46 protein-coding genes, 1 tRNA gene and 1 riboswitch (1 of these 48 only partly in view) are annotated in these 53,082 nt (G+C 67.3%); of the genes, 40 read left to right on the forward strand and 7 right to left on the reverse strand.

Annotated elements, in window-relative coordinates:
* The 3 genes from lon to Q7W51_03375 form a co-directional block, all read left to right on the forward strand.
* On the forward strand, positions 1 to 1,470 hold the 3' portion of the coding sequence (gene lon / locus Q7W51_03365; protein MDO8847414.1) for an endopeptidase La. Its footprint begins 870 nt before the window's first position; the window shows 1,470 of its 2,340 coding nt (coding positions 871–2,340); its start codon lies beyond the left edge, outside the window; it ends in the stop codon at positions 1,468 to 1,470.
* A gap of 368 nt (positions 1,471 to 1,838) precedes the next feature.
* Positions 1,839 to 4,031: a SpaA isopeptide-forming pilin-related protein gene (locus Q7W51_03370; protein MDO8847415.1), complete on the forward strand. Its 2,193-nt coding sequence runs from the start codon at positions 1,839 to 1,841 to the stop codon at positions 4,029 to 4,031.
* Between the two features lie 437 nt (positions 4,032 to 4,468).
* Positions 4,469 to 6,253, forward strand: a complete 1,785-nt coding sequence (locus Q7W51_03375) for a SpaA isopeptide-forming pilin-related protein (GenBank protein ID MDO8847416.1) — start codon at positions 4,469 to 4,471, stop codon at positions 6,251 to 6,253.
* A 170-nt stretch (positions 6,254 to 6,423) separates the two neighbouring features.
* Here Q7W51_03375 and Q7W51_03380 read toward each other — a convergent pair whose 3' ends face one another.
* Positions 6,424 to 7,008 (reverse strand): hypothetical protein, encoded by a 585-nt coding sequence (locus tag Q7W51_03380; protein ID MDO8847417.1) that lies wholly within the window; start codon positions 7,006 to 7,008, stop codon positions 6,424 to 6,426.
* Between the two features lie 96 nt (positions 7,009 to 7,104).
* A riboswitch (cyclic di-GMP riboswitch) is annotated at positions 7,105 to 7,196 on the reverse strand.
* A 142-nt stretch (positions 7,197 to 7,338) separates the two neighbouring features.
* On the opposite strand from Q7W51_03380, the gene Q7W51_03385 reads away from it, so the two are divergent.
* From Q7W51_03385 to Q7W51_03395, 3 genes are read left to right on the forward strand one after another with little or no spacing between them, the layout of a single operon-like run.
* Positions 7,339 to 8,010, forward strand: a complete 672-nt coding sequence (locus tag Q7W51_03385) for a class E sortase (protein MDO8847418.1) — start codon at positions 7,339 to 7,341, stop codon at positions 8,008 to 8,010.
* Between the two features lie 9 nt (positions 8,011 to 8,019).
* Entirely contained in the window at positions 8,020 to 8,961 is a 942-nt protein-coding gene (locus Q7W51_03390) for an NAD-dependent epimerase/dehydratase family protein (protein MDO8847419.1), read from the forward strand.
* Positions 8,958 to 9,509, forward strand: coding sequence for a hypothetical protein (locus tag Q7W51_03395; protein ID MDO8847420.1), 552 nt, complete (start codon positions 8,958 to 8,960; stop codon positions 9,507 to 9,509). The genes Q7W51_03390 and Q7W51_03395 overlap by 4 nt, the downstream gene beginning before the upstream one ends.
* A gap of 54 nt (positions 9,510 to 9,563) precedes the next feature.
* On the opposite strand, the gene Q7W51_03400 is transcribed toward Q7W51_03395, so the two are convergent.
* Entirely contained in the window at positions 9,564 to 9,752 is a 189-nt protein-coding gene (locus Q7W51_03400; GenBank protein ID MDO8847421.1) for a 4Fe-4S binding protein, read from the reverse strand.
* A 305-nt stretch (positions 9,753 to 10,057) separates the two neighbouring features.
* Between Q7W51_03400 and dnaK the strand changes: the two genes are divergently transcribed.
* From dnaK to Q7W51_03430, 6 genes are all read left to right on the forward strand, one after another.
* Positions 10,058 to 11,947 (forward strand): molecular chaperone DnaK, encoded by a 1,890-nt coding sequence (gene dnaK / locus Q7W51_03405; protein ID MDO8847422.1) that lies wholly within the window; start codon positions 10,058 to 10,060, stop codon positions 11,945 to 11,947.
* 2 nt (positions 11,948 to 11,949) lie between these two features.
* Positions 11,950 to 12,594: a nucleotide exchange factor GrpE gene (gene grpE, locus Q7W51_03410; protein ID MDO8847423.1), complete on the forward strand. Its 645-nt coding sequence runs from the start codon at positions 11,950 to 11,952 to the stop codon at positions 12,592 to 12,594.
* A 3-nt stretch (positions 12,595 to 12,597) separates the two neighbouring features.
* Positions 12,598 to 13,728 carry a molecular chaperone DnaJ gene (gene dnaJ, locus Q7W51_03415; protein MDO8847424.1) on the forward strand — a complete coding sequence of 377 codons (1,131 nt, stop codon included), beginning with the start codon at positions 12,598 to 12,600 and terminating at the stop codon, positions 13,726 to 13,728.
* A 19-nt stretch (positions 13,729 to 13,747) separates the two neighbouring features.
* The gene (locus tag Q7W51_03420; GenBank protein MDO8847425.1) at positions 13,748 to 14,161 is read left to right on the forward strand and encodes a helix-turn-helix transcriptional regulator; all 414 of its coding nucleotides are present in this window, start codon (positions 13,748 to 13,750) and stop codon (positions 14,159 to 14,161) included.
* Between the two features lie 201 nt (positions 14,162 to 14,362).
* Complete coding sequence (clpB, locus tag Q7W51_03425; GenBank protein MDO8847426.1) at positions 14,363 to 16,969, forward strand: ATP-dependent chaperone ClpB; 2,607 nt, start codon at positions 14,363 to 14,365, stop codon at positions 16,967 to 16,969.
* A gap of 320 nt (positions 16,970 to 17,289) precedes the next feature.
* Entirely contained in the window at positions 17,290 to 18,552 is a 1,263-nt protein-coding gene (locus tag Q7W51_03430) for an OFA family MFS transporter (GenBank protein MDO8847427.1), read from the forward strand.
* A gap of 26 nt (positions 18,553 to 18,578) precedes the next feature.
* Here the strand turns inward: Q7W51_03430 and Q7W51_03435 are convergent, their stop codons facing one another.
* Entirely contained in the window at positions 18,579 to 19,493 is a 915-nt protein-coding gene (locus Q7W51_03435; GenBank protein MDO8847428.1) for a Gmad2 immunoglobulin-like domain-containing protein, read from the reverse strand.
* A gap of 204 nt (positions 19,494 to 19,697) precedes the next feature.
* On the opposite strand from Q7W51_03435, the gene Q7W51_03440 reads away from it, so the two are divergent.
* Entirely contained in the window at positions 19,698 to 21,389 is a 1,692-nt protein-coding gene (locus Q7W51_03440) for a SpoIIE family protein phosphatase (protein ID MDO8847429.1), read from the forward strand.
* Positions 21,390 to 21,518: 129 nt separating this feature from the next.
* On the forward strand, positions 21,519 to 22,571 hold the full coding sequence (locus tag Q7W51_03445; protein MDO8847430.1) for a zinc ribbon domain-containing protein: 1,053 nt from the start codon (positions 21,519 to 21,521) through the stop codon (positions 22,569 to 22,571).
* A gap of 2 nt (positions 22,572 to 22,573) precedes the next feature.
* On the opposite strand, the gene Q7W51_03450 is transcribed toward Q7W51_03445, so the two are convergent.
* Positions 22,574 to 23,167, reverse strand: coding sequence for a hypothetical protein (locus Q7W51_03450; protein ID MDO8847431.1), 594 nt, complete (start codon positions 23,165 to 23,167; stop codon positions 22,574 to 22,576).
* Between the two features lie 116 nt (positions 23,168 to 23,283).
* On the opposite strand from Q7W51_03450, the gene Q7W51_03455 reads away from it, so the two are divergent.
* Genes Q7W51_03455 through Q7W51_03470 form a run of 4 tightly spaced genes read left to right on the forward strand, consistent with a single transcriptional unit; the run spans position 23,284 to position 26,473 of the window.
* The gene (locus Q7W51_03455; protein ID MDO8847432.1) at positions 23,284 to 23,409 is read left to right on the forward strand and encodes a hypothetical protein; all 126 of its coding nucleotides are present in this window, start codon (positions 23,284 to 23,286) and stop codon (positions 23,407 to 23,409) included.
* A 9-nt stretch (positions 23,410 to 23,418) separates the two neighbouring features.
* Entirely contained in the window at positions 23,419 to 24,942 is a 1,524-nt protein-coding gene (locus Q7W51_03460) for a TrkH family potassium uptake protein (protein MDO8847433.1), read from the forward strand.
* The gene (locus tag Q7W51_03465) at positions 24,939 to 25,448 is read left to right on the forward strand and encodes a hypothetical protein (protein ID MDO8847434.1); all 510 of its coding nucleotides are present in this window, start codon (positions 24,939 to 24,941) and stop codon (positions 25,446 to 25,448) included. The genes Q7W51_03460 and Q7W51_03465 overlap by 4 nt, the downstream gene beginning before the upstream one ends.
* Positions 25,448 to 26,473: a low specificity L-threonine aldolase gene (locus Q7W51_03470; protein MDO8847435.1), complete on the forward strand. Its 1,026-nt coding sequence runs from the start codon at positions 25,448 to 25,450 to the stop codon at positions 26,471 to 26,473. Before Q7W51_03465 ends, Q7W51_03470 begins: the two co-directional genes overlap by 1 nt.
* Positions 26,474 to 26,500: 27 nt before the next feature.
* On the opposite strand, the gene Q7W51_03475 is transcribed toward Q7W51_03470, so the two are convergent.
* Positions 26,501 to 26,980 carry a peroxiredoxin gene (locus Q7W51_03475; protein MDO8847436.1) on the reverse strand — a complete coding sequence of 160 codons (480 nt, stop codon included), beginning with the start codon at positions 26,978 to 26,980 and terminating at the stop codon, positions 26,501 to 26,503.
* 126 nt (positions 26,981 to 27,106) lie between these two features.
* Here Q7W51_03475 and Q7W51_03480 point away from each other — a divergent pair, with 126 nt between their 5' ends.
* Positions 27,107 to 27,571 carry an NYN domain-containing protein gene (locus Q7W51_03480; protein ID MDO8847437.1) on the forward strand — a complete coding sequence of 155 codons (465 nt, stop codon included), beginning with the start codon at positions 27,107 to 27,109 and terminating at the stop codon, positions 27,569 to 27,571.
* A 1-nt stretch (position 27,572) separates the two neighbouring features.
* Positions 27,573 to 28,340, forward strand: a complete 768-nt coding sequence (locus Q7W51_03485) for a DUF554 domain-containing protein (protein ID MDO8847438.1) — start codon at positions 27,573 to 27,575, stop codon at positions 28,338 to 28,340.
* Positions 28,341 to 28,365: 25 nt separating this feature from the next.
* Here Q7W51_03485 and nth read toward each other — a convergent pair whose 3' ends face one another.
* Complete coding sequence (nth, locus tag Q7W51_03490; GenBank protein MDO8847439.1) at positions 28,366 to 29,022, reverse strand: endonuclease III; 657 nt, start codon at positions 29,020 to 29,022, stop codon at positions 28,366 to 28,368.
* Between the two features lie 218 nt (positions 29,023 to 29,240).
* On the opposite strand from nth, the gene Q7W51_03495 reads away from it, so the two are divergent.
* From Q7W51_03495 to Q7W51_03590, 20 genes are all read left to right on the forward strand, one after another.
* Positions 29,241 to 30,176 (forward strand): hypothetical protein, encoded by a 936-nt coding sequence (locus Q7W51_03495; protein ID MDO8847440.1) that lies wholly within the window; start codon positions 29,241 to 29,243, stop codon positions 30,174 to 30,176.
* 25 nt (positions 30,177 to 30,201) lie between these two features.
* Positions 30,202 to 31,320 carry a hypothetical protein gene (locus Q7W51_03500; GenBank protein MDO8847441.1) on the forward strand — a complete coding sequence of 373 codons (1,119 nt, stop codon included), beginning with the start codon at positions 30,202 to 30,204 and terminating at the stop codon, positions 31,318 to 31,320.
* Between the two features lie 161 nt (positions 31,321 to 31,481).
* Positions 31,482 to 34,901: a transcription-repair coupling factor gene (mfd, locus tag Q7W51_03505; protein ID MDO8847442.1), complete on the forward strand. Its 3,420-nt coding sequence runs from the start codon at positions 31,482 to 31,484 to the stop codon at positions 34,899 to 34,901.
* Positions 34,902 to 34,916: 15 nt separating this feature from the next.
* Entirely contained in the window at positions 34,917 to 35,810 is an 894-nt protein-coding gene (locus tag Q7W51_03510; protein MDO8847443.1) for a peptidylprolyl isomerase, read from the forward strand.
* 19 nt (positions 35,811 to 35,829) lie between these two features.
* Positions 35,830 to 37,275 carry a nucleoside triphosphate pyrophosphohydrolase gene (gene mazG / locus Q7W51_03515; protein MDO8847444.1) on the forward strand — a complete coding sequence of 482 codons (1,446 nt, stop codon included), beginning with the start codon at positions 35,830 to 35,832 and terminating at the stop codon, positions 37,273 to 37,275.
* 16 nt (positions 37,276 to 37,291) lie between these two features.
* A complete protein-coding gene (gene eno, locus Q7W51_03520) occupies positions 37,292 to 38,584 on the forward strand; it encodes a phosphopyruvate hydratase (GenBank protein ID MDO8847445.1) in 1,293 nt (430 codons plus the stop codon).
* A gap of 107 nt (positions 38,585 to 38,691) precedes the next feature.
* Complete coding sequence (gene pyk, locus Q7W51_03525) at positions 38,692 to 40,089, forward strand: pyruvate kinase (protein MDO8847446.1); 1,398 nt, start codon at positions 38,692 to 38,694, stop codon at positions 40,087 to 40,089.
* 404 nt (positions 40,090 to 40,493) lie between these two features.
* Positions 40,494 to 40,826 carry a septum formation initiator family protein gene (locus Q7W51_03530; protein MDO8847447.1) on the forward strand — a complete coding sequence of 111 codons (333 nt, stop codon included), beginning with the start codon at positions 40,494 to 40,496 and terminating at the stop codon, positions 40,824 to 40,826.
* The gene (locus Q7W51_03535) at positions 40,826 to 41,308 is read left to right on the forward strand and encodes a DUF501 domain-containing protein (protein ID MDO8847448.1); all 483 of its coding nucleotides are present in this window, start codon (positions 40,826 to 40,828) and stop codon (positions 41,306 to 41,308) included. Before Q7W51_03530 ends, Q7W51_03535 begins: the two co-directional genes overlap by 1 nt.
* A complete protein-coding gene (locus tag Q7W51_03540) occupies positions 41,305 to 42,255 on the forward strand; it encodes a hypothetical protein (GenBank protein MDO8847449.1) in 951 nt (316 codons plus the stop codon). Before Q7W51_03535 ends, Q7W51_03540 begins: the two co-directional genes overlap by 4 nt.
* Positions 42,256 to 42,342 (forward strand) — tRNA-Leu (locus Q7W51_03545). It abuts the gene before it with no gap.
* A 52-nt stretch (positions 42,343 to 42,394) separates the two neighbouring features.
* On the forward strand, positions 42,395 to 43,057 hold the full coding sequence (locus Q7W51_03550) for a cobalamin-dependent protein (GenBank protein ID MDO8847450.1): 663 nt from the start codon (positions 42,395 to 42,397) through the stop codon (positions 43,055 to 43,057).
* The gene (locus Q7W51_03555) at positions 43,057 to 44,226 is read left to right on the forward strand and encodes a tetratricopeptide repeat protein (protein ID MDO8847451.1); all 1,170 of its coding nucleotides are present in this window, start codon (positions 43,057 to 43,059) and stop codon (positions 44,224 to 44,226) included. The genes Q7W51_03550 and Q7W51_03555 overlap by 1 nt, the downstream gene beginning before the upstream one ends.
* Complete coding sequence (locus Q7W51_03560) at positions 44,223 to 46,211, forward strand: beta-galactosidase trimerization domain-containing protein (protein ID MDO8847452.1); 1,989 nt, start codon at positions 44,223 to 44,225, stop codon at positions 46,209 to 46,211. Before Q7W51_03555 ends, Q7W51_03560 begins: the two co-directional genes overlap by 4 nt.
* A 15-nt stretch (positions 46,212 to 46,226) precedes the next feature.
* Positions 46,227 to 47,582, forward strand: a complete 1,356-nt coding sequence (locus tag Q7W51_03565) for a bifunctional diguanylate cyclase/phosphodiesterase (GenBank protein ID MDO8847453.1) — start codon at positions 46,227 to 46,229, stop codon at positions 47,580 to 47,582.
* A 24-nt stretch (positions 47,583 to 47,606) separates the two neighbouring features.
* Positions 47,607 to 48,122, forward strand: coding sequence for an META domain-containing protein (locus Q7W51_03570; protein MDO8847454.1), 516 nt, complete (start codon positions 47,607 to 47,609; stop codon positions 48,120 to 48,122).
* 141 nt (positions 48,123 to 48,263) lie between these two features.
* Positions 48,264 to 49,292, forward strand: coding sequence for a selenide, water dikinase SelD (gene selD / locus Q7W51_03575; protein ID MDO8847455.1), 1,029 nt, complete (start codon positions 48,264 to 48,266; stop codon positions 49,290 to 49,292).
* Positions 49,293 to 49,332: 40 nt separating this feature from the next.
* Positions 49,333 to 49,668 carry a sulfurtransferase-like selenium metabolism protein YedF gene (yedF, locus tag Q7W51_03580; protein ID MDO8847456.1) on the forward strand — a complete coding sequence of 112 codons (336 nt, stop codon included), beginning with the start codon at positions 49,333 to 49,335 and terminating at the stop codon, positions 49,666 to 49,668.
* 142 nt (positions 49,669 to 49,810) lie between these two features.
* The gene (locus Q7W51_03585; GenBank protein ID MDO8847457.1) at positions 49,811 to 50,086 is read left to right on the forward strand and encodes a ribbon-helix-helix protein, CopG family; all 276 of its coding nucleotides are present in this window, start codon (positions 49,811 to 49,813) and stop codon (positions 50,084 to 50,086) included.
* Entirely contained in the window at positions 50,028 to 50,513 is a 486-nt protein-coding gene (locus Q7W51_03590; GenBank protein MDO8847458.1) for a PIN domain-containing protein, read from the forward strand. Before Q7W51_03585 ends, Q7W51_03590 begins: the two co-directional genes overlap by 59 nt.
* On the opposite strand, the gene Q7W51_03595 is transcribed toward Q7W51_03590, so the two are convergent.
* On the reverse strand, positions 50,514 to 53,082 hold a 2,569-nt coding region (locus Q7W51_03595; GenBank protein ID MDO8847459.1), incomplete at its 5' end, for a hypothetical protein.

A 53,082-nucleotide genomic window follows, 5' to 3' on the forward strand; every position in this document is an offset into this window, starting at 1 on the left:
ACCGCCGTCATCCGCACCTACCTCGACTGGCTCGTTGGGCTGCCGTGGGACACCGCCGACGACGAGAAGCTCGACCTGTTGGAGGCGCAGCAGATCCTCGACGAGGATCACTATGGGCTCGAGAAGGTCAAGGAACGCATCCTGGAGTACCTCGCGGTCCACAAACTCACCGACCACATGCGTGGCCCCATCCTGTGCTTCGTAGGACCGCCGGGCGTGGGGAAGACGTCGATCGGCAAGTCGATCGCCCGTGCGCTCAACCGCAAGTTCATCCGCGTATCGCTCGGCGGTGTGCGCGACGAGGCGGAGATCCGCGGCCACCGCCGCACGTACGTGGGCGCGCTGCCCGGCCGCATCATCCAGTCGATCAGCCAGGCGGGCACGAACAACCCCGTCTTCATGATGGATGAGATCGACAAGGTGGGAGCGGACTTCCGCGGCGACCCGACCTCGGCGCTGCTCGAGGTGCTCGATCCCGAGCAGAACAACTCGTTCCAGGACCACTACCTTGAAGCGCCGTTCGACCTCTCGGACGTCATGTTCATCACCACCGCGAACGTGCTCGACCCGATTCCTGCGGCCCTCAAGGACCGGATGGAGGTCATCCACTTCCCCGGCTACACCGAGGACGAGAAGCTGCACATCGCGCGGAAGTATCTCGTGCCAAAGCAGCTGAGAGAGCACGGCCTCAGGCCGTCGCTTCTCACGATCAGCGACAGCGCGCTGCGCGAGATAGTCCGCCGTCATACCCGTGAGGCCGGTGTCCGGAACCTCGAGCGACAGATCGCCACGATCTGCCGGCAGGTGGCGCGCAAGGTGGTTGAGGGGCAGACGGGTAAGACCTCGGTCACCGGCAAGAGCATCCACGGCTACCTGGGTCCCGCGCGCTTCACCTTCGGACTCGCCGAGAAGAAGAACGAGGTCGGCGTGGCCACGGGTCTCGTGTGGACCGAGGTGGGCGGCGATGTCATCTTCATCGAGGCCACGAAGATGAAGGGGAAGGGCGCCCTCATGCTCACGGGCCAACTCGGCGACGTGATGCGCGAGTCCGCGCAAGCCGCCGTGAGCTGGATCCGCGCGAACGCAGCCGATCTCGGCATCGATCCGGCGTTCGCCGAGGAGCTCGACCTGCACATCCACGTTCCGGCAGCTGCGATTCCCAAGGACGGGCCTTCGGCGGGCATCACGATGGCAGCCGCGCTCGCCTCCGTGCTTACCGGCACGAAGGTGCGCCGTGAGGTCGCCATGACTGGTGAGATCACGCTCCGGGGTCGGGTCCTGCCGATAGGCGGCCTCAAGGAGAAGTTGCTCGCCGCGCACAGGGCAGGAATCAAGATGGTTCTCATCCCGAAGGAGAACGAGCGCGACCTCGAACTCGTGCCGGAGCACGTGCGCACCGAGATGGAGATCGTGCCGGTCGAGCGGATGGACGAGGTGCTCGACCGCGCCTTCGTCGGCCGCACGGTCTAGAGCCCGCCCGGCATCACGCGCGGTCGCTCGCATCCTTCGCACCGTTGCGGGTGCGCTTCTCGGCACACCCGGTCGATTCCTGGCATCTACCGACCGCCTATCCGCCCGAATCGCCCGCTCGGCGGAGTGGAGTGTGATGCAGATTACATTTCGCTCCAGGCGGGGATGTAGTTAGCGCATGGTAAGGATTTCGTAATTGACAACCTGAAGATAGGCTCGTAGAGGGAGACGCGGATACGTCGGACATATCCACGGTCACCGGAGTCCGACGAGGAGCCAATGGTGAGACCGGCCCGCCTAAGGGTCGGCCTTTGTTTTTTCAGCGAGTTTGGATTGGCTGCCAAAGGGCAGCCGGGGAGGTGCCTACAATGACAAACACACTCTGGAGCAAGACACGGGGAGGGTCGTCCGGCACTCGGCTATTCGCCGCGTACCTGGCACTCGCACTCGTGGTAGCGATGGTGGGCCCGGGGCTTTCGGTGTTTGCGGCCGAGGGCCACGCCGGTGATGGGGAGGCGCCTGTAGAGGCGGTGCCCGTGGAGCCGGTGATAGAAGCACCCGTGGTTATCGTTGAAGAGCCGGTAGCCGAGAAACCCGAGTTCGTGGCGGAGGAGCCTGTTGTTGAGGTCGCCGCCCTCGAGTCGCTCGAAGTACCGGTTGTAACGGTCGCCGCGGCTGCGGCTACTGTCGTGGCTTTGACCGCGCCCATACCCACACCCGATGACAGCAACTGGATCTGCGCCGGCGGCGTCAAGCTGGACGAGAATCCGCGAACCGGCACCTACACGTGGGACACGGCGAACACCGAGGAGACCCCGACCACTCCGTCGGACTACTCGATCACCATCACGACCTACCCCGGTCCTGACGGCGCGATGCTGATGGACTTCACGTCCAACTATCCGGTCGCGCAGGTCAAGGTCAAGGGCAGCGACGGCGCGCTGTTCTACAACTACAGTCCCGCGGTCACTTCGGCCACCGGGCTGCACGCGCCGGTGAATGCGTCCGGGAAGTACGCGGACATCAGCCACATCGTCTTCTGCTTCGGCACGATCGTGACGCCGGAGACCGGCGACCTCGATGTCTTCAAGTACCTGGATGCGAATGAGAACGAGAGCTACGACGACGGCGAAGAGATGCTCGCGGGCTGGGAGTTCAGCCTGTACGACGACGAGGATGCTCTCGTCGGGAGCGGCTCGACAGACGCGCTCGGCAAGCTTTCGTTCACGGGTCTGACCCCCGGCGACTACTACGTCACCGAGACGCTCAAGCCTGGCTGGGAGAACACCACGCTGCTCACGCAGTCCATCACCGTTCTTGGTGACGGCACCGTGGAACTGTGGTTCGGCAACATCGAGACCGTGCTTCCGCCGACGACCGGCGACCTGATCATTTACAAGTTCGAGGACGACAATAGGAACGGCGTGCACGACCCCGGCGAGGCCATGCTGGCCGGCTGGGAGTTCACCGTGACCCTCGAGTCGCCTCCCATCCTCGATGTGGCGATTGGCGCCTCGGCGATCATGCCTATCGGCTCCGGTCTCACCGATGGTGCTGGCGAGCTCGAGTTCCTCGGTCTGCTTCCCGACACCTATACCGTGACCGAGACGCCTCAGCCCGGCTGGGACAACGTCACCCCGCTCGTGCAGACCGTCGAGGTCGTTGCTGGTCAGACCGCCGAGGTCTGGTTCGGCAACGTGCCCCAGGAGGAAGAGCCCGAAACGGGCGGCCTCATCATCTACAAGTACAACGATCTCAACCGGAACGGCGTTCATGACTTCGGCGAGCCGATGCTCGAGGACTGGGAGTTCACAGTCACGCGTGCGATCGACGGCCAGCTCGAAGTCATGCCTTCGGCCATCGCGGTCATCGGTAGCGGTCTTACCGATGAGTACGGCGAGCTGTACTTTGGCGGGCTGTGGCCGGGCGAGTACACCGTGACCGAAACGCCGCAGGAAGGGTGGGACAACATCACCCCGCTCGTCCAGACCGTTCAGGTCGTGGTTGGCGAGGACACCGAGGTTTGGTTCGGCAACGCCGAGGAGTTCCTGCCGTTCTCGTGGCTCGACCTTGCGATCACCAAGATGGCGAACAGGGAGACCGCTACCGAGGGTGCCCTGATCACCTACACGCTCACCTACTGGAACAACGGCAACATCCCCGCGGAGAACTACACGATCGTCGATGACTTCGACGAGCGCTACGTGTCCGTGGTCAATGCCAACGGCGGCGTCGTCTCGGGCGGCAAGATCACCTGGACGTTCTCCGGTCCGCTGACGCAGGAAGCCGGCAAGCAGACGCTCACTTACACCGTGCGCGTTTCGGCCAACATGCCTACAGGGACCACGAACGTCGATAACACAGTCGTCATCAGCCATCCGCGTGACGAGGATTCGTCCAACAACACGGCCAGGGAACGTGTGGTCGTGAGTGTGGTCGCGAGTTCGGGCGAACCGTTCCTGCCGTTCACCGGTGGGGACTACACCCTGTTGTTCGGATTCGCTGTGGCCATCGCGGCACTCGGACTGCTGCTTAGGTCACGGACGGATACCGCAGCGTAGAGTGTGTGTGCTCTGATTCCGACTGGGACCGCACACAGGGGTCTCTAGGCTGCAGGGAGGCGCGTCTGCGAGAGCAGGCGCGCCTCTTAGTTTCCCGAGCCGGGTGGTGTGGTGACCGTGTGAGGAGCATTGCGCAGCCGTTCGTCGAGGGGCGTTGCCGTCTAGATGGTCGTTTTGTGCCGTACGTCACAATTCGCGTGCAATCGCTGCGGAGTGGTACTAGTCTGAGGGCGGACCCGATCGCAGGGGTCCGCGTTGACATGCGTGGTTGCGAATAGCACGAACAGGGAGCGCGGATACGTCGGAACTATCCACGGTCACCGGAGTCCGACGAGGAGCGAATGGTGAGACCGGCCCGCCCAAGGGTCGGCTTTGTCTTTTTTTGGGATGCGCCGTCTGTCGGAGACGGTCCGCACATCAGCAAGGGGGGCACAGCAATGCCGAGTAGACTGAACACGCTGTGGAAGAGAATCTCGGGAGGGGACCGGGGAAGGCGGGTCTTTGCCGTCTACATGGTGCTCGTCTTCGTGATCGGCGTGACGGCGCAGGGGATCGCGTCCTCCGCGTCTACCGACGAATCGACCACCACGCCGGAGCCGGTCGTTGTCGAGGAGCCGGTCGTCGTTGAGGAACCTGTCGCTATCGAGGAGCCGGTCGTTACCGAGGAACCGGTCGTTACCGAGGAACCGGTCGAGGCTCCTGCCGAGGAGACCCCGGCGCCTGTCGAGATACCTGCGGTAGAGTCGGCGCCTATCGAGGATGTCGCGCCGACCGCCGTCGCGCTTGCGCAGATCGCCACCACCACCTTCCATGATGACGGCGCCGCAGACGCGTGGGGTAACGGTATCTACAACGGCACCGAAGAGGAGTGGCTCGCCGGCTTCGCGTACGACCTCTATGGCGGCTCGAGCGCGGACGGTCCCTGGACCTACATCACCTCGGCCACCAGTGACACCAACGGCGAAGCCGATCTCGGGGCACATCCCTACGGCTGGTACAAGGTCGTTCAGACGCTCACCGACGACCAGCTCTTCAACGGCTGGGAGTGCATGACGAGCGGCGGGGTGAAGATCTTCGAGGCCACCGGTGAGCAGAACCCGGGCCTGTGGTTCGGCCTCACCCAGCGGACCATCATCGAGGTCTACAAGTACAGCGACGATGATGAGGACGGCCGCCACGATGATGAAGAGGCCATGCTCTCCGGCTGGGAGTTCACCCTCTACGACAGCGCCGGCAACGAGCTCAGGTCCGGCCTGACGAACGATGACGGCTTGCTCGTCTTCTTCCCCGTGCCGAATGGCGCGTACCTGGTGACGGAGACCCCGCAGGCCGGCTGGGAGAACACGACGCCCCTGACACGTGAGCTTGCCATCAACGGCCAGTGCACGGAGGTTTGGTTCGGCAACAGCCGTGACCGTGGCGATCTCGAGGTCTACAAGTACTACGACGATGACGGGGACGGCGTGCACGACGGCATCGAGGACATGCTCGAGGGCTGGGAGTTCACGCTCTACGACAGCACGGGCGCAGTGGCCGACAGAGGCCTGACGGACGCAAACGGCCTGCTCGTCTTCAGCGACCTTACCCCCGGCGACTATACCGTCGTCGAGACGCTCAAGCCTGGTTGGAAGAACACGACCAGCCTCAGGCAGTCCGTCGTCGTGGTCGATGACGAAACCATGTCGGTCTGGTTCGGCAACGTGGAGTTCCAGCCCTTCACTGAACTCGATCTCGCTATCACCAAACTCGCGGATGACCACACCGTCGATGAGGGCCAGCTCGTGACCTACACGCTCACGTACTGGAACCTCATGACCGAAGAGGACGCCTACGACTACACGATCGTTGACGACTACGACCAGCGCTACCTCACCATCGTGAACTCCAACGGAGGGACCGTTGCTGACGGCAAGATCAGCTGGAAGTTCGCCGGTCCGCTCTCCTACGAGATGGGCAAGCAGACCCTCACGTACACCGCGCGCGTCTCGGCAGACATGCCCGACAAGACAACCTACATCGACAACGTTGTCGTCATCGACGACGACCGCGACTTCAACTACACGAACAACCGCGACGACGAGCGCGTCGTCTACAACCCGGGCGACCCGGACGACCCGTTCCTGCCGTTCACGGGTGGAGAGTATCGGATGTTGTTCGGATTCGCCGTGGCTGCGGCAGTGCTCGGACTGCTGCTCAGGCTACGGACGGATAACGCGGCCTAGCGTGTGTGCGCTCTGATCCGACCAGGCCGCACATAGGGGTCGCCAGGCTGCAGGGAGGCGCGTCTGCGAGAGCAGGCGCGCCTTTCGCATGCGTGGGTGGCCTCCGGAACATGACGAGACCCCGGGGAGGGAGTTTCCGGGGTCTCGTCGGGCGACTGTTCTGAGTGGGCCTAGTTGGGGGGAACGTTCTCGCCCCAGTCGATGACGCCGTTGTCGCGGTAGTCGATGATGTGCCAGATCTCGTGGCCGATGATCCTTGAGAGGCTCGCGGTGTGCGTCGGGCTGATCACGATGCGGCCTGACTTGTAGTACGCCACTGCCTGGTAGCCGCTTGCGTCACCGAAGGTCACCGAGGTGCCGGCGAGGATCGGGTACTGTGCGATGTATCCCGCAAGGATGCTCTGCGCTTGGGCCAGTTCGTCGCCGGAGGCGGCAGGGGCGGCGGCGGTCGCCGAGCCGGTGCTCACCGTGCGGGTCGTGGACCGCGTGGTAACGACCGGCTGGATGACCGTCTCGGTCCGAGCGCGAGCGGTGAAGCTTGTGGAGAGCGGCTGCTCGGTTGCCACAGCCAGCTTGGTGGCGGTCGTGGTGCTCGCGGTGATCTTGCTCCTGAAGTCCGACGCCCGGGTGGCCGCGTCAGCGGCGACGGCGTTCGGCAGGATGCCTGCCACGAGGGTGAGGGTCAAAGCTGCCGTGATGGTGGTCGCGGCGAAGCGGAGCCAGCGGCTCTTGCCCCAGTTGGTCTTGCTTGCCATTCGAATCGCCCCTTGTCCGAGTTCCCGCGCACATCGGCCCGACTCATCCCTGAAAGGTTTGGATGGTGTCGGGCCGCTGGTGCTTGGGCTCGAACCTTCGGTAATCCGGCTGTCGTGGGAAGCGAGGCTTCCTTTAGACCCGTGACTTTGCGGAGCTGGCCTTTCGACCGGCTGTGCCTTTTCGGGAGCGTTCCGATGTTCGCTTTTCAAACACTTACACTGTGTCTATCGGCACTGGTGCTGTGGACTTGAGTCCGTTTGTGGCATTCGTCACAGGTTTCATGTGCGTGCCGTCACAGCCTGAGCACGGCGAGAGGAGGGTCAGGCCCCATGAAGCGCTCTGCGCGATGGACCCGTGCGGCGAGCAATCTCCTGCTCGGCGTGGCGCTCGGACTCCTCTCGTACTACACCCTCACAACGCTGCTCACCGAGGTCGCCCAGCGTGACCTCCGTGACGAGCACGCTGACGTCGTGGCGTTCGCGGCGGAGGATCCCGAAGCGTCGCTCGAGACGTCAGCCGGCCCCGCGCTCGACTTCACCGGGTGGAGTGAGCAGGACGAGACGTACTGGGTCGCGCTCGCCGAAGGCGAGGCCTTCGGCAGGATCGTCATCCCTGTTATCGGCCTGGATGCGATCGTCATGAACGGTGTCAGCCCAAACGATCTTCGCCGTGGCCCCGGCTGGATCGACTGGACGGATCTGCCCGGGCCCACAGGCACCTGCGGCATCTCGGGGCATCGCACGACGTACGGCGCCCCGTTCCGCCGCGTGGATGAACTCAAACCGGGTGATACCATCGACGTGTACTCGCCGTACCGCCGCTACCGCTACGAGGTCACCGGCACGCTCATCGTGCTGCCGAGTCAGACCGAGGTGGTGGATTCGACCGAGCAGCCGACGCTGACGCTCACCGCATGCCATCCGCTGTACAGCGCGGCGTACCGGATCGCGGTCCAGGCCAAGCTCGTGGACGTGCGGCTCGTCGAGGCAACCGAGGAGTAGGGGACGCACATGCGAGTCGTCGTGACCGGCGGGGCGGGCTTCATCGGCAGCAGCCTGGTATATGCGCTCATCAGCGGCAGGTCGGAGGTCTCGATCATCGACGACCTGTCCACGGGATCCATGGACAACGTCCATCCCGCCGCAGCCTTCCGCAGGCTCGATATCACAGGGCCCGGCCTGGCCGAGGCCATCGCAGCGGCATCCCCGGACGTGGTCGTCCACCTTGCGGCGCAGGTGAGCGTGCATGTCTCGATCGCGGACCCCGAGCTCGATCGTCGCGTGAACGTCGAGGGCACCCGGGCCGTAGCGGAGGCAGCGGTCGCAGCCGGCGCTCGGCGTGTGCTCTTCGCGTCGTCGGCGGCTGTCTATGGCGACCCGACCGAACTTCCGCTTACCGAGGAGTCGCCCACCGCGCCCGCGGTGCCGTACGGCCACTCCAAACTCGCTGCCGAAGGCGTGCTTGCCGAGGTCCTGCGACCCGCTGGCGTCGACTTCGCGGCGTTCCGCTTCGCCAACGTCTACGGCCCGCGTCAGAAGGCCGAGGGGGAGGGCGGCGTCGTGGCCCAGTTCGGCACGCGCATGGCGCGGCGCGAGACGCCGGTCATCTACGGGACCGGCAAGCAGACGCGCGACTTCATCTTCGTGGCCGACGTGGTGAACGCGTGCGTGCAGGCTGCCGAGTTCGAGGGCACGCTGGCGCTGCCCGGTGCGAACGGTCCTGCGTACAACATCTCCACCGGCAGGGCCACCTCGGTGAACATGCTTGCCGAGGGGCTGCGGGTGACGATGCGCTATCCCGGCACGATCGAGCACGTCGATCCGCGTGCGGGCGACGTCGATGAGAGCGTCCTTTCGCCCGAGAAAGCCGAGCGCATCTTCGGCTGGCGCGCCGCTGTAGAGCTGCAGACCGGCCTTGGCGGAACGGCTGCCTGGTTCCTTCAGCACCAATGAGCTCACCACAGGACACGGATGACGGAGCACGGAGGGTCGAGGATCTCTACCGCGCGAAGGCCCGTGCCGAGGTGGACGCCGCCGAGGCGCTGGTCCCCGGGGCCAGCGTGGTGCGTGGGCAGGGCGATGTGCTCGCAGATGTGTTGCTCGTGAAGGGCGAACCCGGTCCCGGGGACCGTGCGAAGAAGCGCGCGCTTGCTGGCGAGGACGGTGCGGCGATCGGCCGTGCGCTCGACGCTCTCGGCATGTCCCCGGCACGCTTCGCTGTGTGTACTCGCGTTGGACCGGCGAAGGCGAAGCGCATCGAACGTCTCCGGCTGCTCGCCGAGGCCGTCGACCCGCGTACGATCGTGCTGCTCGACGAGCACGCCTCCGAGGACTTCGGGCGCGCGTTCGGGATGCCGACGCCTGCACCCGGCATCGTGGTCAGCATACTCGGGCGGGACGTGCTGGCGGTGGATGGCTTCGAGGCGTCACTCGGCGATGAGAAGCACAAGCGACGCGTGTGGAGCCAGCTGAAGGCGCTCGAGAGACACGGGCAGCTCTAGAGAACACGAACGGGCGCCCATCGGGCGCCCGTCTGGTCATTGGATGCGGTGGGGCTAGTCCTCTTCGATCTCCGTGATGGCGCCCATCGGGCACTCCTCCATGCAGGTCCCGCAGCCCGTGCAGTCGTCCTCGTTCACCGGCTGAGTGACGTCATCCACGAGTTCGAGCACGCCCTCCGGGCACGCGTCCACGCAGATACCGCAGCCTGAGCACTCGTCCTCGTCGATGATGGGTCGGGGCATGGGCGTCTCCTTCTGGCTCTCGCACCGCGCACGCGCGGCGGCGGGTGTGTCGCGGCGGATGATACCGACCGCGGGGCCGCGTGTAAAGGGTATGAAGGGGGGTGGCCACAGACTCCCCATCTGCGGGTTTCGGGCCGCAGCTCCGGGGGTATATCAACGGGGCGCAGTAAGGAAACTTGACAATGCAACACTCAGATTTTAGACTCGGCAGGGCTGCGGACGAGTGACAGAATCCGCAGTCGCCGCATCTCGTGAACAAGCCGCTCCGGACGTGCGCCGGGGAGGATTCGAAAGGAGCACTACTCATGGGCAAGATCATCGGTATCGACCTTGGCACCACCAACTCGGCGGTCGCGGTTCTCGAAGGTGGCGAACCTACGATCATCGTGAACGCCGAAGGCGACCGCACCACGCCGTCGGTCGTCGCGTTCCGCAAAGACGGGGAGCGCATCGTCGGCAAGGCCGCCAAGAACCAGGCGATCACCAATCCCGAGAACACCATCACGTCGATCAAGCGCTTCATCGGCCGCAAGTTCGAGGAGACCTCCTCGGAGCGCGGAACCATCGCGTACAACGTTTCGAAGGGCAAAGACGGCCGCTCGGTCGTCGACATCGAAGGCAAGCACTTCACCCCCGAGGAGATCTCGGCGATGGTGCTGCAGAAGCTCAAGGCCGACGCTGAGGCGTACCTCGGCCATCCGGTCACCGAAGCGGTCATCACGGTCCCGGCGTACTTCAACGACTCACAGCGCCAGGCCACGAAGGACGCGGGCAAGATCGCCGGTCTCGAGGTCAAGCGCATCATCAACGAGCCTACGGCCGCTGCACTCGCGTACGGTCTCGACAAGGGACACCAGGACCAGACGGTTCTCGTCTTCGACCTCGGCGGCGGCACGTTCGACGTGTCGGTCCTCGACATCGGCGAGGGCGTCTTCGAGGTCAAGTCCACCAACGGTGACAACCACCTCGGCGGCGATGACTGGGACCAGCGCGTGATCGACTGGCTCGCGGACAAGTTCAAGGCCGACCACGGCATCGACTTGCGCGCCGACAAGATGGCGCTCCAGCGTCTCAAGGAGAAGGCCGAGCAGGCGAAAATGGAGCTCTCCACCACGCAGACCACGCAGATCAACGCCCCGTTCATCACGGCGGACGCGTCAGGCCCGAAGCATCTGGACTACACGCTCACGCGTGCCGAGTTCCAGAAGATCACGAGCGACCTGCTCGATCGCTGCAAGAAGCCGGTGGAGTCCGCGATCAAGGACGCAGGCATCAAGGCGAGCGAGATCAGCGAGGTCATCCTGGTCGGTGGCTCGACCCGTATGCCTGCGGTGCAGGAACTCGTGAAGGGCATCACCGGCAAGGACCCGCACAAGGGCGTCAACCCGGACGAGGTCGTGGCGGTCGGAGCGGCCATCCAGGGCGGCGTGCTCGGCGGCGACGTGAAGGACATCCTGCTCCTCGACGTGACCCCGCTTTCGCTGGGCGTTGAGACCCTTGGCGGCGTGATGACCAAGCTCATCGAGCGCAACACCACCATTCCGACTCGCAAGAGCGAGACGTTCACCACAGCTGCCGACGGTCAGAACTCGGTGGAGATCCACGTGCTCCAGGGTGAGCGCGAGATGGCCACCTACAACAAGACGCTCGGCAAGTTCCACCTGATGAACATCCCGCCGGCGCCGCGCGGTATCCCGCAGATCGAGGTCACGTTCGACATCGACGCCAACGGCATCGTGAATGTCTCGGCCAAGGACCGCGGCACGGGTCAGGAGCAGAAGATCACCATCACCGGCACGACCGCGCTTTCCGACGAGGAAGTGGACCGCATGGTGAACGACGCGGAGAGCCACGCCGACGAGGACAAGCAGAAGAAGGAAGAGGCCGAGGCACGCAACACCGCCGACAGCCTCGTTTACGGCACCGAGAAGACCCTCGTCGACCTTGGCGAGAAGGTCCCTGCCGAGACCAAGAGCGACGTCGAGGCGGCGGTTGCAGAGGTCAAGAAGGCGCTCGAGGGCGACGACACGGACGCGATCCGCACCGCCACGCAGGCGCTGCAGGAGAAGAGCTACAAGCTCGCCGAGATCGTGTACCAGCAGGTCTCCGAGGAGCAGGGTGCCGAAGGCGCCGAGGCTGCGCCCGAGGGTGACGAAGAAGTGGCCGACTACGAAGTCGTCGATGAGGATCAGTAATCATGGACCGCACGCGCAAAGACCCGACCGGGGGTAACCCATCCGGTCTCGGTCCCCGGGCCGATCGCCCTGCGGAGGTTCCCTTCGGGGTTCCCCCGGTCGGCTCCATGCCCGTCGATGATCCTGAACTCCGGGACGACCTCGGGGCTGAGTATGAGTTCAGGGGCGACGTGCTCGAAGACGAGCTCGAGGCTGCGCGGCGGGAAGCCGCCGCGCACCTCGATACCGCGCAGCGTCTGCAGGCCGACTTCGACAACTACCGCAAGCGGGTTGCGCGGGACGCGGAGGACGCGGCCAAGCGCGCGGGCCAGCGCGTGATCTCCGAGATGCTGCCCGCGCTCGACAACCTCGAGCGCGCGCTTGCGCACGTGGAATCGGGCGGCGAGGGCCAGCAGCTCACGGATGGCGTGCGGATGGTGGTCCAGCAGGTGCTCGACGTCTTCGCCAAAGAGGGCGTGGAGCGCATCGATCCTCTCGGCCAGCAGTTCGATCCGAACGAGCACCAGGCGGTCGGACAGTCCGCACGCGACGACGTGCCCGAGAGCACGGTGGTGGACATGTTCCAGGCCGGCTACCGGATGCACGGTCGCGTGCTTCGGCCCGCGGCGGTCGTCGTGAGCACCGGAGGCCCCGCGCCGAAGGAGTAGGCCATGGCCGACAAGGACTACTACGACATACTCGGCGTGCCCAAGACGGCCACGACCGACGAGATCAAGAAGGCGTTCCGCAAGCAGGCGCGCAAGCATCATCCCGACGCGGGAGGCTCCGAGGAGAAGTTCAAGGAGCTGAACGAGGCGTACGAGATCCTCTCCGACGACGAGAAGCGCACGCAGTACGACACCTATGGCCGGTACTTCGGCGGGAACATGCCGCCGGCCGGTGCCGGTCCCGGAGGCGCGGGTTACCCGGGCGGCTATCCCGGTGGCGGCTTCCCGGGCGGAGCGAGCTATCAGACGGCCGACATGGGCGACCTGGGCGATCTGTTCGGCAACCTGTTCAGCGGGACCTCAGGTGGCGGTGGCGGCCGAAAGGCCGCGCATCGCGGGGCCGACCTGCAGTACGACCTCACGCTCTCGTTCGACGAGGCGCTCAAGGGCACGTCGACGAAGGTGGACGTCAGGCGAACCGAGACGTGTGCCGCATGCAAGGGCACGGGCGCGCGGCCGGGTACGAGCCCGGTCACCTGTCCCACCTGCAACGGTAGCGGGCACGTGAGCCAGGGCCAGGGCCTCTTCGGCTTCTCGCGGCCGTGTCAGCGCTGTGGCGGCAAGGGCACGATCGTCGAGAGCCCGTGCGCCACATGCAAGGGCAAGGGCAAGGTCGTGCGCGTCAAACCGCTCACGGTGAACATCCCGCCGGGCGTGACCGACGCCGGAAAGTTGCGCTTCGCCGGGAAGGGCGAGCAGGGCACAGGCGGCGGACCTGCGGGCGACCTCTACGTGATCACGCACATCACGCCGCACAAGTTCTTCGCGCGTGATGGCGCGGACGTGCTGATCGACCTGCCGGTGACGATCGTGGAAGCGACGCTCGGGGCCGACGTGACCGTCCCCGTGCCGGACGGAAGCAAGGTCAAGCTCAAGGTGGCGCCGGGCACCGCGGATGGCAAGGTTCTGCGGGTGCCGGGCAAGGGCGCCCCGAAGCTCAAGGGCAAGGGCAACGGCGACCTCAAGGTCCGCGTGAGGATCGCGGTGCCGGACAAGGTCACCGCCGAGCAGAAGGAACTACTGCGCCGATTCGAGTCGTCGCGTGACGAGGACGTTCGGGCGCACATCGCATGAGGAAGGAGTCCCGGCCGTGGTGAGACAGCAGCGAGGCAGCAGTGGCAAGGACCGGCCGGTCTACATGATCAGCGTGGCCGCCGAGTTGGCGGGCGTGCATCCACAGACGCTCAGGATCTACGAGCGCAAGGCGCTCGTGCAGCCCACGCGTTCGCCGGGCGGCACGCGCCTGTACTCGGAGGCCGATATCGAGCGGTTGCGGCTCATCCAGCAGCTCACGCAGGACGAGGGAGTCAACCTCGCGGGCGTGATGCGGATCATCGAGCTCCAGATCGAGAAGGAGCGGCTCGAATCGCAGCTCGCCGACGCCGAGGCCGCGGCGTCGCGCGCCGAGCGGCAGCTGGCGAACGAGATCAACGAGTTCCGCCGCTCGATGCGGGCCGACATCGTGCACGTGCCGCGTGGCGGCATGGTGCGGAGGGACGGTCGCTGATGACTGACAGGCGCAGCGGACTTGTCCGCTGGCTCGAGGGCGTGCGCGCAGGGGAGATCCACGGCGGCCCGCTTTGACTGGTTGTGGCGTGGGTGTACTCACGCGTGATGAAGAACAGGACAGCACCCGCTTGAACCGTCGGCCGGTAGCCCGGGTGGCTGCCGCAAGGGGAACGGGCGTGGCTCGTAGGAGTTGAGTGACATGCGGTTGGACAAGCTGACAGTGAAAGCGCAGGAGGCCCTCCAGGCGGCACAGGGCATCGCCGATGACGCATCCTCGCACGTGATCGAGCCCGAGCACCTCTTGAAGGCGCTGCTCGATGCCGCCGAGGGAATCGTGCGCCCCATCGTGCAGAAGGTGGGCGCCGACCCCGACCTGGTGGAGGCCGAGGTCACCTCGGCCATCGAGGCGATGCCCAAGGTCACGGGCGCTGGCGCCCAGGGCCCGGCTGGCGTGGGGCCGCGCCTCAACAGCGTGCTCGGTGACGCGTTCAAGCATGCCGAGAAGCTGAAGGACGCGTACGTAACCACGGAGCACATGCTGGTTGCATTGGCGGATGACAAGGGCGAGGCCGGGCGGATTCTCGAGCGAGCCGGCGTAACCCAGAAGCGCGCGCTCCAGGCACTTGAGGAACTTCGCCGTGGCGCGCGCGTGACCGATGCGAACCCCGAAGCGCAGTTCCAGGCGCTCGAACGGTTCAGCCGCAACCTCACGCAGGCCGCGCGCGACGGCAAGCTCGACCCGGTGATCGGCCGCGTGGAGGAGATCCGCCGCGTGATCCAGGTGCTCTCACGCCGCACGAAGAACAACCCCGTGCTCATCGGCGAGCCGGGCACCGGCAAGACGGCGATCGTGGAAGGGCTCGCACAGCGAATCGTCGCGGGCGACGTTCCGTCCACGCTCAAGGACAAAGACGTGGTATCGCTCGATCTCGGCGCGATGGTAGCGGGCGCCAAGTACCGCGGCGAGTTCGAGGACCGTCTGAAGGCTGTGCTACGGGAGATCGAGCAGGCCGAGGGACGGCTCATCCTCTTCATCGACGAGCTGCACACGCTGGTGGGAGCGGGCGCTGCCGAAGGCTCGATGGATGCCAGCAACATGCTCAAGCCCGCACTCGCGCGCGGCGAGCTCCACGCGATCGGCGCCACCACGCTCGACGAGTATCGCGAGCACATCGAGAAAGACGCCGCGCTTGAGCGCCGCTTCCAGCCGGTGTTCGTGGGCGAGCCGAGCGTGGAGGAGACGATCGCCATCCTGCGCGGCCTGAAGGAGCGCTACGAGGTGCACCACGGCGTACGCATCGCCGATGGCGCCATCGTGGCAGCCGCCACCCTCTCGGATCGCTACATCGCGGACCGATTCCTGCCGGACAAGGCGATCGACCTCATCGACGAGGCAGCTTCGCGCCTCCAGATCGAGATGGACTCTAAGCCGGAGGAGATCGACCGGCTCGACCGTCAGGTCTGGCAGTTGAAGATGGAGGAGCAGGCGCTCCAGGCGGAGAAGGACGAGGCGAGCAAGGAGCGCCTCGAGGTGTTGCGCGGTGAGATGGCGGACCTGGGCGAGCGGCTCTCCGGGCTGAATGCGCGCTGGAGCAGCGAACGCGGTGTCACCGACGACGTGAAACGGCTGCAAAGCGAGCTCGACCAAGCGAAGCTCGATGGCGAGCGGGCCGAGCGCGAAGGCGATCTCCAGCGGGCAGCCGAGCTCCGCTACGGGCGTATTCCGCAGCTGGAGACCGAGCTTGCCGGGGCGGATACAAAACTCAAGGAGCTTCAGGCCGGTGCCGGGATGTTGAACCAGGAGGTCACCGAGGCCGAGATCGCCGAGGTGGTGGGCGCATGGACCGGCATTCCGGTGTCCCGGCTGCTCGAGGGCGAACTCGCCAAGCTCGCACACCTCGAGGAGCTTCTCCATCAGCGAGTGGTCGGTCAGGACGAAGCGGTAGCCGCGGTTGCCGGCGCGATCCGGCGTTCTCGCGCGGGACTCGCGGATCCGGACCGTCCCATCGGCTCGTTCATCTTCCTCGGCCCCACCGGTGTGGGGAAGACCGAGCTTGCCCGGGCGCTTGCGGCGTACCTCTTCGACGACGAGCGCAACATGGTGCGCATCGACATGTCCGAGTACATGGAGAAGTTCAGCGTGCAGCGCCTCATCGGCGCGCCTCCGGGCTACGTCGGTTACGAGGAAGGCGGCCAGCTCACCGAGGCGGTGAGGCGACGCCCGTACTCGGTCGTGCTGCTCGACGAGATCGAGAAGGCGCACCCCGACGTGTTCAACGTGCTGCTGCAGGTGCTCGACGACGGGCGCCTCACCGATGGCCAGGGTCGCACGGTGAGCTTCCGCAACACGATCGTGATCATGACAAGCAACGTGGGCAGCCAGTTCATCACCGAACTCGCCAAGGGCGGCGGCGAGTACGAGCAGATGAAGGCGCTCGTGGAGGAGGCGCTCCGCGCCACGTTCCGGCCGGAGTTCCTGAACCGGGTGGACGACACGGTGGTCTTCCACGCGCTCTCACTCGACGACGTGTCCGCGATCATGGAGATCCAGCTCGGCATCGTGCGCCAGCGCCTGGCCGAGCGGAAGATCGCTCTCGAAGTCACGCCTGCGGCTGCCGAGCGGATCGCCATCGACGGGTTCGACCCCGTCTTCGGCGCACGTCCGCTCAAGCGCGTGATCCAGCGCGAGGTGGTCGACCGTGTAGCCAAGGCGCTCATCGAGGGCACGGTGGGCGAGGGTGATACCGTCACGATCGACATCATCGACGACGAACTCGGCGTGCGAAGCATCAGGCACGTCGGCTAGCGAAAGGGAGTACCTGCAATGCGAACCATGCCGACCCAGGAGGGCATCGGCTACCTGCTCAATCGGGCATCGTACTTGAGGACTCCGAACGTCACGAACGCCACGAGCGCCTGAAGCGCCAGCCGCCAGCGAACCAGCCCCCTCATCGATGCCCCCTCACGTCAGGTGTCAGGCCGAGTATAGGGGAGCGCGTCGGCCGATGACGACCGCCACTCGCCGACACATGTGTGCCGTCCACCCGCTTTCGGGGTGCGCGCAGATACGTTTGCCTGCATACTGGCGGACGGTGTGTCCGAAGGCGCTTGTAGGGGGCTCTCAGCATGAAGATCGCTTCACCCGCGCGCGGTTGGATCGTCACGCTCGCCGGCATCGGTATCAACCTTGCGCTCGGCGTGCTCTACGCGTGGAGCATCATCGCCAAGTCGCTTACGGCCGACTGGGGATGGACGGCCGGTGGCGCAAGTCTGCCCTACGCCGTCGCGTGCGGTGTCTTCGCCGTCTCGATGGTGTTCGCCGGTCGCGCGCAGGACCGCCTCGGGCCGCGGATCGTCGCCACGTTTGGCGGGGCGCTCACGGGACTCGGCATGATCGTGGCAAGCTTCGGTTCCGCCGACACCCGTCTTCCGATCGTGCTCGGCTTCGGCGTGATGGCGGGCACCGGCATCGGTCTGGGCTATGCGGCGGCCACTCCGGCTGCTGTGAAGTGGTTCCCGGCCGCGAAGAAGGGGCTCATCACGGGTCTCGTGGTCTCGGGATTCGGTCTCGCGAGCGTCTACATCGCTCCGCTCACCCAGTGGCTGCTCGGCGCGTACGGCATCGCGATGACGTTCCGCATCCTGGGTGTGGGCTTCCTCATCTCCACCGTGACGCTTGCGCAGCTGCTCGGTAACCCGCCGAAGGAGCATGCGCCCGCGCAGCGGGTCGCGAACGCCGCGGCGGCACACCCGGCCGTCGCGCACCGCGAGTACGATTGGCATGAGATGATCCGCACCCCGCAGTTCGCGCTGCTGTGGCTGATGTACGCGTTCGCCGCATTCGCCGGTCTGATGATCATCGGGCACATGGCGAAGATCGCGGCGTTGCAGATGCCCGGCGCCGACCTCGGGTTCGCGCTCGTGGCCGTACTGGCGGTCGGCAATGCATCAGGTCGCGTGGTTGCGGGCATGGCCTCGGACCGCCTCGGTGGCACGAAGACCATGCTCGTCGTCTTCGTCATGCAGGCTGCGATGATGGGCGTGCTGTCCATCGCCGACGCGCCGGCGATGCTCGTGCCGGTCGCGGCGTTCGTGGGATTCAGCTACGGGGCGAACCTCGCGCTGTTCCCGTCCACCACCCAGGGCTACTTCGGCACGAAGAACTACGGCGTCAACTACGGCCTTGTCTTCACGGCATGGGGCGTGGGCGGCGTGTTCGGCTCCATGACGGCGGGCTCGATCGTCGACTCCACGGGAGGTTACGGGATCGCGTACGCGGTCGCCGCCGGGCTGTGTCTGGTCGCGGCTGCGCTCACCTTCGCGACGAAGCCGCCCAAGCCCTCCGAGGCCGCAGGCGAGAACGCCGACAGGGAGCTGCTGGCTGCGTAGAAGCGGCGTGAGGTGGCGAGGAGGCCTCAGGGCCCAAGCGTCACCGGCACCTCGACCACGTTGATGTCCGAGCCGTCTTTGGCCGACTGCTCGTAGACCACGATGGCGCCCTCGCCACCGGCTGCGAGCGGGTAGGAGACGCTCACGTCGAAGGTACCGCGCGTGCCCGTGCCGGAGGTCGCCATGGCCGGGACTTCGACGATCGTGCTGCCGTCGCGCCCGAGGATGCGCACCATGAACGCAGCTTCGAAGGTGTTCGCGGTGCCGGTGAGGCGCACGGGGTTTCCGACGGTCATGCCAGGTGTCGGGCTCTCCAGGAAGATCGCGGGGAGCACGTACTCGTAGTCCCCCCGCTCCTGCGGCTCGTCGAGCATGATGCCCTCACCGCCGAAGACGTCCACGACGTCGCCGTCCATCATGAGCACGACCCGGTCCACGGTGGAGAATTGCGTGAGCGTGTATACAACCTGGGCGAGCCGCATCGTCATCGAGAGCGTGCCGCCGCCGGTGTCGTACTCGCCGGAGAGGTCGACGCGAGCCGTCCCGCCGTCGATCGTGAGGCCGAGAAGCCGCGTGCCCTCGGGCACCTCGCTGCCGAAACCCCATCCCTGCTCGGTGGCGGTGGGTCCGGCGAGCAGCTCCTCCACGGCCGCGCGTGCGAGCGCCGGTGTCTCGGGAACCTCGCGCGTCACGACACCGAGGTACTCGCCGCGCGCGAGATACACGCGCACGGTCTGCGTGGCGGTGGACTCCGCCTCGACTTCGCCTTCGGCTTCGGTTTCGGGTTCGGACTCCTCGTCCGGCTCCACAGTCGCCGTCGTTTCAGTCTCGTCCCCTACGTCGTCCGCGCTCATCGTCCGGCCGGCGACCACGCCGGCGCCGATCGCCAGTGCGATCACCACGACGCCCAGCACCCAGAACCACCATGGCAGTGACTTCATGGCATCCCCTTCGTCGGTCTGTACGTTGTTCGTTCCACCGTTCGGCAGATGCCATACGGCTTATGGTGCCGTTCGTCAGCGATTCGGCGGGTTCCATCACTGCGTCACCGCCTGTCAGCACGCGTCTGTTGCCGCTGGGTATGTGTGCCGATAGGGATGACAGGCAGAGTATGCTCGTCACGGAATCCCCGGGAGGTGACCAGCGTGGACAACCGCTCCACAGAGGCGTCGGCTGCTGCTGCACACGCTCTGACCGATCCGGGTCGCGTCTCGATGCTGCTCGAAGGCGCGTCGTTCCCGGCGGCGCTGTGGTCGGGCTCCGAGCTCAAGTTCACGTGGATGAACGGCGTGTTCCGCGATCTCCTCGAAGACGTGCGTCCGCAGTGGGACCTCCTGGGCATGCCGGTGCGGGGCTTCATGTCCGACTCGCGCAGCGCCTCCCGCTTCATCGATGTCGCCTATACGGGTCAGCCGATCACCGTCCCCGCGTACGAGTTCAAGACCTCGTGGGGCGACGTGACGTTCTGGCAGCTCTCATACCTGCCTGTTCCGGGCCGCATCGGGCATCCGTTCGATGTGCTGCTGCTTGCGGTGGACGTGTCGCTGTCGGTTGCGGAGCGCACATCGCAGGAGGCCGTCGCGGCTGACCTGCGGCGCGCCATCAACCTGATCGACGTCACGGTGCTCTCCTCACTCGATTCCGAAGACATCCTTCAGCGTGTGCTCGTGGAGGCCACCGAGGCTCTTGCCGCTGACTGGGGCTGGATCGCCGAGCGCGATGACGGCTACTGGGTGTTCCGCAACGTCCACGGCTGGCCTGCCGAGATGACGGGCCTGAAGTTCCGGGAGGACGAGGTCTCGCTCCCGTCGCTCGTGGCCAAGACGGGGCACGCGCTCGCGGTCTCGCAGTCGGATGCGACGCGGCGCGAGCAGTTCGAACTGATGGTGAAGCACGACATCGGCGCGTTCGCGCTCGTGCCCCTCAAGAGCCGGGGCGAGGTCACCGGTGCGATGGGCTTCTGCTGGGACGAAGACGTGAGCTTCGGCGACGCACAGCACGACCTGCTGCAGAAGCTCGAGTTGTCGCTCTCGCTCGCCCTCGAGAACGCCCGGCAGTACGCCAACGAGCGTCACCTGACCCGGCAGCTACGAGGCGCGTTCTTCGGTGCACCTGCGACGGTGCCCGGCTTCGAGATGGGCCACCTGTACCACGCAGTTTCGGGCGTGAGCTACGTGGGCGGCGACTTCTACGACGTCATTCCGCTCGAGGCGGGACGGCTCGGCGTGCTCATCGGCGATGTCGCGGGCCACGGCGCAGAGGCGGCGGGCCTCACCGCGCTCGTGAAGAGCGCGATGCGCTCCGAGGCGCTGCGTCTGCCCTCACCGCAGCTCGTGATGGACCGTGCGAACGACCTGGTGCTCCGGGGGGCCGCGCCGCACGAGTTCGTCTCGGCATTCTTCGGCCTGATCGACGGCTCCACGGGTCATATGGCGTACAGCCTGGCCGGCCATCCGCCACCCGTGATCGTCCGTGCGGACGGCGTGCCGGTGCTGCTCCCCGACGATGGGGGCGTGCTGGGCGCGCTTGGCGGGATGCGCTACGACAATCATGACGCGCATCTGGACGTCGGCGACCTGCTGGTGATGTACACCGACGGGCTTGTGGACGCGCGGTCGCCGCGCGGCGAGTCCTTCGGCACCGATCGGCTGCTGCGCGCGTGCGCCGAGGCGGCCGGGGAATCGGCATCGACGGTTCCCGAGTCGCTGTTCATGTCGGCCTTCGGCTTTTCCGAGGGACGGCTCGCCGATGACATCGCGATCGTGGCGCTGCGGCGTACCGAGGCAGCCGGCGGGTACGACCAGGGTCGCCTCGAACTCGAGTCGGCGGTCGCTTAGCGGTTCTGCGCCCCGTCCATCCTTTGTTTCGAGCCGTCCGCGTGGCGTCTTCCGCCTGCCCTTTACATGCGTGCTCGACCGGCAATACAGTCATGGCAGACGCGTCGATCATGCGAGGGGGCCTCCACCATGCTGTGCCCGAACTGTCAGGCCGAAGTCCGCGACGGTGCCGCGTTCTGCGGCTCGTGTGGAGCGACCATCGAACAGGCCCCGGCATCCGCCGCGGTGACCGAGTCTTTACCGCAGCCGACGGCGCCGATGCCCGGACCGGATCCGGCCGCCCAGGCGGCGTACCAGGCGCAGGTTGCCGAGTACGAACGGCAGAAGGCCGCATACGAGCAGGCGCAGTACGCCCAGCAGGTGGCTGCATACGAGCAGGAGAAGGTCGCGTACGACCAGCAGGTCGCCGGGCAGCAAGCCGCTTACGGCGCGCCAGTCACACAGGCGGCTCCTCCCAAGAAGAAGACCGGGCTCGTGGTCGCGATCGTGATCATCCTCATCCTGCTGCTGGTCGGCTGCAGCGTGGGAGGCTTCTTCGCCTACAAGGCGTGGAACGACAAGAACAACGAGACGCCGGGGACGACCGACACCGGAACGACCGACACCGATGCGGGCGACAGTGATACGGATGGTACAGACACCGATTCGGGCAATGCGCTCGACAGCTACGCCACTGCTGACGAGGCCGTGATGGCACAGCTCGACGCCTCGGGGGTCGGCGACTGGGTGTATCAGCTCTACGACGAGGGCGACGGTTACGCCACGTACTGGGCCGGCCCGCCGAATAGCGAGTTTGTCGACGAGATCTACCTGGAGCAGAACCCCGACGGGACCTGGTCGGTCATCGAGGTGAGCGGCCTCGACTTCGGCGGTGACGTCTCGGGCAGCCCGGCCGACGAGGCCATGTGGATTGTCGACATGCACCTCTCCTACGTGCAGAGCGACATGGGCCTGGAGGCGCAGTCACTCACCGTCGACCCGTTCCGCTCGGACGCCGCGAGCGCGGCGGTCTCGGGTGGCGGATTCGATTACTACTCGGTCGACGGCTATACCGAGCAGTCGGACGGCAGCTTCTGGGTGCAGACCACGCAGTCGTGGTACGGCAGCGTGGAGGGCTGGGAGTACTGGGTGGTGCCCACCGAGGTCGGCTACATGATCGCGGACCTCCGCTACATGGAGTAGCGCTACTGCCGTTCGAGGACGTCGCGCGCTCGGCTCATGCCGTAGGCCACAGCCGGGCGGAGGCTCTTGCTGTTGCCCCAGACCTTGATCTCGCGGTAGTACTCATGCATGCCGGCGATGGCGATCACGAGGTACGCGCGCTCGAGCGGCGGCAGGGTATCGGTCAGCTTCTGCAGGTGGCACAGCGCCGCCGCCTGGGCGTCCGCGTCCTCGGGATCCGTCGGGCGCGTCTCGCTGCAGCGGTACTCGCCGGGGGCCACCCTGGTCAGCACCGAGGACCACACCGCTCGAGGCTCCTCGCACACCTCGACGAGGGTCCGGCCGTGCGCCACATCCACCGGCTCTCCCTGCGGGGCAGCGGCCAGGCGCTTGACCGCATCATCCATCCAACCGACGAGTTCCTCGGCGGTGTCGCGATAGCTCAGGAAGAAGAGGAGCCGCGCGTAGTACATGAGGAAGTGCAGCACGGCGTTGTAGCCGCTCTCCTGACGCTCGGCTTGCTCCAGCCACAACTCGACACGCGCACGGTCCTCGCCGAGGAGCGCGATCTCCACAGATGCCACAGGCGTCTTCTCGCTCTTGCCGAACAGGCCCATACGGTCTCCTTGCTCCGGTCGTCCAAGCCTAGCACGTCGCGCGGCCTGCCAACCCGGGGCATGTGGCACAATGGCGTAAGCCGACACCCGCAGGGTGGGCGAGGAGGTCCTGAACGATGGAGATTCGCTTTCACAGTCCCTACAGGCACGCAGTCTCGGGTCTGCTGGTCGAGATCGTCTCGTTCGCGGCGTTCATGCTGTTCGCGGCCGGGCTTGCGCTCCTCGCTGCGTGGATCCGGTAGGTAGCCCGGATGTGGGTCGGACTTCGCTCGCGGGACCGCGACATCATCGCTCACTACGTCGGAATACTCATGGTGTCGTTCGCCGGCGCCATGCTCATCCCGCTGCTAACGGCACTCGTGGCGGGGGAGTGGGATCCCGCGCTCGACTATGTGTGTGGGATCGGCGTTGCCGCAGGCCTCGGAGGCATGCTTGCCAGTCGGGCGCCATGGGGAGTGCATCTCGATCGGCAGAACGCGCTTGTCGTGACCGCCCTGGTCTGGCTGGCTGCGTCGCTGGTCGGGGCGGTGCCGCTGGCGCTGTCCGGTCACTATGGCAGCTTCCTTGACGCGCTGTTCGATGCGATGTCCGGTTTCACCACTTCGGGTCTCACGCTCGTACAGGACCTGGATCACCTGCCGCTTGCGCACAATATGTGGCGGCACCTCACGCATCTCATCGGCGGGCAGGGCATCGTCGTCGCCGTGCTGACGCTTGCCTTCGGCGTGCGCGGAGGCGGAGCGGTGTCGCTCTATCAGGCCGAGGGTCGTGACGAGCGGATTCTGCCGAACGTGATGCACACCGCGCGCTTCATCTGGTTCGTGACGTTGATATACGTGTCACTCGGGACGGCGATCCTCTCGGTAGGCAATCTCCTTGCCGGTATGGAACTCGGCCGGGCCGTACTGCACGGCTTCTGGCACACGATCGCGTGTTATGACACGGGAGGCTTCGCGCCCCAGTCGCAAAACGCGCTCTACTACCACAGCCCGCTGTTCGAGATCGTCACGGTCATGCTGATGCTCGCGGGGATGCTCAACTTCAACCTGCACGCGGATATCTGGCGCGGCGACCGCAGGGAGCTGTTCAGGAACATCGAGTCGCGCACGCTGGCCGTGCACATCGGTCTGCTGTCGCTTGCCGTGGGGCTGGGTCTGGGCGCCACCGCACTTTACTCGGAGCCGGGAGAGGTGCTTCGCAAAGGCCTCTACCATCTACTTTCGGCGCACAGCGGAACGGGCCAGCAGACGCTGTATGCCGCCCAGTGGACGCGTGGGTACGGTGACCTGGCGCTCGTCGCTGTCATGCTTGCGATGGCGCTCGGCGGCATGGCGTCATCGACTGCGGGTGGCATCAAGGCGTTACGCGCGGGTCTCATCTTCAAGGGCCTGCTGCTTCGCATCAAGCAGGCCATCGCTCCTCAGAGCGCGATCGTCGGCATGAAGTTCCATCACCTGACCGACGTGCACCTGACCGCAGACGCCGTGTCGGGCGCACTGATCGTCTTCGCGCTGTATGTTGTGTCGTACGTGACCGGCGCGCTGGTTGGCCTTGCGTACGGCTATCCCGCGCGTGAGGCGCTCTTCGAGTCGATCTCGGCCACGGCAAACGTGGGCCTCTCGGCGGGGATCACCTCGCCCGCGATGCCCGCGGGACTTAAGATCACCTATATCCTGCAGATGTGGACGGGGCGGCTCGAGTTCGTTGCGGTGCTTGCCATGGTGGCGAGCCTGGTGGCCTCCGTGCGCTCTCGTGCGAGACGGGGGCGGGCATGAGGATCAGGTTGGTCGTGCTGCTGATGGTCGTAGCGCTGGTGGCGTTGCCCGCTCGAGGAATCGCGGTGGAAGTCGTGTCCCGGACTTCGGCGGCTGAGCTGGTGAGCGCCGAAAGCGGGCTGGACGGCTCGACCGTCACGTTCGAGGGTGAAGTGGTCAGCGAGGTGCTGGCCGGCGGTCGCGGTCACGTCTGGGTGAACGTGCTGTCAGATGGCGTCGCGATCGGGGTCTGGGCGCCTGCCGAGCTGGCCGACGACCTTGAGGTCTTCGGCGACTGGGGTCACAACGGCGATCGCGTGGTGGTGACCGGCACCTTCAACCAGGCCTGTGATGTGCACGGTGGCGATCTCGACGTACACGCGACGTCCGTCGAGTTGCTTGAGCGCGGCAGCGAGCGTCACCACCCGGCGGCGTTCTGGAAGCTGGGCGTCGGGGCGGGGGGCATCGTCCTTGGCCTGCTCGGACATCGCCGCATGCGGCGGCGCGAGGAGGACGATCGCTGGTGATGGAGGCACTGCGTGGTTTCGCGAGCGACAACGCGTCGGGGGCGCACCCGGCGGTGCTCGCTGCCATGGCCGAAGCGAATCGGGGCCACGTCCACGCGTATGGCGACGATCCGGTGACCGCACAGGCCCGCGGGCTCGTGCAGGGGCACTTCGGCGCGCAGGCGGAGGCCTTCTTCGTCTTCAACGGCACCGGTGCGAACGTGACCGCGCTCCAGGCGCTGATGCGTCCGTTCGAAGCGGTGATCTGTCCCGCAACGGCGCACATCAACGCCGATGAGTGTGGGGCACCCGAGCGATTCACCGGCGGGAAGCTGCTGGCGGTTCCCACGCCAGATGGCAAGCTCACGCCTACGCTCATCGAGGGCGCGATCACGGGCGTGGGCTTCGAGCATGCGAGTCAGCCGCGCGTCGTGTCCATTACGCAGTCCACCGAGTACGGGACGGTCTACTCGGCACGTGAGCTGGAAGCGGTAGTCGCCACTGCCCGCACGTTCGGACTCCGGGTCCATGTCGACGGCGCCCGGCTCGCGAATGCTGCTGCGTCCCTCGGCTGTTCGCTCGGCGAGGCCTGTGCCGGCGCGGATGTGGTGTCCTTCGGCGCGACGAAGAACGGTGCGGTGCTCGCCGAGTCCGTGGTGTTCCTCGATCCTGCGCTCGCCACCGACTTCAAGTACGTGCGCAAACAGAGCGCGCAGCTGGCGTCGAAGATGCGGTTCGTGAGCGCGCAGTTCGCGGCGCTCCTGGAGGGCGACCTGTGGCTCGAGAACGCCGGACACGCGAACGCGATGGCGCGGTTGCTCGCGGAGCGCGCGGGCGCGGTGCCGGGCGTGCGCATAACGCAGCGTGTCGACGCCAACGAGGTCTTTGCGGTGCTTCCCCACGACGCCATCGCGCCGCTCCAGGCCGAGTTCGACTTCTACACCTGGGACGAACGTGCTGATGAGGTCCGGTGGGTCACCAGCTGGGACACGACCACGGAGGACGTTGAGCGCTTCGCCGCCGCGATTGCTCGTGAGCTAGGCTGAGACCGAAGGCGCGGCTGCGGGTTGGCGCTACGGCGCAGCGGCAGCGGCCAGCGTCCGGATCGCGGCCACCACTTCGTCGGCATGTCCCTCGAGCTTCACCTTTGGCCAGACGCGCGCGATGCGTCCCTCGGGATCGATCAGGAACGTCGAGCGCGCGGCCATCACTCCGAGCACGGCGCGCGCGCCGTAGGCGTCGATGATCGACTTGCCGGTGTCGGCGATCATCGGGAAGGTGAGATCGAACTTGTCGATGAAGCGCCGCTGGACCTCGGGTTTGTCGGCGCTGACGCCCACAACCAGGGCGTTCAAGGACTCCAGCTCCTCGGCGTGAGCCTGGAAGTCCTTCGCTTCGTGCGTTCAACCGGGGGTGTTCGCCCGCGGATAGAAGTACACGACCACCCACTTCCCGATGACCACTCGACTCCCGACGTGATCCGACAGGTGGAACCGTGCGCCACCCGTGGTGGTCGCATCGATGGGCGGCGCGGGCTGACCGACCTTTGGCATGATGATCTCCGGCATCGTTCCTCCTCGGCTCTGCGTTCATAACGGTATGTACCTCGGCGCGTGTCGAACCACGCACCGACCGCGCCGACGGGTCCGCACGCGACTCGTTCGGTGTAGCATGGCCGCATGCGATACGTGGTCGACGGCTACAATGTCACCAAGCGCGACCCCGCCACCGCGCGCCTGTCCCTCGAGGGCCAGCGCGAAGCACTGGTGGCGCGACTTGCCGCGCGCGGTCAGGGCCTGCTCGGCTCGGGCCCGATAGTGGTCGTTTTCGATGGCGTGCCCGATGCGGGCGTCGGCACCTTCCGTCGCGGATCGGTCGAAGTCCGCTTCTCGCGCCTCGAGACGGCCGACGACCTGATCGTGCGTCTCGCCGAAGGCGACGGCGTCACGGTGGTCACGTCGGACACGGGGCTCGGCATCCGCGTGGGTGCGTTCGGGGCGCGCGTGCTGGGTTCGGACGTCTGTTTCGAGGGGCGTGCCGGCAAGCCGTCGCCGCGGTATCGCGCTTCGAGCGCGGGTCTGCCGCCCGGTGCGAACAAGGTGACCGAGGAACTCAAGAAGCTCTGGTTGGACGACAAGGAGTGACATGCCCGGTCTCGGCGTCCTGACCAACATCGTTGCGGTGCTCATCGGCACTGCGATCGGCCTTGCGTTCGGGCGGCTGATCGGCGAGCGCTTCCACTCCATCGCGTTCTCGGCGATGGGGCTCGCGGTCATGCTCATCGGCATGACGATGGCGATCGGCGGGCTCGCCGATCTCGGCGAGACGCGGCTGGGCGACTACGCCGCGCTCGTGCTCGTGGGGTGCCTGGTGGTGGGCTCGCTCCTCGGCGAAGCGCTGCGCATCGAATACTGGCTCGAGCGGTTCGGCATGTGGTTGCAGGCGAAGTTCGGCAAGACGCCGGTGCTCGTGCCTGCCGAAGACACGTCGGCCGAAGGCGGGGAGGCCGAGCAGGGCCACACGCTGGTCGAAGGCTTCGTGACGGCGAGCCTGCTCTTCTGCACCGGCGCGATGACCGTGCTCGGCTCGCTGCAAGACGGGCTCGGTGATCCGTCGCTGCTCACGCTCAAGGCGCTGCTCGACGGCACGGCGTCCATCGCGCTCGCCACCACGCTCGGCGCGGGCGTCGGGCTGTCGGTCATCCCGATCCTCGTGCTGCAAGGCGGCATCGCGCTCGGCGCGGGTGCGCTCGAGCCGTACATCACTCCGGCGGTCATCGCCGCGATCGAAGCGGTGGGCGGAGCGCTCATCCTGGCCATCGGCCTGGACCTCGTGAAGATCAAGCGGCTGCCGGTGGGCAACATGCTGCCGGCGGTCTTCCTTGCAGCAGCCGTAGGGATGCTGCTCGGGTAGGCGCGGTCAGGGGCGCTCCGGTCCGCTACGCCTGCTCGCGCCAGCCTTTCACCTGGAATGCGCTCGGGCAGATGTCCGAGAGCGTGCATCGGCCACACACCGGGCGCTTCGCGTCGCACACACCGCGTCCGTGCTCGATGAGCCGGTAGGTGAGCGCGCCCCACTCCTCGCGCGGGAAGAGCGCCATCAGATCGCGCTCGACTTTGTTGGGGTCGTTCTCGCCGGTGAAGCCGAGGCGGTGGGCGAGGCGGAAGACATGCGTGTCCACGGCCACGCCCTCGGCCTTGCCGAACGCGTTGTAGAGCACGATGTTGGCGGTCTTGCGCGCAACGCCTGGCAAGGTCAGCAGATCCTCCATGGTGTCGGGCACCCGCCCGCCGTACTCTGCCACGATGCGCTGCGCGGCACCCATGATGTTCTTCGTCTTGTTGCGGAAGAAGCCGGTGGGGTGGACGATCTCCTCGACCTCGGCCGGGTCGGCCCCGGCGAGCGCGACGGGTGTGGGAAAGCGCTCGAACAGGATCGGCGTGACCTTGTTCACGCCCACGTCGGTGGTCTGGGCAGAGAGTATGACCGCCACGAGCAGCTGGAATTCGCTCCCGTACGAAAGGGCGATGGCGGCTGTTGGGTAGAGCTGCTTGAGCCGTGCGTCGATCTCGGCTGCGCGGGCGGGGTCGCTCATGTCGCCTCCGTCGGTCGGATGAGTCAATCGTACCCGAGACGCGGTCGCCTTCGCGGACGCTTGGATCCGGTTTACTTCCGGTTGATGCGTGCGAGGCACAATCGGCGTGGCTCGTGACCGAGGGGGGAAGCGCGGGCCGGTCGGCGGGCATCCCTTCCGGCGCGGTGAGCGCCGCTCCGCCGACCGTGTCAGACCACATCGAATAAGGGGGAATCACGATGTCCGATCCGATGAGACGTCGTTGGCAACGCGTGTTGGGAATCATGTGTGTCGTCTCGTTGCTCGCGAGCATGGCTGCCGCCGGCACGGCCGTAGCCGGTCCGGGGAGGGGGAAGGACCGCAAACAGCCGTCCGCGGCGGAACCCGGTTGGCCGGGAAGCCACGAGCCGGAGAACGATCCGCAGCCGGGGGAGGTCGGCTATCTGGCCGCGAGCGCGGTGCCGCAGGTGCCCGCCGACGGCATGACCGACGCGGAGCTCCAGGCGGCCGATCCAGCAGGGTTCGCGCAGATGAAGGCGCAACGCGATGGCATCGAGCGGAGTCTTCTCACGCAGGTGCGGACCGAGCTCAAGGCCGCAGGAGTCGCGCCGGCCAGCGAAGACCCGCTGGATGCGGGCGAGCTGGCCAAGGCGTCTGCCGCCATCACGGCTTCGGCGGTTTCGCCGTACGGGTATCTGCAGTTCACGCTCACGAGGAACACCACGAGTCCGTGGGCACGGTCGGGGTACCTCGGCATGCTCTACTTCTGCTACGGCTACTACAACGCGACGGTCGACAGCTACAAGTGGTACACGGTGGCGTGGCCCGCGCGATCGGGGGACAACATCCCCAGTCACCAGTCGTGGATCGGTACGGGACCCATCCCCGCTTACACCTACGACTTCGGCTTCATGTACGGTGCCTATCGTGGCTACGAGTCTGATGGACGGGTGGAGTTCTACCCCGGCAAGTGGCGCCTGGACCCATGGACGGGTGCGCCGTACGGGCGCAGCTGTCTGGAAGTGCACGGCGGCACGGGAACCCACGAGTTCGGCGCGACGAGCGGCTGCATCCGCACCCTCCCGTCGTCGATCAGCTCGCTCCGGTCGTACTGGACTTACAAGATGGCCAACAAATACGACCGCAACTCGGCACACCTGATCGTTCGGTACTGATCACCTAAGCAGAACGGGGGACTCCATGGCACTCTACGCACCGAACCGTATGCCGCTGAACGCGGTAGCGCGATTCGCTCTGACCGCGGTCTGTCTCGGCCTGACGGCGCTGCTTCTGGCGGGTTGTACTGGTCCTGACGAGGCCGAGGTGGGCGAGGTCGAAGCGCAGCTGTTCGATCCGCTCGAGATGACATGGAGTCCCCGTGCGTTGGCGAATGCCGCACCCTGCCTCGTCGGCTGGCGTGGTGACGGAGCGAGCGGGGCGCTCGTGACGCTTTCGGGTCCAACGCCCGCCGAGGTGCTCTGGCGCACTCCTGCCGATGCCAACCAGTTGTATATGCACCTGATGGCGGTCGACCCGGCCGGAAGCCGCATGGCGGGCGAGGTCTACTCCGATGAGTGGGGAGCCGAGCCGGCTCAGCGCGTCTTACTGTTCGAGCCGGGCGGCGGCGTGCGCGACCTGCCCCGACCCGATGGCTACGAGGGAGTCTCGGACGTGGTCTTCTGCGACGTGGGCGCTCTGGCGATCGCGTATCACGCGACGCTCGATGAGTTCCAGACCACGCTGGGAGTCGTGGCTCCGGGTGGAGAGTGGCGGCAGCTCACCCTCGAGGGCGACGTGCCGCCCCACCAGTTCATCGAGTCGCTCTCTGCACGGCCTGGCAGCGATCTGGTCGGTCTCGTGCTCAAGACCGCCGGGGATGTGGATGACAGGGACGAGGGACTGCTCGTACTGGCCCGGCTCGAGGACTCAAAGCTTACGGTAGTGACTCCTCCGTTCTGCGACGATTCACTCCCGGGCGCTCAGCCGCTGCTGGACGCGGACGGAGTCGTCTACGCGCGGATGTGGAGCACGCAGGATGGCGCATCGGCTCCGACGCTCATGCGAGTCGAGTGGAACGGTGCCGAGTGGATCGAAACCGAGATACTCGCACCGGGTGCCGTTGCGGTCGGTCCCGAGACCGGACAGGCCGTCGCACAGGGACCCGACGGCGGCTTCTGGATACGCGACGCCGAGGGTGACGCGCATGGCGAGGGCGCGACGCTGCTTCGCCTCGCACCGGGAGCGATCGCTCCCGAGCCCACTAGCGTGGACGCGAGCGGTATCGGCTGGTTCTCCTGGGTCGAGGGATCCACGGACTGAAGGAACGCACGGCGACGCGGGGGCGGGTCGCGGCTCGGCGCATCGGCCCGGCCCCGCGGTTTGACCGCGCTCCCGCGGGGCCATACACTCGCATCCGTCGCCCGCCCCGGCATACCGGATGCGGGCCCTTCGTGCTGCTACGAGAGTGCAGGAGCGTTGCCGTGGAAGCGTTCTACAACGCGATAGCCCCGCAACTGCGGACCGAGCCGGCACTCGCCCGCGGTCTCGAGCGGCTCGCCACCGGCGAAGACGTCACCCTTGCTGCGGCCGGTCTCGTTCGGCCTGTCCTCACCGCAGTGGTCGCCGACTCCCGCACCAAACCTGTCCTGGTCGTACTGCCCGGCAATGATGCCGCAGCGCGATTTGCGCGCCAGCTTGGCACCTACGTGGGACATGAGCGCGTGCTGCACTTCCCGGAGCGCGTCGAGATGCCGTGGGATCGCGGAGCCGCAGACCTCGAGGCGGTAGGCGCCCGCGCCCGTGCGCTGCACGCGCTCGACCGTGGGCGGCCGGTGATCGTCGTCGCCGGCGCTCGATCGATCCTGCGCGTCTTACCGCCGCACGGCTCTCATGTCTTCGATCCCGTCTTGCTCGAGGTCGGCCGGTCGCTCGACTTGGCCGAGCTCTCGGCGACGCTCGTGCGCATGGGATATGAGCGCGTGGATGTAGCGGCGGATCGCGGTCAGTTCGCCGTGCGCGGAGGTACCCTCGACGTCTTCGGCTCCGATGCGCAGTACCCGGTGCGTGCGGAGTTGTTCGGCGATGAGATCGAATCGCTGAGGCGCTACCTTCCGTCCACGCAGCAGCACATCGCAGACGCCGGACCGACCGAGGTCTACCCGTGTCGCGAAGTGGCGCCGGGAACCCGTGCCGGCCAGAGCGCCCGCCGCGCCTTTGGGGAGGCGGCGCGGTCGAACGACGACCTGGCGCGCGACCTGACGCTGATCGAGCAGGGTGTGACGTTCAACGGGATCGAGCAGTACCTGCCGCACTTCTACCGGTCGCGTGCGACCGTGCTCGACTACGTCTCACCCGGTTCGCTCGTCGTGGTCGCGGAGCCCCGCGCCATCTTCGATGATCTCGTGCGCGGCCGGGGCGAACTCGAGGCGAAGGCCGATTCGGTCGCCCGCTCCCTCGACGGACTCTTCTTCACGCCCGCGGAGATCGACCTGGGCGGTCGCCAGCGGCTGACGTTCCTCTCGATGCTGCGCGCCGCCGGCGCCGCCGACGGTGAGGTCGTGGCACGGCGTCCCGAGGTGAGCGGCAGGGAAGAGGTGTTCGCCGCAGGCCTGCGCGCGCTCGTCGACACCGGGTATCGCGTGGTCGCTGCGGTACGCGATCGCCAGGGCCGCGACCGGCTGAGCCGCGCACTTGTGGACGCCGGCATGTCGGTCGCGGGACTCGAGGGCGCCACGACGCTGGAGCCGGGCCTCATCACTCTCGCTGTGGCCGATGTTCCTGCCGGCTTTGTCATGTCCGGGGCGCGTCTGGCGGTCGTGTCGATCGACGACGTCTTCCCGCGCGCCGCCGAACGACGGCGCCAGGCCGCCGATCCGACCAAGCTCACCTTCGCGTTCGCACCAGGCGACTACGTCGTGCATGAGGTCCACGGCATCGCGCTCTTCCGCGATATCGTGCGTCAGAGCGCCCTCGGCGCGGAGCGCGACTACCTGCTGCTGGAGTACGCCAAGGGCGACCGGCTGTACGTCCCCGTCGAGCAGCTCGATCGCGTCACCCGTTACGTCGGCCCCGAGGGGTCGGCGCCGCGCGTCACGCGCCTCAACACCGCCGACTGGACGAAGGCGACCGGTAAGGCACGCAAGCAGGCGCGCAAGCTCGCGTTCGACCTGGTGGATCTCTACGCGCGGCGCGCGGCGGTGTCCGGCTTCGCGTACGCGGCCGACACGCCCTGGCAGCGCGAGATGGAGGCGGCATTCCCCTTCGACGAGACGCCGGACCAGCTGGCGGCTATCGATGACGTGAAGGCGGACATGGAATCCGACAGGCCGATGGACCGTTTGGTCTGCGGCGACGTTGGCTACGGCAAGACCGAAGTCGCCATCCGTGCCGCATTCAAGGCGACCCAGAGCGGCAAGCAGGTGATGGTGCTGTGCCCAACGACGATTCTCGCGCAGCAGCACTTCACCACCTTCTCGGAGCGCTTTGCGACCTATCCGGTGCGCGTTGAGGTCCTCTCACGCTTCCGCTCGAGGGCGGAGCAGGCGGCCTCGCTCGAGGGTTTTGCTGCGGGCACGGTGGACATCCTCATCGGCACGCACCGCCTGCTCTCCAGAGACGTGCTGCCGAAGGACCTTGGCCTCGTGGTCGTGGACGAGGAGCAGCGCTTCGGCGTGGAGCACAAGGAGCACCTCAAGAACCTGCGCGAGCAAGTCGACGTGCTCACGCTCACCGCTACGCCGATCCCGCGTACGCTGCAGATGTCGCTTTCGGGCGTGCGTGACTTCTCGGTGATCGACACGCCGCCGGCCGACCGCTTCCCGGTCAAGGTGCACGTGGGCGAGTTCGACGAGGACGTGATCTCCTCGGCGATCCGGCACGAACTGCAACGGGGCGGCCAGGTCTACTACATCTCCAACCGCGTGCGCGGCATCGAGCGTGTGGTGGAGCGCGTGCAGGCGGCAGTGCCCGAGGCGAGCGTGGGCGTGGGCCACGGACAGATGTCCGAGCACCAGCTCGAGCGGGTGATGGAGAGCTTCGCGGCGGGCAAGATCGACGTGCTCGTGGCCACGACGATCGTGGAGTCGGGCATCGACAACCCGCACACCAACACGCTCATCATCGACGACAGCCACCGCCTCGGCCTGGCGCAGCTCTACCAGCTGAAAGGCCGGGTCGGGAGAAGCCACGTCAAGGCGTACGCGTACTTCCTCTTCCCACGTGGCCAGGCGCTTACGGACCAGGCGTACGAGCGGCTCACGGCGCTGCAGGAGCACACAGAGCTCGGCAGCGGTATCAAAGTCGCCATGCGCGACCTCGAGATCCGCGGCGCGGGCAGCCTGCTGGGCGCCGAGCAGAGCGGCAGCGTGAGCGCGGTCGGCTTCGACCTCTACGCGCAGATGCTGCGTGAGGCGGTCTCCGAGGTCCGGGGAGAACCCGTGCCCGCGCATCCCGAGGTGCGTGTGGACCTGCCGGTGGCGGCCTTCTTGCCCGAGGAGTACGTGCCCGAGGTGGACGAGCGGGTGCTCATGTACCGGCGCATCGCCGCAGTCTCGAGCCCGGAGGCCATCGAGACCATCACCGCCGACCTCGAAGCCCGTTTCGGCGCGCCGCCGCTGCCCGCCCGGCAGCTGCTGGCGATCGCGCGCATCAAGACGCTCGCCGCCGAGCTCGGCATCGGGACGGTGTCGCTGGCGCGTCACCGGCTCACGCTCTCGCCGGTACGCCTCACCTCCGAAGAGCAGGGCGCGCTTGCCGTGGAGGGCGCGGTGTACGTCTCGAAGACGAGTTGTGTTCATTTTGTGCAATCGGCCGGAGAGGACTCCACGAGCACGGCCGTGCGGGCTCTCGGTGCTATACTCTGCGCAGTCCGTGGCCCGGCAAGCGGCCGGGAAACACCTTAGGAGAAAGGTACTTTCGTGCGCACATTCCGCGGCATTGCCGCCATTTTCTTTGCGGTCGCGCTCGTGCTTGGAGCAGCAGGCTGTGACAGCGACAAGGGCGTCGTCGCCCGTGTGAACGGTGAGGACATCACGCAGGTGCAGTTCGACCGGTACTACGAGCAGGTCATCACCCAGATGGGCGGCGAGCTCGACGAGGAGACGGCCCTGCAGTACAAGCAGCAGCTCCTCAGCCTGCTCATCGAATCCGAACTGGTCACCCAGGAGGCCGAGGAGCTCGGCGCCGACCTTTCGCCGGAGGCGGTCGACGCGGGCATCTCCGAACTCATGGGCGGGGAGACCGACATGACCGTCATCGAGCAGCAGGTCGTTGCAGCGGGCCTGACGATGGATGACCTGCGCGACAGCGTCCGTGATCAGCTCGCGCGGGACTACCTCGCGGTCATCGCCGCCGAGGAGACCAGCGTGACTACGATGCCCGAGACCTACTCGCTGTTGTCGCACATCCTCGTCAGCGATGAGGCCCTAGCCACCGACCTACGCGCGCAAATCGTCGCGGGCGGCGACTTCGCCGCACTCGCGTCGGCCAACTCGTCCGACACCGCGAGCGCCATGGACGGCGGCAGCCTCGGCTGGGCGCCGTTCAGCGATTACGTGCCGCAGTTCGCTGAGGCCGCCGAGACGCTCGAGGTGGGCGCGGTGAGCGAGCCGGTCCGTTCCGACTACGGCTGGCACATCATCCTGAAAGTCGACGAGTACGCCGAGGGCGAGCCGATCGCGGACGCCCCGGACAGCCTCAGGACGCTCATGACCGACAGCAGCACGAACCTTGCGCTCCAGGAGTACATCAACAAGCTCCGCGAGGAAGCCGACATCGAGTACGTGGACGAGACCCTCAAACCCGTCGAGTAGCCGGAAGCGAGGGGGGCTCGTGGGCACGATCGCGATCGTCGGTCTCGAACAGGACGCCACCGGGGCGGTGGACGGCCGTGTGGCCGATCGCCTGCTGGCCGCTGATGTCGTCATCGTCCCGTCGGCCACGGGCGCCTCTGTGGCCCTCGTGGCCTCGCTTGGCATCGAGCCGGTCACCTTTGGCGACCTCGGGCTCGACGAGCGTGCACCTGCCGATCAGGTCGTAGAGGCCCTGCTCGAACGCTCGCGTGATCAGAACGTGGCGCTTGCGGTATTCGGCTATCCGTTCGTGCGTGAAGGCCTCATGTCCGGCATCCTCGCCCGGAACCGTCGCGGCGTGGACATCTATCCGGTCGTCTCACCCCTGCAGGTGCTCCTGCTGGCGCTCGACCTGGACGCCACGGCCGACCTCGAGATCATCGACGCGGGGAGTCTGAGTGGCGCCGCGCGTACGCGGGATGCGCACCTGATCGTCACCGGCGTGGACAACCCGATTCTTGCGCGCGTCGTGGCCGAGCAGCTGCGGGACCGCTACGCGCCCGATCACACGGTCGTGATCTCGGCGGCGCTCGATAGCGGAGGGTTCGACCTCGCGCCCCTCACGGTAGACGAGCTGTCGCGCGTCGAGAGCGTCGACCGCCAATCCGCAGTCTACGTCCCGCCGGTGCGCATCGCGGCGCCGGGCGGCTTCGCCGAGCTCGTGCGCATCATCGGCCTCCTGCGGGCGCCCGACGGGTGCCCGTGGGACCGCGAGCAGACGCATGCGAGCCTTGCGCCGCATCTGATCGAGGAGGCGTACGAGGGCGCCGCAGCTGCGGAGTCCGGCGATGACCCGGCACTCGCCGATGAGCTCGGCGACGTGCTGCTGCAGGTGGTCCTGCACGCGCAGATCGGCGCCGAGGAAGGCGCGTTCACCATCGATGACGTGATAGCAGGCATCATCACGAAGATCCGTCGCCGACACCCGCACATCTTCGGCACGGTGACCGCAGAGACCACAGACGAGGTGACGCGCAACTGGGACGCCATCAAGCGCGAGGAGAAGCCGCAGCACGGCGTCCTCGGCGAGGTGCCCGACGCGCTGCCCTCGCTCATGCGAGCTCAGAAGATCTCGCGACGCGCGGCCGGTGTGGGCTTCGAGTGGGAGGACATCGACGGCGTGTGGGCGAAGGTCCACGAGGAGATCGACGAGCTCAAGGCCACCGAGCACGGTACGCCCGAGGCGGAAGACGAACTCGGCGACCTGCTCTTCACGGTCGTGAACGTGGCGCGCAAGATGGGCGTGGATGCCGAGGCCGCCCTGCGTCGCACGTGCGAGAAGTTCTCCGGGCGTTTCGAGGACATGGAAGCCGCGGCTGCGGCGGCCAGCACGCCGCTCGAAGACCTGCAGCTCGACGAGTGGGAGCAGCTGTGGGCGAAGGCAAAGCAGAAGGAATCGGCCGCAACGCGCGGCCCTGCCGAGTGAAGGAGTCGTCATACCGATGAGCTACATCACCGACATCACCGCACGTGAGATCCTCGATTCGCGCGGCAACCCCACCGTTGAGGTGGAGGTTGTCCTGGACGACGGGAGCTGGGGCCGCGCGGCGGTGCCGAGCGGCGCGTCGACCGGCGCGTTCGAGGCGGTCGAGCTGCGCGATGGCGACTCGGCACGCTACTTGGGCAAGGGCGTGCTCGGCGCAGTGCAGAACATCAACGACATCATCGCGCCCGAGGTCATCGGCATGGAGGCGACCGACCAGCGCGCGGTCGACGAGTTCCTCATCGAGCTCGACGGCACGCCGAACAAGGGTCGCCTGGGCGCCAACGCCATCCTCGGCGTGTCGCTTGCCGTGGCCAAGGCGGCAGCCGAGAGTTGCGAACTCACGCTGTACAGCTACATCGGTGGCTGCAACGCGAGCATGATCCCCGTGCCGATGATGAACATCCTGAATGGCGGCGTGCACGCCGACAACAACGTGGACCTGCAGGAGTTCATGATCATGCCGGTGGGCGCCTCGACCTTCGCCGAAGGCCTGAGGATGTGCACCGAGATCTATCACACCCTCAAGACGGTGCTGCACGAGCGCAACCTCGGCACTGGTGTGGGCGACGAGGGCGGCTTTGCGCCCAACCTCAAGAGCAACGAGGAAGCGCTCCAGGTCATCTCCGAGGCCGTTACCGCCGCCGGCTACACCCTCGGCGAGCAGATCATGTTTGCGCTCGATCCGGCATCGACCGAGTTCTATGACGCCGAGCGCTGCGTGTACGTGCTCGCCGGCGAGGGACGCGAGCTTTCGAGCGCCGAGATGGTGGAGTTCTACGCCGGCCTCGCGGACCGCTACCCGATCATCTCGCTCGAGGACGGCATGGCCGAGGACGACTGGGAGGGCTGGAAGCTGCTGACCGAGCGCATCGGCGACAAGGTGCAGCTCGTGGGCGACGACCTCTTTGTCACCAACACCGAGCGGCTTGCCCGCGGCATCGACCTGGGCGTCGCGAACTCCATCCTCATCAAGCTCAACCAGATCGGCACCCTTACCGAGACGCTCGAATGCATCCAGATGGCGCACCGTGCCGGCTACACCACGGTGATCTCGCATCGATCGGGCGAGACTGAGGACACGACGATCGCCGATGTGGCTGTCGCGGTGAACGCCGGGCAGATCAAGACCGGCGCGCCGGCCAGAAGCGACCGTGTGGCGAAGTACAACCAGCTGCTGCGTATCGAAGACGAGCTCTGCGGCTCGGCGGTCTATCCGGGTATGTTCGCGTTCAGCAACATCGACCGGTAGGCGTTCTAGCCGCACGCTTTGTGCCGTGCCCGCAGCCGCACCGGTTGCGGGCACGTCCGCGTCACGGGGTAGAAGCAGGGTGTAGGAGACAACCCGGAGGTGCTGCCGTGAGACGCACGAAGCTCATCGCCACGCTTGGACCGGCGACCGACGGGCCGGGAGTGCTGGACGACCTCGTGGCCGCCGGACTCGATGTCGCGCGGCTCAACAGCTCTCACGCCGACCGTCCGCAGCTCGAGCGGCAACTCGCCGCCGTGCGCACTGCAGCCGGTCGCGCCGGGCGACACGTCGCGGTGATGCTCGACCTGGGCGGGGCGAAGCTTCGGCTCGGGGACGTGGCTCCCGGCACTGTGTTGGCTCCCGGCCAGACATTCGAGCTCCGGGGTGCTGACGCGCCCGGGGACGCCACCGGCGCGAGCGTGAGCCACACCGCCCTGGCGGACGACGTGGCCGAGGGCGACCGCGTGCTCATCGACGACGGCCGGATCGAACTCGCGGTGGCCGGCACTGCCGCCGCTGTAGTGCACACGACCGTGCGTGTCGGCGGCGCGCTCTCCAGCCGCAAGGGTGTGAACGTACCGGGCGTACACCTCGGCGTGGACGGCATCACCGCCCGGGACCTTGAACTCCTCGCCTGGGCGCTCGATGCGGGCGTCGACATAGTTGCGCAGTCGTTCGTGCGTTCGGCCGAAGACGTCGTCCGGCTGCGGGCTGCGATGGGGGAGCGCATCATCCCTATCGTGGCGAAGATCGAGAAGCACGAGGCGATGGACGCGCTCGACGCGATCGTCGAGGCCGCCGACGGCGTGATGGTCGCTCGCGGCGACCTCGGGGTCGAGCTGCCACTCGAGGAGGTTCCCGCCGCGCAGCGTCGGATCGTGGCGGCAGCGCGCACCGCAGGCCGCCCCGTGGTCGTGGCTACACAGATGCTCGAGTCGATGACCGAGTCGCGCCGTCCCACCCGGGCCGAGGCCTCGGACGTGGCGAACGCCATCTTCGACGCTGTCGATGCCGTGATGCTCTCGGGCGAGACCGCCGTGGGCCTCCATCCGGTGCACGTGCTGGAGACGATGGAGCGCATCGTCCGCGCTGCCGAGGAGGTGGCGGTCGAGCACCCCTGGACTCCCCGGCCCGGTGCCTCGGACGACGTTGCTGCCGCGGTGAGCCGTGCAGTACGCGATCTGGCAGAGAGCCTGGATCTTGCGGCCATCGTGACGGTCACGCAGTCGGGAGCCACCGCGCGGGCTGTCGCCGCGCGCCGTCCCCGCGTGCCGGTGCTCGCGGCCACGCCGGATGAGGCGGTGGCGCGCCGCCTTGCGCTCGTCTGGGGCGTGCATCCGACGGTGATCGGCACCTACGAGAGCATCGATGAGATGATCGAAGCGGCCTCCGCCGCCGTGCGCGACACGGGCCTCGCCGCGCCCGGAGACCTCATCGCGGTGACCGGCGGTGTGGCGGTCCATGTTGCCGGTTCGACCAATCTCATCCAGGTCCACCGCGTCTGACCTGCGGCGTCCGCATCAATCTCAGGTTGACGTACAGGGTTCTACTCGGCATGCGAAGGTGGTAGTATGGCGCCGAGGGGATACCCTCGGGCACTGACCGTCGCTGGTCTCGTCACACCACTGATTGCGCAGCCATGGCCGCACCACGAACGCAGAAGCACTCACCAGCGAACGCCGGGAGGACCGCCGCCAAGCGGGGGTCGACCTCTCGTGCGTCGTCCTCGCGCACGTCTCGCGCGACCCCCGGCACTCCTCCCGCGCGCAAGCGCTCGGCCGCCGCTCCTGCCACGCGCACGCGCGTCGCGAAGCCCGCACGTACCACCCGGCCCGCGCGCTCGGCATCCCGCAAGAGGCGCGCGTCTCGCCCCTCGGGCAGCTCAGGGCAGGCGCGGATCACGGCACTCATGGTGATCGTCGCGATCGCGCTTGCGGCATGGTGGGTCTATCCGACCTTCCGCCTCCAGTACGAGCATGAGCATGAGGTCGAGACGCTCGAAGGCGAACTCGAGGAGCTGAAATCGCGGAACGGCGAGCTCCGCGAAGACGTCGAGGAGCTCAAGACGCCCGAAGGTGTCGAGCAGCTGGCGCGCGACAGCCTGGGCCTGGTGAAGCCCGGCGAGCAGGCGTACGTGGTCACCGGTGGCGTCGCGACCGAGACCACGGCGACCGTCTCCCCCGAAGGCGGCGGGCCGGAGTTCTGGGAGCGGGCGCTCAACGCGCTGTTCGGCCTCGACTGATGGACGACGCCGCCGTTGTGGCGTGGCAGCTGGGCCGGACGCCTCGCGGTCCGTGGCGCGCCGCCTCACGGTGCTCGTTCGGCTTTCCGACCACGATCGTCACCGTTCCGGTCACCGGCTCGGGCGAGCCGTTCCCGACACTCTACTATCTGACCTGCCCGCACCTGGTGGCCGCGGTCGGCCGCCTCGAGTCGGACGGACTCATGGAGGTGCTGCGGGCGGAACTTGCGTCGGACCGATCGCTCACCGCGCGCCTGCTCGATGCCGATGAATCCTATCGGAAGGCGCGCGCACGCGAGGGCGGCGGCGTCGACCCGCAGCCGAACGTGGGGATCGCGGGCCAGCGCGACCCGTGCGCCGTCAAGTGTCTGCACGCCCACACGGCGGCGCTGCTTGCAGGTATTGCCGACCCGCTTGGCGAAGTGGTGCTGAAGAAGCTGAGCGCCGAGTGCGCAGACCGGCGATGCGAGGAGGCCACGTGACCACCGAACGCAGGGCGGCCATCGACATCGGCACGGTGACCGCGCGCCTGCTGGTTGCAGACGTGACCGACGGTTCGGTCGACGAGGTCGTTCGCCGGCAGTCCATCACGCATCTCGGCGAGGGATGGGCCGGGACCCGCGAGCTTTCCGAGGCGGGCATCGCGCGCGCCGCGGCGGTCGTGGGGCCGTTTGCGGAGGAGGCTCGCTCACTCGGCGCTTCGCGCATCGTCACCGTGGCCACCTCGGCAGCCCGGGATGCGCGAAATCAAGACGCGTTCACAGCCGCCCTCGGGGCGGTCGGTGTGCAGCCCGCGATCATCTCCGGCCTGCGCGAGGGCTACCTCACCTTCCTTGGCGTCACGTACAGCTTCTGCGGAGACCGCGTACTGGTCGTCGATGTGGGGGGCGGCTCCACCGAGCTCGTCCTCGGTCGCTCATGCGTGGGTCCGGATGGCACGGGCGTGGAGGTCCAGGCCGTGCGTTCGCTGGACATCGGGTCGAGGCGGATCTCCGAGCTCTTCTTGCGCTCAGACCCTCCGACCGCCCGGGAGCTCGACGAGGCGGCAGGCTGGATCTCCGACGAGCTGCGCGCCAATCGCATCTGGGTGAAAGAACACCCGCACGAGATGGTGGCCGTGGCGGGTACCGCCACGAGCCTGGCGGCCATCGACCTCGGTCTGGACCCGTACGACCCGGAGCGGGTGCACGGGTACCGCATCTGCGGTGCGGCGCTTCTCGACATGCTCGAGCGCCTGTCGGTGCTCACCGAAGCGGAGCGTCGCACGGTGGTCGGTCTCGAGCCGGACCGCGCCGGAGTGATCATCGGCGGCGCGCTCATCTTGCAGTCCGTGATGGCGTACGCCGGGCTTTCTTCGACGCTGGTGAGCGAACACGATATCCTCTACGGCATGGTGCTCGACCCCGACGGGGTGGAAGCGCCAGAGTGAAGCGGTGTATCCGAACTGGTACAGGAGGGGGCCTTAAAAGCCTCTGGCCGCAAGGCCGTGTGGGTTCGAATCCCACCACCGCTACCAAGACGTTCTACCTCGCGGGTCACCGCGGGTGAGGGAGGCGAGAGGAAGAAGCGTGGCCGCCAACGACGCGGCAGATCTCTACCAGGCGTTCGTCGACCAGGACCCGGCTGCTGCCATCCAGGTTGTCGAGCATGCTCGCGCGTCCGGTGTGGCCCAGGACCAGCTCTTCGACGTGCTGTACGCACCGGCGATGGGGCTCCTCGGCGGGGCGTGGGCGGCCGCCGAGATCGACGAGATCACCTTCACGCAGGCGGCGGTGGTGGCCGAGCAGATCGGCTCGTTCGTGATGCCGCCCGCCGCACGGCGCGACACCGGCGTCACGGTCGTGGTGGGCACCATGCATCGGGACCACCACTCGATCGCGCGCACGATCATCGCGGCCACGCTCAAAGAGGCCGGCCACCGTGTGAACGACCTCGGCATCGACGTGCGCCCCGCCGACTTCCTCGAGCGGGTGGAAGAGACAGGCGCGCGCATCGTGATCGTGTTTGCCGAGCTGATGGCCACCGCGCGTGCTGTGGCTCGCGTTCGCGAGCTGTTCGCCACGAGCGGCCTCGACGACGTGGTGATCCTCGTGAGCGGCGGCCCCTTCGCCGCCGACCCGACGCTCGCCCGCGAGGTGGGCGCCAACGGCGTCGTGCCGGGCGCGGAGAGCGCCCTCAAGCTGATTGCTCGCGTGGCACGCGATCGCGCGTCCGCCGAGGGTGAGGCCTGATGGCAGGCCGCTCGACAGCCCTGCTCACCGCCGAGGAGCTCGCTCGCTCGGGTGCCGTCGGCGCCGCGGTCGAGGCATGCTACGAGGCGCTCGCGCTCGGCGACCGTGAGCCGCGCGTCCACGCGCTGCTCGCGCACCTGATGCTCGAGGGCGACTTCTACGACCAGGCCATCGCCGAGGCGACCAAGGCGATCGAGATCGATCCGGACTGCTCGGCGGCGTATCTCGCACTCGGGCTGGCGTACGACCGCCGCGGCGGGATGGCCGACCAGTCGGTGCTCGTGTGGCACGAGCTCTCCGAGGTCGCGCCCGATCTCGTGACCGCGCACGTGCAACTCGGCGAGGCGTTCGCCGCCGCAGCGTTCGAGGACGACGCGATCGAGAGTTGGAAGCGCGCGCTCGAGATCGACCCGAAAGAAGCGCGCGCCACCTACAACCTCGCCATCGCAAGCCTCAAGCGCGAGGGTATGGCGCTCGCATTGCCGCTGTTCCGCCAGGCCGGTGAGCTCGACCCCTCGCAAGACGAGCTCTTCTTCACGCTCCTCGGCGTGGGTGAGGCGTCTGACGAACCCATCGATCCGTCGCGGGTGAAGGCGACGCGCGAGGCGCGGCTCGGCGCGGCAGGGCTCGCCCTCAGGGCCGAGGACCTCTTTACCGCCGGCGACCTCGTGCGCCTGGTGCTCGACGAGAACCCCGACGATCCCGAGGCGCTTGCGCTCGCCGCGTACGCGTACCTCAAGCAGGAGGCGGCGAACGAATCGATGGCGTGCGCGATGCGCGCGCTCTCGCTCGACCCGGAACTGCCCACGGCGCTCTACTGCCTCGGCGTCGTGTACGCGCGGCGCACCGGCCTCAACCGGCATGCGGCCCGCGTGTTCATCGCGCTCGCCAAGCGCGCGAGCAGCCATGCTCTGGTGCACGTGCTGCTTGCCGAGTCGCTCCTCGGCCTGCAGCGCTTCGAGGCCGCAGCCCGGTCGTACCGGCTCGGCGTTCGGCTCGACCCGGCGTGCGTGCGTGCGCGCTTCGGCCTGGCTGCGTCCTACCTGACCGAGGGCCGCTACGCCGAGGCGCAGTGGGAGATCCGCCGCGCGGCCTACTACGACACCAAGCGCCAGGGCCTGTTCTGGCGCCTCTACGACGAGTACGCCGGGGCGGGTGATGACGAGTGAGTGCCGCCGAGCGCAAGCAGCCTGCCAAGGCCGCCGCTTCCAAGGACCGCGCCGCCACGAGCGCGCCGGCCGACACGCAGGCTCCCGCCACCCAGGACCTGGGGCCGCTGCGCAACCAGCTGTTCCCGATCGGCGTGGACTACTACCCGCTCGACGAAGAGCGCGCATCGTTCGACACCTGGTACGACCGCGACTTCGATTCGGAGTTCGCCGCCATCGCCGCAACGCGCATCTCGCTCGTGCGGCTGTTCGTGTCGTGGAAGCTGTTCGAGCCGCAGGTGGGGCAGTACGACACCGACGCCGAGGACCGCCTCGGCGACCTGCTCGCAGCCGCCCGCGGCCACGACCTCAAGGCGATCGTGACGTTCTTCGCCGACGACCGTCTGGCCGAGCTGAACGACTTGCCCTGGGCGAAGAAGCGCGACCCGCGTACCGACGACTACCTCATCCAGCGCGAGATCTCGCTCGTGCAGCGCGTAGTGAACCGGTTCCGCAGCGAGACGGCGGTGTGGGCGTGGGAGCTCGGCAACGAGGCCTTCTTCACCGGCTTCGCCACTGAAGAGGCGCTCCAGAAGTGGGCCGACGCGCTCCGCGACGCGATCCGCGAGGTGGATTCGGCGCGCGCGATCGTGTTCGCATGTGACCCGGAGACGCTCGTTCGTGAGAGCGGCGTGGACGCGCGCGCGGCCATCGACGGTTTCGAGTACGGCGTGAGCCACGTGACCGCGCCGTACCGCGCGTACGCGGCCGAGGGCCCGCTCACCTACGGCCCCGCCACCCATCTCGACTCGTTTCTGCTGCGCGCCGCGCTGCGGGACATCCCGGTGCTCGCCGACGGCGTCGGCATCCAGTCGCTCGACTTCTCGGTGGCCGAGGAGGCCGCCTACGTGCGGACCGGACTCTACTCGGCGCTCATGAACCGCGCTTCCGGCGTGCTGCTCCGTCGCTGGCGCGATCTGGAGACCGAGAAGCGCGAGCCGTACTTCCGCGACCCCTTCGAGGTGCTCGTGGGACTGAACGACGTGACGGGCGAGCCAAAGCCGGTGCTCGCCGAGGTGCGCAAGTTCGCGCGCGTGGCCGCGCGGCTCGACCTGCGCGTGCACACGCCGGCGCCGGAGCGCGCCGCGGTGCTCATCCCGACCGAGCGCTACGAGCCGCTGCCGTCGCTTGCGGGGCTGTACGCGCCGCGCTCGTGCCTGCAGGCGTACATCGCCGCCAAAGAGGCGCACCTGCCGGTGACGCTCGCCCGCGAGGGCGACGACCTGGGCGGCTACATGACGCTGTTCGTGCCCTCGGCGGCACGGCTGTCGCCCGCGATGTGGGCGGCGCTGGCGGCGTTCGTGCAGTCGGGCGGCTCGGTGGTCCTGAGCTACGGCGGCGGTGACGTCGATCCGGCGCTGCGCGAGGTGTTCGGCGTGGAGTTCCTCGGCGATCACGGCGTGCGGCCGGTCGTGAGCTGCCGCATCGCGCAGCCCGGGCTACTCGGGGACCTCACCGCCTTCGACGTGCGCCTCGATCTGCCGCACTTCGCGCTCGTGGGAAGCGGCACCGCCACGGTGGTCGCCACCGACGCGATGGGAAGCCCGCTGCTCACGCTCAACCAGTACGGCCAGGGCAAGGCGGTCTTCCTCGCCGCGCCGCTTGAGCGGGCGATCGCGCAGAGTGACCCGTGGGCAGCTCCCGATGCGGTGCGCGTGCTGCTGCGCAGCGTCTACGGGTCCGTGGCGCGCGCCGCAGGCGCCGGGCCGGTCATCGACTGCGACGAGCCGGTCGCGGAGATCGCGCTGTTCTCGGGCGAGGCGGGCGACGTGGTGTTCGTTCTGAATCACAGCGCCGAGCCGGTGACGGCCACGCTGACTGCCGAGCGTGTGGTAGCCTCGGTGACGGACATACGCGGCGGCGCTACTGCCGAAGTTGGAGCGCGGGCCTTCGGCGTACCGCTCGGCCCGAACGCGGCCGTTGCGTTGCGCCTGACGTACGGGTAGGGAAGAGGGGACCGGATGACCGAGAGCCAGGAGAAGCGCTCGCTCTTGCTCGAGTCGTGGCTGGAGTTCAACGACATCATCGCCGAGCATCCCGAAGTGCGCCGGCTGCTCTTCGACCCGGTCACCGGGCTTCCCACCACACCGCTGCTCTTCCCCCGCATCGAATCACTGCTTGAGGACCGCGGCGAGGTGTCGCTGCTATGCCTCAACATGGTGAAGTACTCGAAGATCGAGGAGATCTACGGGTGGGAGGTCTTTGACGGCGTCATGCGCGAGGTGGCTGCTTCGCTTGAGCGCATCACCGGCGCCGAGCTGCGCGATTCGGACATCGTGGCCGAGTTGATGATCTCCGGCAGTGCGTTCGTGGTGCTGCTCTCGCCGCCCCGGACGACCGAGAAGATGGACCATGAGGCGCTTGAGCGGCTCGCACAGCGCGTGGAGTCGCTCGTGCGCGAGGACCTCGCCAAGGTGCTCGACCCCGCGATCTATCCCAAGTTCGGCTGCTACGTGGGTGCGGCCACCGCGTACCGCGACCCGAACACACGGCTCGAGCGGCTGGTACACAGGGCGCTCGAGACGGCCCTCGCGCAGTCGGACGCTCACGAGGTCACCGATGCCGAAGCCCGCATGCAGAGGCTCAAGCAGATCATCGCCGCTGGCGACGTACGGACGCTCGTGCACCCCATCTTCCGGCTCGACGATCTGAGCATCGTCGGCTACGAAGCGCTCTCGCGCGGTCCCGAAGGCGGCGAGTTCGAGCGGCCCGACAAGCTCTTCCGCGTCGCCTATGACGGCGACCTCGTGGTGCAACTCGAGCGGCTGTGCCGCCAGCGGGCGTTCGAGGCGGCGGCGAGCCTGCCCGAGGGCAGGATGCTGTTCATCAACATCGAGCCGGAGGCCGTCGCCGATCCGGAGCTTCGCGACATCATGTTCACGACATTGCTCGCAGGCACGGGCGTCGACCCGGAGAACGTCGTCTTCGAGATCACCGAGCGGACCGCGATCACCGACTTCGCGTCGTTCCGTGCCACGCTCGAGTACCTCCGCCGGCTCGGTTTCCGTGTGGCGGTCGACGACGGGGGCGCGGGTTACGGCTCGCTGCAGAGCCTCGCCGAGGTGCGTCCCGAGTGGCTGAAGATCGACATGTCGCTCGTGACCGATATCGATACCGATGAGATCCGGCGGATCCTCGTCACGAGTATGGTCATGTTCTCCGAGCGGCTCGGCGTGAGTCTCGTCGCCGAAGGCATCGAGCGGTCCGAGCAGCTCGACACCCTGCGTGACCTGGGCGTCGAGTACGGCCAGGGCTTCTTGTTCTGCGAGCCGACCGAGCCGTATCCGGCGGATGCCGACGTGACCCCGAAGCTCTAGATACGGCGCGGCGGAAGGAGCGGCATGGGCGGCAGGGCACATCCCGAGTATGCGGCGCTCATCGCTGCCTCCAGTGAGCAGCCGGCGGCCAGGGAGCGTTGGGTGCAGCAGGAGGACATGCCGACCGTGTGGCGCCGCGTGTTCGTTGCGGCACTCGTGCTCCTCGCGGGCATCGCCTGTGTCATCGTCTTCGTGGTGAACGGCGGCAGTGCGCTCGAGGGGACCAGCTGGATGCTCACCGACTGGGCGGCGGCTGTTGATCCGCAGCCCTTCACCATCACCGCCTCGTTCGCCGACGGCCAGATCAGCGGCATCGCCGCGGTGAACAGCTACAGCGGCGAGTGCGCCGTGGGCGGCATCAAGTTCTCGCCGGGCGCAATCGCCCGCACCGAGATGGCCGGCGAGCCTGCGGCGATGGAGGCCGAGTCCATCTACTTCGACCTGCTCGCACAGGCGGAGACGTATGTGGTCGAGGACGATATCCTCACGATTCGCGACGCCGCGGGCGTGGCGCTCCTCGTCTTCGCGCCCGTCGAGTAGCCTCCGCGAACGCCGGGTTCGGCGCGTTCTGTGCGTGCCCTGGCTCGGCTGAGCGCGCCGCCCTCACGGTACGGCCACTTCGACTGAATCATCACATGCGGTTATACTGGCTATGCGTTCGTGCGATTGTCAGGAGCCGATGTGGAGCGCGTCCGTCTCACAGCGATGTCGAGCAAGGCCGGTTGAGCCGCCAAGTGGGGTCCGGGTGACCTCGCCGCGGTTCTTGAGACGATGAGTCCCGGGGAGTCAGACGACCTGCTCGTGGGCTTCGACACCTCTGACGATGCCGCCGTCTACATGATGGGCGACCAGGCCGTTCTGCTCACGGTGGACTTCTTCACGCCGATGGTGGACGACCCGTACGACTTCGGGCGCATCACCGCTGCCAATGCGCTCTCGGACGTCTACGCAATGGGCGGTCGCCCGCTCACCGCGATGAACCTGCTCGCGATGCCCTGCTCCCTGCCCCCCGAGATCACCGCCGAGGTGCTTCGCGGCGGTGCCGACAAGGTGCGCGAGGCGGGCGCGGTGATCGTCGGCGGCCATACCATCGACGACCAGGAGCCCAAGTACGGCCTGTCGGTGATGGGCGTGGCGCGCCCGGAGGACGTGGTGCGCAACATCGGCGCAAAGCCGGGCGACCTGCTCGTGCTCACCAAGCGCCTCGGCGTGGGCATCCTGAACACCGCCATCAAGCAGGGCCTCGAAACCGAAGAGAGCCTGCGCGACGTGATCGAGAGCATGGCGCATCTCAATCGTGCGGCCGCCGAGGCGATGCTCGAGGTGGGCGTGCATGCGGGCACCGACGTCACCGGCTTTGGCCTGGCGGGTCACGCCCGCGAGATGGCGCATGGCAGCGGCTGCGCGTGCGAGATCGAACTCGCGAACGTGCCGGTGTGGCCGGGCGTGGTGGAGTACGCCGAGGCCGGCGTGCGCCCCGGTCGAACAGCGGACGTTATCGCGTACCTCGACCGCTTCGTGGACTGGGGTCCCGCGGGCTTCACCTGGAAGGGCATTCTCGCTGACCCGCAGACGTCGGGTGGTCTGATGATGGCGGTCGCGCCGGAGAAGGTCGAGGCGCTGCTTGCCGCGCTGGCCGCACGGGGAGAAGAAGCGGCCGTCGTCGGACGGATGACCCACGGCGAGGCCGGCACCATCCGGATCGTGTAGCAGGTCGCGCGGCGCTTCGCCGCGGAAGGGAGCGTTGGGGATGAAGGTCGTGTTCATCAATTCAGACCGCATCGGCGAGGGCGACGACGAACTGGGGCGCAAGCTGATGGGGAGCTTCCTCTACTCGCTCGCGCGCACGGAAGCGAAACCGTACGCTGTCGGACTCATGAACGGGGCAGTGCGGCTCGCGTGCGAAGGCTCCGCCGCCGCTGACGACCTTCGGCTGCTCGAAGCCGACGGCGTGAAGGTGCTCTCGTGCGGCACCTGCCTCGACTGGTTCAAGCTCAAAGACGCGCTTGCCGTTGGCGAGGTGGGCACCATGAACGATGCCGCTGCGCTGTTCATGGAGGCCGACAGCGTGGTGAGCGTGGGGTAGCCCAAGCACACGGACGACCCGAGGGCCCGGCATATCTAGCCGGGCCCTTTGCGTTGTCTGCCCGGCGCTGGGGGAGTGTGTATAGTGATGTGTAACTGCGTTTCAAGATCGGCTGGATTCCGGCTAAGGCGGGCGAGTCATCATGGCGCGCATGGTGCGCAAGCAGATCGTCATCGACCCCGACCAAGAGCGTGCGCTCGAAGCACACGCGAAGGCTCTCGGCGTGTCGCAGTCTGCGCTCATCCGGCAGGCGATCGACTCGCTGCTACAGGAGGCCGAGGAGCAGGAGCGGCGGGACGCGGCGTGGGAGTTTCTGAAGTCGGAGTTCGAGCGCGCGGACCGGGAGGGTTGGGGTAGCGGTGGACGCAGGTGGACGCGGGAGGAGCTGCACGAGCGCGGCGGTTCTGCTCGATACTAACGTCCTGGTCTACGCGGTCGATTCCAGCGAGCCAGACAAGTCCGTGCGGGCGCGCAGCATTCTCGACTCGCTGGAGTCGTCGGGAGTGGCGAGTCTGTGCGCACAGGTGCTCGGCGAGTACTGCTCGGTCGCACTGCGGAAGTTCCGCCACCTGATTCCGCCCGAAAACGTCGTGCCGCAGGCGGAAGCGTGGGCGCGGACGTTTCCGGTTCGCAACACGACGACCCGGGTGGTCCTCGAGGCCCTGCGAGGCTGCGTCCGCTATCAGATGCCGTACCACGACGCCCAGATCTGGGCGGTGGCGCGCGTGCACCGCATCCCGCTCATCCTCTCGGAGGACTTCGCCGACGGGGCGGTCATCGAGGGCGTGCGCTTCGCAAACCCCTTCGCCGAGGGCTTCGACCTGGACGCTGTCCTCGAGGCGTAGCTACCTCTGGCGCGCCCACTTGAAGCCCGCGAACTGGCCCGAGACCTTCTCCATGAAGTCCGGCAGGCCGCCGTTGTAGCCGGCGTCCTTGAGGCGCGCCTCCGCCTCGGCGGGCTTGATGCGGCCGGCCTCCACGTCCTCGATGACCTTCATGCCCTCCTGAATCTTGGGCGGCAGATCTTTCACCTCATAGCCCTGCGTCGTGTAGCCGTCACGGACGCCTTCGAGCGAGTGGGTCGCCTTGCTGGCCTGCTTGTAGGCGTCGAGCGTGTTGCCCTCGGCATAGGCCTCGATGACCTTCGTCTCGTAGGTCTTGCCGTAGCCCTCGGGGTCGAGCATCGTTGCCCTGCCCTGCTTCACGAGGTCGATGTTCGGCGTGACCTGCGTCTTCTCCCATGTCTGCGTCTGCTCGTTCCAGACGTGGCGCTGGTCGGCCATGTCGATGCTCGCCTCTGCGTGGTACTGATCGGTGCCGAGCTGCTGGTGATCCTTGGCCCACTTTGCGGCACCCTTGGGGTCGGTCGGCCCGCCGGTCTCCTTGGCGAAGATCTTCTGCGACTCGGGCACCCACGTCTCCTTCTTGAGCTCGATGAAGCTCTTCTTGCCGGTGACGGGGTCGGCGACCACGTAGCCCGCGCGGTAATCGCGGTCTACGCCGTCGGCGGTGCCGACGTTGCGGATCTCGACCTCGCGGCCCTTAGCATCGGGAACGTTCTGTTCGATCCAGCTCTTCAGCTTCGCGTCGTGGCCCGCGTAGATCTTCGCGCGGGTCGAGGTGACCTTCTTCCAGAGGTCGGGGTGCTTCTTCCGTAGTTCGCGCATCGCGTCCGGGTCGCGCATGATGCGCTCGACGGTGGGCGGGTCGACTTCGCCGAAGGTGCCGGTCTTCCGCTTGATGTCGTTGGCAATGCCTTCGGCCCGGACGGTGGGGTCGGCGCTCGTGGTGCGCGGGTCGGTGTCCGGCGCCTTCTCGACGACCGGCTCGGCGGGCTTCTGTTCGGGCTTCTGCTCGGGCTTCGAGTCCGCGTCGGCCTCGGGCGCCTTCTTCGCCGGCTCGGCAGCGTCTGTGTCGCGCGGTGCAGCATCGGTGTCGGGCTTCGTCGGTGTCGTGTCCGCATCCGGAGTGTCGGTCCTCGGCCGGGTGGCACTATCCGCATCGCTGCCCGGGGTCCGGGTGCGCGGGGCGTCCGGCGCCGGGGCGTCGGGGGTGGCTGCGGGGGTCCGCGGGGGAGGTGCGTCACCCGCGGCGGGTGTCTTCGCCCGCGGCGCGTCGGGCGTCGCCGGGGTTCTCGTCCGGGGGGCGTCAGGTGTCGCCGCTCCTTTGGCGCGCGGTGCATCGGGCTTCGCGGTCTTTGGCGTCCCCGCATCGGCGCCCGCACCCTTGGCGCGCGCCTTGGCGGGCGTGATGCCCTTCATGCCGGCGATCTTCTGCAGGAAGCGAACGAGACCCTCGTCGCGGAGCTGCCGGCCCACGTTCTTCATGGCATTGGTGACCGAGAGGTTCGGGTCGTTGTAGAGCTCCTTGGCGAAGTAGTAGGCGATGAAGAGCGCCCAGGCGATCGCCTTCTTGTCGCCGGAGAGCTTCGTGAGGAAGTCGGGGTCGGTGAGGCTGCCCTCGAGCACGCCCGTGAGCGTGGAGGTCTGCGCGAGCAGCCAGTCCTCGAGCGTGCCGCCGGCGAGCCACACCTCCATAGCCGAGACGAGCAGCGGCTTGAGCAGGCCGATCGCAATCGAGCCCACCACGCCGAGGTATGCACCGCTCGCGACGCCGAGCGCGATGTCGCCACACCACGAGACCCAGTCGAGCGTGTCCTCGATGAGCTGGTACCACCACGCCGCATCGAGATGCTCGTGCTTCTCCTTCATGAGCTGGTCGTACGCGAAGCTCCAGATCTGCTTGCGCATGTGGAAGAGACCCTCGGCGCCCATCGTGAGCGAGCGCTCGGCCACGAGCGCATAGAGGCGCTCCTGGTGCTCGGCGGGCACGAACGCGCGGATGATGTCGAGGCAGTTGTCCCGCTCGGTCTCCCACGCGTCCGAGTACGGTTCCATGTTGATGCCGAGCAGACGCAGCGGAACGAGCGCCGAGAAGCGGTCGGCGTCGTAGCCGGGGACGCTCGCGAGGAGTGCCGCCGGCACGGGCTCCCCTGCAGTGGGGAGCTTCCGCTCGAGCGAGGCGTTGAACGTCGCGCTCGGGATGTTGAGCGCACGGACGCCTGCCGGCTCAACCGTGAGCCCGGCCGCGTGGAGTCCGGCGTAGCCGCTGGTGCCCTCCTGGCCGCCGATCTCGAGCGTCGCCTGCTCGGCGAGGCCGATGTCGGGAGCGATCTCGCCAGAGCCGGGGTCGCGCACGAACACGCGCAGGTCGATCGCGGTGGTCCGCGCGCTGCCGTCGGCGGCGAGTGCGAACGCGCCGGTGGAGGGATCCACGTTCGTGCGATCGATGAAGAGCCCCTCCTGCGTCACGATCACGTCCACCTGCCGACGAAGCTCGTCGAAGCCGTCGGCGGTGGCGACCACCACGAGCGTGGATGCGGTCTGCGGGCGCGTGGGATCGAGGTTCTCTCCA

The sequence above is a fragment of the Coriobacteriia bacterium genome, assembly GCA_030652115.1.
Taxonomy (GTDB): Bacteria; Actinomycetota; Coriobacteriia; order Anaerosomatales; family Anaerosomataceae; genus UBA6100.

What these genes read in the sequence shown, in the direction of transcription:
- Q7W51_03460 (MDO8847433.1), top strand. Translation starts at nt 23,419, where the DNA reads ATGTGGGTCGGACTTCGCTCGCGGGACCGCGACATCATCGCTCACTAC.
- Q7W51_03375 (MDO8847416.1), top strand. Translation starts at nt 4,469, where the DNA reads ATGCCGAGTAGACTGAACACGCTGTGGAAGAGAATCTCGGGAGGGGAC.
- Q7W51_03500 (MDO8847441.1), top strand. Translation starts at nt 30,202, where the DNA reads ATGGCACTCTACGCACCGAACCGTATGCCGCTGAACGCGGTAGCGCGA.
- clpB (MDO8847426.1), top strand. Translation starts at nt 14,363, where the DNA reads ATGCGGTTGGACAAGCTGACAGTGAAAGCGCAGGAGGCCCTCCAGGCG.
- Q7W51_03485 (MDO8847438.1), top strand. Translation starts at nt 27,573, where the DNA reads ATGCCCGGTCTCGGCGTCCTGACCAACATCGTTGCGGTGCTCATCGGC.
- grpE (MDO8847423.1), top strand. Translation starts at nt 11,950, where the DNA reads ATGGACCGCACGCGCAAAGACCCGACCGGGGGTAACCCATCCGGTCTC.
- yedF (MDO8847456.1), top strand. Translation starts at nt 49,333, where the DNA reads ATGAAGGTCGTGTTCATCAATTCAGACCGCATCGGCGAGGGCGACGAC.
- Q7W51_03370 (MDO8847415.1), top strand. Translation starts at nt 1,839, where the DNA reads ATGACAAACACACTCTGGAGCAAGACACGGGGAGGGTCGTCCGGCACT.
- Q7W51_03435 (MDO8847428.1), bottom strand. Translation starts at nt 19,493, where the DNA reads ATGAAGTCACTGCCATGGTGGTTCTGGGTGCTGGGCGTCGTGGTGATC.
- Q7W51_03445 (MDO8847430.1), top strand. Translation starts at nt 21,519, where the DNA reads ATGCTGTGCCCGAACTGTCAGGCCGAAGTCCGCGACGGTGCCGCGTTC.
- dnaJ (MDO8847424.1), top strand. Translation starts at nt 12,598, where the DNA reads ATGGCCGACAAGGACTACTACGACATACTCGGCGTGCCCAAGACGGCC.
- Q7W51_03395 (MDO8847420.1), top strand. Translation starts at nt 8,958, where the DNA reads ATGAGCTCACCACAGGACACGGATGACGGAGCACGGAGGGTCGAGGAT.
- Q7W51_03400 (MDO8847421.1), bottom strand. Translation starts at nt 9,752, where the DNA reads ATGCCCCGACCCATCATCGACGAGGACGAGTGCTCAGGCTGCGGTATC.
- Q7W51_03465 (MDO8847434.1), top strand. Translation starts at nt 24,939, where the DNA reads ATGAGGATCAGGTTGGTCGTGCTGCTGATGGTCGTAGCGCTGGTGGCG.
- Q7W51_03480 (MDO8847437.1), top strand. Translation starts at nt 27,107, where the DNA reads ATGCGATACGTGGTCGACGGCTACAATGTCACCAAGCGCGACCCCGCC.
- Q7W51_03585 (MDO8847457.1), top strand. Translation starts at nt 49,811, where the DNA reads ATGGCGCGCATGGTGCGCAAGCAGATCGTCATCGACCCCGACCAAGAG.
- Q7W51_03390 (MDO8847419.1), top strand. Translation starts at nt 8,020, where the DNA reads ATGCGAGTCGTCGTGACCGGCGGGGCGGGCTTCATCGGCAGCAGCCTG.
- dnaK (MDO8847422.1), top strand. Translation starts at nt 10,058, where the DNA reads ATGGGCAAGATCATCGGTATCGACCTTGGCACCACCAACTCGGCGGTC.
- nth (MDO8847439.1), bottom strand. Translation starts at nt 29,022, where the DNA reads ATGAGCGACCCCGCCCGCGCAGCCGAGATCGACGCACGGCTCAAGCAG.
- Q7W51_03555 (MDO8847451.1), top strand. Translation starts at nt 43,057, where the DNA reads ATGGCAGGCCGCTCGACAGCCCTGCTCACCGCCGAGGAGCTCGCTCGC.
- Q7W51_03455 (MDO8847432.1), top strand. Translation starts at nt 23,284, where the DNA reads ATGGAGATTCGCTTTCACAGTCCCTACAGGCACGCAGTCTCGGGTCTG.
- Q7W51_03495 (MDO8847440.1), top strand. Translation starts at nt 29,241, where the DNA reads ATGTCCGATCCGATGAGACGTCGTTGGCAACGCGTGTTGGGAATCATG.
- Q7W51_03535 (MDO8847448.1), top strand. Translation starts at nt 40,826, where the DNA reads ATGGACGACGCCGCCGTTGTGGCGTGGCAGCTGGGCCGGACGCCTCGC.
- Q7W51_03430 (MDO8847427.1), top strand. Translation starts at nt 17,290, where the DNA reads ATGAAGATCGCTTCACCCGCGCGCGGTTGGATCGTCACGCTCGCCGGC.
- Q7W51_03530 (MDO8847447.1), top strand. Translation starts at nt 40,494, where the DNA reads ATGGTGATCGTCGCGATCGCGCTTGCGGCATGGTGGGTCTATCCGACC.
- Q7W51_03380 (MDO8847417.1), bottom strand. Translation starts at nt 7,008, where the DNA reads ATGGCAAGCAAGACCAACTGGGGCAAGAGCCGCTGGCTCCGCTTCGCC.
- Q7W51_03570 (MDO8847454.1), top strand. Translation starts at nt 47,607, where the DNA reads ATGGGCGGCAGGGCACATCCCGAGTATGCGGCGCTCATCGCTGCCTCC.
- Q7W51_03565 (MDO8847453.1), top strand. Translation starts at nt 46,227, where the DNA reads ATGACCGAGAGCCAGGAGAAGCGCTCGCTCTTGCTCGAGTCGTGGCTG.
- Q7W51_03450 (MDO8847431.1), bottom strand. Translation starts at nt 23,167, where the DNA reads ATGGGCCTGTTCGGCAAGAGCGAGAAGACGCCTGTGGCATCTGTGGAG.
- Q7W51_03470 (MDO8847435.1), top strand. Translation starts at nt 25,448, where the DNA reads ATGGAGGCACTGCGTGGTTTCGCGAGCGACAACGCGTCGGGGGCGCAC.
- eno (MDO8847445.1), top strand. Translation starts at nt 37,292, where the DNA reads ATGAGCTACATCACCGACATCACCGCACGTGAGATCCTCGATTCGCGC.
- Q7W51_03385 (MDO8847418.1), top strand. Translation starts at nt 7,339, where the DNA reads ATGAAGCGCTCTGCGCGATGGACCCGTGCGGCGAGCAATCTCCTGCTC.